The sequence below is a fragment of the Pseudomonas sp. P4795 genome (genome assembly GCF_048822895.1).
GTDB lineage: Bacteria > Pseudomonadota > Gammaproteobacteria > Pseudomonadales > Pseudomonadaceae > Aquipseudomonas.
The window spans coordinates 1-57,671 of the sequence record NZ_JBMFBT010000014.1; the positions used below are offsets into that span (position 1 = coordinate 1).

General features: G+C 58.4%; 52 protein-coding genes and 1 tRNA gene (1 of these 53 running past the window's edge). 20 read left to right on the plus strand and 33 right to left on the minus strand.

From position 1 onward, the window contains the following. Positions 1-52: 52 nt before the first annotated feature. The 3 genes from ACOI8A_RS26740 to ACOI8A_RS26750 all read right to left on the minus strand — a co-directional run bounded on the left by ACOI8A_RS26740 (position 53) and on the right by ACOI8A_RS26750 (position 1,897). A complete protein-coding gene (locus ACOI8A_RS26740; protein WP_420650934.1) occupies positions 53-592 on the minus strand; it encodes an AAA family ATPase in 540 nt (179 codons plus the stop codon). 184 nt (positions 593-776) lie between these two features. Then, a complete protein-coding gene (locus ACOI8A_RS26745) occupies positions 777-1,295 on the minus strand; it encodes a GNAT family N-acetyltransferase (RefSeq protein ID WP_420650960.1) in 519 nt (172 codons plus the stop codon). Between the two features lie 59 nt (positions 1,296-1,354). Next, entirely contained in the window at positions 1,355-1,897 is a 543-nt protein-coding gene (locus ACOI8A_RS26750) for a DUF3833 domain-containing protein (RefSeq protein WP_420650935.1), read from the minus strand. A 235-nt stretch (positions 1,898-2,132) separates the two neighbouring features. Here ACOI8A_RS26750 and ACOI8A_RS26755 point away from each other — a divergent pair, with 235 nt between their 5' ends. Further along, entirely contained in the window at positions 2,133-2,933 is an 801-nt protein-coding gene (locus tag ACOI8A_RS26755) for a 2OG-Fe(II) oxygenase (protein WP_420650936.1), read from the plus strand. Positions 2,934-2,983: 50 nt separating this feature from the next. Here the strand turns inward: ACOI8A_RS26755 and phnE are convergent, their stop codons facing one another. The 7 genes from phnE to gstA form a co-directional block, all read right to left on the minus strand. After that, complete coding sequence (phnE, locus tag ACOI8A_RS26760; protein ID WP_420650937.1) at positions 2,984-3,751, minus strand: phosphonate ABC transporter, permease protein PhnE; 768 nt, start codon at positions 3,749-3,751, stop codon at positions 2,984-2,986. After that, complete coding sequence (locus ACOI8A_RS26765) at positions 3,748-4,575, minus strand: PhnE/PtxC family ABC transporter permease (RefSeq protein WP_420650938.1); 828 nt, start codon at positions 4,573-4,575, stop codon at positions 3,748-3,750. The genes phnE and ACOI8A_RS26765 overlap by 4 nt, the downstream gene beginning before the upstream one ends. Next, the gene (locus ACOI8A_RS26770; protein ID WP_420650939.1) at positions 4,569-5,366 is read right to left on the minus strand and encodes a phosphonate ABC transporter ATP-binding protein; all 798 of its coding nucleotides are present in this window, start codon (positions 5,364-5,366) and stop codon (positions 4,569-4,571) included. The genes ACOI8A_RS26765 and ACOI8A_RS26770 overlap by 7 nt, the downstream gene beginning before the upstream one ends. After that, entirely contained in the window at positions 5,363-6,235 is an 873-nt protein-coding gene (locus ACOI8A_RS26775) for a putative selenate ABC transporter substrate-binding protein (protein ID WP_420650940.1), read from the minus strand. Before ACOI8A_RS26775 ends, ACOI8A_RS26770 begins: the two co-directional genes overlap by 4 nt. A gap of 130 nt (positions 6,236-6,365) precedes the next feature. Then, positions 6,366-7,007 (minus strand): paraquat-inducible protein A, encoded by a 642-nt coding sequence (locus ACOI8A_RS26780; protein ID WP_420650941.1) that lies wholly within the window; start codon positions 7,005-7,007, stop codon positions 6,366-6,368. Continuing rightward, the gene (locus tag ACOI8A_RS26785) at positions 7,004-7,600 is read right to left on the minus strand and encodes a paraquat-inducible protein A (RefSeq protein WP_420650942.1); all 597 of its coding nucleotides are present in this window, start codon (positions 7,598-7,600) and stop codon (positions 7,004-7,006) included. Before ACOI8A_RS26785 ends, ACOI8A_RS26780 begins: the two co-directional genes overlap by 4 nt. 123 nt (positions 7,601-7,723) lie before the next feature. Continuing rightward, positions 7,724-8,335, minus strand: coding sequence for a glutathione transferase GstA (gstA, locus tag ACOI8A_RS26790; protein ID WP_420650943.1), 612 nt, complete (start codon positions 8,333-8,335; stop codon positions 7,724-7,726). 109 nt (positions 8,336-8,444) lie between these two features. Here gstA and ACOI8A_RS26795 point away from each other — a divergent pair, with 109 nt between their 5' ends. Then, entirely contained in the window at positions 8,445-9,347 is a 903-nt protein-coding gene (locus ACOI8A_RS26795) for a transcriptional regulator GcvA (RefSeq protein ID WP_420650944.1), read from the plus strand. A gap of 123 nt (positions 9,348-9,470) precedes the next feature. Then, positions 9,471-9,884, plus strand: a complete 414-nt coding sequence (locus tag ACOI8A_RS26800; RefSeq protein ID WP_420650945.1) for a cupin domain-containing protein — start codon at positions 9,471-9,473, stop codon at positions 9,882-9,884. Between the two features lie 103 nt (positions 9,885-9,987). On the opposite strand, the gene arsH is transcribed toward ACOI8A_RS26800, so the two are convergent. From arsH to ACOI8A_RS26870, 14 genes are all read right to left on the minus strand, one after another. Then, positions 9,988-10,686, minus strand: coding sequence for an arsenical resistance protein ArsH (gene arsH / locus ACOI8A_RS26805; protein WP_420650946.1), 699 nt, complete (start codon positions 10,684-10,686; stop codon positions 9,988-9,990). 12 nt (positions 10,687-10,698) lie between these two features. Next, the gene (locus ACOI8A_RS26810; protein ID WP_420650947.1) at positions 10,699-11,169 is read right to left on the minus strand and encodes an arsenate reductase ArsC; all 471 of its coding nucleotides are present in this window, start codon (positions 11,167-11,169) and stop codon (positions 10,699-10,701) included. Between the two features lie 34 nt (positions 11,170-11,203). Further along, positions 11,204-11,551: a metalloregulator ArsR/SmtB family transcription factor gene (locus ACOI8A_RS26815; RefSeq protein WP_420650948.1), complete on the minus strand. Its 348-nt coding sequence runs from the start codon at positions 11,549-11,551 to the stop codon at positions 11,204-11,206. Positions 11,552-11,684: 133 nt separating this feature from the next. After that, complete coding sequence (gene tspO, locus ACOI8A_RS26820) at positions 11,685-12,125, minus strand: tryptophan-rich sensory protein TspO (protein WP_420650949.1); 441 nt, start codon at positions 12,123-12,125, stop codon at positions 11,685-11,687. A 119-nt stretch (positions 12,126-12,244) separates the two neighbouring features. Beyond that, positions 12,245-12,445 carry a hypothetical protein gene (locus ACOI8A_RS26825; RefSeq protein ID WP_420650950.1) on the minus strand — a complete coding sequence of 67 codons (201 nt, stop codon included), beginning with the start codon at positions 12,443-12,445 and terminating at the stop codon, positions 12,245-12,247. Positions 12,446-12,523: 78 nt separating this feature from the next. Next, on the minus strand, positions 12,524-14,698 hold the full coding sequence (locus ACOI8A_RS26830) for a TonB-dependent siderophore receptor (protein WP_420650951.1): 2,175 nt from the start codon (positions 14,696-14,698) through the stop codon (positions 12,524-12,526). A 184-nt stretch (positions 14,699-14,882) separates the two neighbouring features. After that, positions 14,883-16,745, minus strand: coding sequence for an ABC transporter ATP-binding protein (locus ACOI8A_RS26835; protein ID WP_420650952.1), 1,863 nt, complete (start codon positions 16,743-16,745; stop codon positions 14,883-14,885). 125 nt (positions 16,746-16,870) lie between these two features. Then, positions 16,871-19,426 carry a fimbria/pilus outer membrane usher protein gene (locus ACOI8A_RS26840; RefSeq protein ID WP_420650953.1) on the minus strand — a complete coding sequence of 852 codons (2,556 nt, stop codon included), beginning with the start codon at positions 19,424-19,426 and terminating at the stop codon, positions 16,871-16,873. A 75-nt stretch (positions 19,427-19,501) separates the two neighbouring features. Next, the gene (locus tag ACOI8A_RS26845) at positions 19,502-20,251 is read right to left on the minus strand and encodes a molecular chaperone (RefSeq protein ID WP_420650954.1); all 750 of its coding nucleotides are present in this window, start codon (positions 20,249-20,251) and stop codon (positions 19,502-19,504) included. A gap of 70 nt (positions 20,252-20,321) precedes the next feature. Then, a complete protein-coding gene (locus ACOI8A_RS26850) occupies positions 20,322-20,906 on the minus strand; it encodes a fimbrial protein (RefSeq protein WP_420650955.1) in 585 nt (194 codons plus the stop codon). 168 nt (positions 20,907-21,074) lie between these two features. Beyond that, on the minus strand, positions 21,075-21,722 hold the full coding sequence (locus ACOI8A_RS26855) for a response regulator (RefSeq protein WP_420650956.1): 648 nt from the start codon (positions 21,720-21,722) through the stop codon (positions 21,075-21,077). 37 nt (positions 21,723-21,759) lie between these two features. Next, positions 21,760-24,978, minus strand: a complete 3,219-nt coding sequence (locus ACOI8A_RS26860; protein WP_420651442.1) for a response regulator — start codon at positions 24,976-24,978, stop codon at positions 21,760-21,762. Positions 24,979-25,056: 78 nt separating this feature from the next. Continuing rightward, entirely contained in the window at positions 25,057-26,250 is a 1,194-nt protein-coding gene (locus tag ACOI8A_RS26865; RefSeq protein WP_420657884.1) for an EAL domain-containing response regulator, read from the minus strand. After that, on the minus strand, positions 26,237-29,065 hold the full coding sequence (locus tag ACOI8A_RS26870) for an ATP-binding protein (protein ID WP_420651444.1): 2,829 nt from the start codon (positions 29,063-29,065) through the stop codon (positions 26,237-26,239). Before ACOI8A_RS26870 ends, ACOI8A_RS26865 begins: the two co-directional genes overlap by 14 nt. Before the next feature lie 141 nt (positions 29,066-29,206). On the opposite strand from ACOI8A_RS26870, the gene ACOI8A_RS26875 reads away from it, so the two are divergent. Beyond that, positions 29,207-30,169: a fimbrial protein gene (locus ACOI8A_RS26875; RefSeq protein ID WP_420651445.1), complete on the plus strand. Its 963-nt coding sequence runs from the start codon at positions 29,207-29,209 to the stop codon at positions 30,167-30,169. Positions 30,170-30,235: 66 nt separating this feature from the next. Continuing rightward, positions 30,236-31,489, plus strand: a complete 1,254-nt coding sequence (locus tag ACOI8A_RS26880) for a ferric reductase-like transmembrane domain-containing protein (protein ID WP_420651446.1) — start codon at positions 30,236-30,238, stop codon at positions 31,487-31,489. Between the two features lie 122 nt (positions 31,490-31,611). Here ACOI8A_RS26880 and ACOI8A_RS26885 read toward each other — a convergent pair. Continuing rightward, positions 31,612-31,699 (minus strand) — tRNA-Ser (locus tag ACOI8A_RS26885). A 122-nt stretch (positions 31,700-31,821) separates the two neighbouring features. Between ACOI8A_RS26885 and ACOI8A_RS26890 the strand changes: the two genes are divergently transcribed. After that, the gene (locus ACOI8A_RS26890) at positions 31,822-32,493 is read left to right on the plus strand and encodes a Bax inhibitor-1/YccA family protein (RefSeq protein WP_095118699.1); all 672 of its coding nucleotides are present in this window, start codon (positions 31,822-31,824) and stop codon (positions 32,491-32,493) included. Positions 32,494-32,555: 62 nt separating this feature from the next. Here the strand turns inward: ACOI8A_RS26890 and ACOI8A_RS26895 are convergent, their stop codons facing one another. Both ACOI8A_RS26895 and ACOI8A_RS26900 read right to left on the minus strand, forming a co-directional pair. Then, the gene (locus ACOI8A_RS26895) at positions 32,556-32,882 is read right to left on the minus strand and encodes a YceK/YidQ family lipoprotein (protein ID WP_420649941.1); all 327 of its coding nucleotides are present in this window, start codon (positions 32,880-32,882) and stop codon (positions 32,556-32,558) included. Between the two features lie 57 nt (positions 32,883-32,939). After that, positions 32,940-33,377: an Lrp/AsnC family transcriptional regulator gene (locus tag ACOI8A_RS26900; protein ID WP_420649940.1), complete on the minus strand. Its 438-nt coding sequence runs from the start codon at positions 33,375-33,377 to the stop codon at positions 32,940-32,942. 137 nt (positions 33,378-33,514) lie between these two features. On the opposite strand from ACOI8A_RS26900, the gene ACOI8A_RS26905 reads away from it, so the two are divergent. Continuing rightward, positions 33,515-34,408 (plus strand): DMT family transporter, encoded by an 894-nt coding sequence (locus ACOI8A_RS26905; RefSeq protein ID WP_420649939.1) that lies wholly within the window; start codon positions 33,515-33,517, stop codon positions 34,406-34,408. A gap of 2 nt (positions 34,409-34,410) precedes the next feature. Here ACOI8A_RS26905 and ACOI8A_RS26910 read toward each other — a convergent pair whose 3' ends face one another. The 3 genes from ACOI8A_RS26910 to ACOI8A_RS26920 all read right to left on the minus strand — a co-directional run bounded on the left by ACOI8A_RS26910 (position 34,411) and on the right by ACOI8A_RS26920 (position 39,086). After that, on the minus strand, positions 34,411-36,300 hold the full coding sequence (locus ACOI8A_RS26910; protein ID WP_420649938.1) for an acyltransferase family protein: 1,890 nt from the start codon (positions 36,298-36,300) through the stop codon (positions 34,411-34,413). A 75-nt stretch (positions 36,301-36,375) separates the two neighbouring features. After that, complete coding sequence (locus tag ACOI8A_RS26915; RefSeq protein ID WP_420649960.1) at positions 36,376-37,413, minus strand: FUSC family protein; 1,038 nt, start codon at positions 37,411-37,413, stop codon at positions 36,376-36,378. Between the two features lie 47 nt (positions 37,414-37,460). Further along, on the minus strand, positions 37,461-39,086 hold the full coding sequence (locus tag ACOI8A_RS26920) for an NADP-dependent glyceraldehyde-3-phosphate dehydrogenase (RefSeq protein WP_420649937.1): 1,626 nt from the start codon (positions 39,084-39,086) through the stop codon (positions 37,461-37,463). Positions 39,087-39,326: 240 nt separating this feature from the next. Between ACOI8A_RS26920 and ACOI8A_RS26925 the strand changes: the two genes are divergently transcribed. The 13 genes from ACOI8A_RS26925 to ACOI8A_RS26985 all read left to right on the plus strand — a co-directional run bounded on the left by ACOI8A_RS26925 (position 39,327) and on the right by ACOI8A_RS26985 (position 52,967). After that, on the plus strand, positions 39,327-39,680 hold the full coding sequence (locus ACOI8A_RS26925; protein ID WP_420649936.1) for a c-type cytochrome: 354 nt from the start codon (positions 39,327-39,329) through the stop codon (positions 39,678-39,680). Positions 39,681-39,756: 76 nt separating this feature from the next. Then, positions 39,757-41,085 carry a D-arabinono-1,4-lactone oxidase gene (locus tag ACOI8A_RS26930; protein ID WP_420649959.1) on the plus strand — a complete coding sequence of 443 codons (1,329 nt, stop codon included), beginning with the start codon at positions 39,757-39,759 and terminating at the stop codon, positions 41,083-41,085. Positions 41,086-41,159: 74 nt separating this feature from the next. After that, positions 41,160-42,368 carry a DSD1 family PLP-dependent enzyme gene (locus ACOI8A_RS26935; protein WP_420649958.1) on the plus strand — a complete coding sequence of 403 codons (1,209 nt, stop codon included), beginning with the start codon at positions 41,160-41,162 and terminating at the stop codon, positions 42,366-42,368. 245 nt (positions 42,369-42,613) lie between these two features. Continuing rightward, positions 42,614-43,216 carry a transposase gene (locus ACOI8A_RS26940; protein ID WP_420649957.1) on the plus strand — a complete coding sequence of 201 codons (603 nt, stop codon included), beginning with the start codon at positions 42,614-42,616 and terminating at the stop codon, positions 43,214-43,216. A 50-nt stretch (positions 43,217-43,266) separates the two neighbouring features. Continuing rightward, a complete protein-coding gene (locus ACOI8A_RS26945) occupies positions 43,267-44,865 on the plus strand; it encodes a ShlB/FhaC/HecB family hemolysin secretion/activation protein (protein ID WP_420649935.1) in 1,599 nt (532 codons plus the stop codon). Positions 44,866-44,880: 15 nt separating this feature from the next. Beyond that, positions 44,881-46,680, plus strand: a complete 1,800-nt coding sequence (locus ACOI8A_RS26950) for a DUF2341 domain-containing protein (protein WP_420649934.1) — start codon at positions 44,881-44,883, stop codon at positions 46,678-46,680. Between the two features lie 11 nt (positions 46,681-46,691). After that, on the plus strand, positions 46,692-47,117 hold the full coding sequence (locus tag ACOI8A_RS26955; protein WP_420649933.1) for an ExbD/TolR family protein: 426 nt from the start codon (positions 46,692-46,694) through the stop codon (positions 47,115-47,117). A 2-nt stretch (positions 47,118-47,119) separates the two neighbouring features. Beyond that, the gene (locus ACOI8A_RS26960) at positions 47,120-47,827 is read left to right on the plus strand and encodes an energy transducer TonB family protein (protein WP_420649932.1); all 708 of its coding nucleotides are present in this window, start codon (positions 47,120-47,122) and stop codon (positions 47,825-47,827) included. A 39-nt stretch (positions 47,828-47,866) separates the two neighbouring features. After that, entirely contained in the window at positions 47,867-49,567 is a 1,701-nt protein-coding gene (locus ACOI8A_RS26965; protein ID WP_420649931.1) for a putative porin, read from the plus strand. Positions 49,568-49,584: 17 nt separating this feature from the next. Beyond that, on the plus strand, positions 49,585-50,214 hold the full coding sequence (locus ACOI8A_RS26970; RefSeq protein ID WP_420649930.1) for a DNA repair protein: 630 nt from the start codon (positions 49,585-49,587) through the stop codon (positions 50,212-50,214). Positions 50,215-50,247: 33 nt separating this feature from the next. Then, positions 50,248-50,721: a YbjN domain-containing protein gene (locus ACOI8A_RS26975; protein WP_420649929.1), complete on the plus strand. Its 474-nt coding sequence runs from the start codon at positions 50,248-50,250 to the stop codon at positions 50,719-50,721. Further along, positions 50,718-51,665 carry a peptidylprolyl isomerase gene (locus tag ACOI8A_RS26980; RefSeq protein ID WP_420649928.1) on the plus strand — a complete coding sequence of 316 codons (948 nt, stop codon included), beginning with the start codon at positions 50,718-50,720 and terminating at the stop codon, positions 51,663-51,665. The genes ACOI8A_RS26975 and ACOI8A_RS26980 overlap by 4 nt, the downstream gene beginning before the upstream one ends. 324 nt (positions 51,666-51,989) lie before the next feature. Continuing rightward, positions 51,990-52,967 carry a LysR substrate-binding domain-containing protein gene (locus ACOI8A_RS26985; protein ID WP_420649927.1) on the plus strand — a complete coding sequence of 326 codons (978 nt, stop codon included), beginning with the start codon at positions 51,990-51,992 and terminating at the stop codon, positions 52,965-52,967. 58 nt (positions 52,968-53,025) lie between these two features. On the opposite strand, the gene ACOI8A_RS26990 is transcribed toward ACOI8A_RS26985, so the two are convergent. The 3 genes from ACOI8A_RS26990 to ACOI8A_RS27000 all read right to left on the minus strand — a co-directional run. After that, entirely contained in the window at positions 53,026-54,609 is a 1,584-nt protein-coding gene (locus tag ACOI8A_RS26990; protein WP_420649926.1) for a hypothetical protein, read from the minus strand. A 171-nt stretch (positions 54,610-54,780) separates the two neighbouring features. Continuing rightward, entirely contained in the window at positions 54,781-56,517 is a 1,737-nt protein-coding gene (locus ACOI8A_RS26995; RefSeq protein ID WP_420651447.1) for a hypothetical protein, read from the minus strand. A gap of 238 nt (positions 56,518-56,755) precedes the next feature. After that, a protein-coding gene (locus tag ACOI8A_RS27000) for a hypothetical protein (RefSeq protein WP_420649924.1) crosses the window boundary here: on the minus strand, positions 56,756-57,671 show its 3' portion. The gene runs 677 nt beyond the window's last position; 916 of the gene's 1,593 nt are visible here — the last part of the coding sequence; the start codon falls outside the window, past its right edge; its stop codon occupies positions 56,756-56,758.

A 57,671-nucleotide genomic window follows, 5' to 3' on the forward strand; every position in this document is an offset into this window, starting at 1 on the left:
ATACCAGCCGCTCGCAACCGGCAGTTTCCGTACTAAAGCAGTCAACCGTCGATCAATCTCGCGGATTCTGGCCAGCCAAATATCCAATGCTCGTGAGAAAAACTCTGATATCGCGATTACACCGCAGATGAACGACCCGGCAAGCCGATGGTGCAGTCGCCACGAGTTGCTGCATCTTCACCCGCGCTGATTTTTTTGTCCGCCACATGAATCTAAAAAACTCTGGCAGATTCGCCAGCAGTTCGGGGCAGTTCTCCGGCAAATCAGGCCGAGACCGGCCGCGCTGGAGCAACGTTCTGAGCAGCACGCGCCAGAATCGAAGCGTCGCCGAACGATCAATCCGTATCAAAAGATCTGCGCGGTCCATCCGATTGTCCCAAGTGGCTGAATGGCCACCTTCGAATATCCAGCGATCACAGGTCTCGACCTCGTGGCAAAGGCGCGTCTTCTCGTCCCAGCTCCGTTCGACCCACCCTGGCTGCCAGTGGATAGTGTCTATATGAACGACTGGCAAGCCCGTGCGCAGCCCAAGCTCACGCGCCAAGGTGCTTTTGCCCGACCCAGGCTGACCAACAATCATCACCCGTTGCATCGAAGCACCTTCTCGATATGCACGCTGTTTTTTGGGGTGGCGATTTTACGTCAGCGCCCGACTTCGTCAACAACAAGCAGACATCTTGTGGAAGAAGGGGACGGATTCGTTATCCAGCTAAAATAAATCTGTCTACTTTTCTGCGTTTCTTCCCCAGGGGCCTAGAGGCCTGAAGGTTTTGCACTTAAGTCACCGACCATGCCATGGCACACCGACTTTGCGGAGCGAATCCGTGCTTGTACTCCTCGCGCAATATCCCCGCGAGCCTCTGGTCCAAGTCTGTGGTGGCTCTAATCTGAAATCCTGTGCGGGAGTAAAACGGTGCGTTCCATGGCACGTTTTTGAATGTCGTAAGCGTCACGAAACCCAGTCTGTTTGAGCGTGCATAATCCTTCGCTGCCTCGATCAGACGCCGCCCTGTACCTTGTCCTTGCATCGATTGCATAACAGATAATTCGTAGATGTGAAGATCACTGCCGTGGCGCTCAGCACTGAGAAATCCTTGTGGCCGATTTTCGGCATCAAGTGCAACCCAACAGGTCGATAGCGCAATTAGTTGGCTATGACGCTCTATGGACATCGGAGGCGATTCAGCCAGCCAACTCAACTCATCAATCATGCGAAATGCTTGAGCAGCGGAGGTTTCAATGGCGGGCAGGAGTTGGGCATCTTCCGGTAGAGCAAGGCGGATAATTGCAGGCATGTGTCGCCTTTGGTGATGTGAGTTTTCCTCGGCACAGCGCGGATCCTGTTTGGGGCGATTCATTGACTCGCTCCGGCGCTCTGGCGACGGAAGAACAACGTTACCTGGCCGACCTCTACTCCGAACTTGGACATACTGGTGCGGTTGATCAAGGTGTCTTCGTCCATCAAGTACATCCAGTCGTCCATGCTCATTTCGTAGGTCGAGTCGTCGACCGGCAGGTTCAGGCGATAACGCCAGTGCAACGTGTTGCCAGCGATCTGGCCCTTGGCGACACCCACTACATCGTCCGCGCGCCCGCTCCAGCGGCCTTGGCCCTCAGGCGTCAGAGTCCAGACACGGCGCTGGCGGGTGCCGTCGCTGTACAGGAAGCGCTCGTCGAGAATCAGGTTGCCGTCCTCACGACGGCTGACGATGTCGACCTCGAAACGCTTGGTTACCTCACCGTTGCTCTTCTGAAACATCCCCCAGGCTTTGACGGGCCGGCTAAAAAAATCCTCCAGACTCAATGCCGGTTTTTCATCCGCATAACGGGCGACATCCACGCTGCCGCAGCTCGCGACGCTGAGTACCAATGTCAGTAACAACAGAAATCGGGTCATTGCGTTACTCCCTGCGAAAAGTACGAAAAGGGGACTATTTCATATCGACGTGTTTGTGGCAGCCAGAAACATGCCGTAACAGCGTCCCACCTCGTTTTGGAAAAGGACACTCGGCAGGCCATTACCGACGTGGCAACCTGCTGTTCCTCTTCTCCGCGAGCCAACAGCGGCACTGTGCCGAGCCCCAGGCCCTGTTTGACGAACCCTGAAAGTTTTAAAGACCATTGGAGCGTCAATGTCAGCCAACACGCAAACACTCCCCATCAGCCTGAACCCGCAACTCGATTTCGACCAAAACGCCGCCAGCGTTTTCGGCGAGTCGCTGACCAGTGAATATAGCCAGGCGACCCCATTCCCGCACATCGTCATCGACAACTTCCTGCAGACAGACGTCATCGCCAGCATCCGCGAAAACTTCCCGGTTGAACCGACCAACAACGAAATGCTTTACGAGCGCGGCTACAAAGGCCAACTCAAGCGCCAGATCAGCCCGAACGAATGCAGCCCCTTCTTGAAGAGCGTGTTCAACACCTTCAACTCCGCGCCGATGCTGCAATTCCTGGAAAAGCTGACCGGCATTAACGGGCTGATCCCCGATCCCTATTTCACCGGTGGTGGCCTGCACGAAACGAGAAGTGGCGGTTTCCTCGGCGTACATTCGGACTTTCGCCTCAACAAAAAGCTCAACGTTGAGCGGCGGCTGAACGTGATCATTTACCTCACGGAGGATTGGCAGGAGGAGTACGGCGGGAACCTGGAGCTTTGGGATATAGGGATGAAGAAATGCCTGAAAAAGGTTTTACCGATCTATAACCGGTGCGTGATCTTCAACACGGACAAGGACAGCAATCACGGACATCCGGAGCCGTTGACTACGCCTGAGGGCATCACCCGGCGATCGATTGCGCTTTATTACTACACAGCGAGTACGCAAGCAGCAGATCCGTCGCAGCGCAATAAAACTCACTACAAGCCGCGACCGAAGGATCGGTGGAGTTTGAAGTATTACGTGAACAAGTTGCTTAAGAAGCGGTGAGGGAGCTACTTGCTCACTGATCACGATATGCAGGCTTGAGATGCGAAAATCTACGCCTTAACCCACCGCCCCCGACTCCACGCACTCAACATATCCACCCCCAAAACCAACACCAACATAGCCAAAATCACCGTACTAGCCTGCGCCTCCTGAAACAGACTCAAGCTCACATACAACATCTGCCCCAACCCACCCGCGCCAACAAACCCAAGTACGCTGGCCATCCGGATATTGTTCTCCCAGCGGTACAAACAATAAGCCAGCAACTGCGGCGCAAGGTTCGGCAGCGTGCCGTAGCAAAACGCCAGAACCGGATTGCCGCCTTGCAAACGAATCGCCTCTGCAGGTTCTGGCGGTGTGTTCTCCAGCGCTTCGGCGAACAGTCGGCCGAGTACGCCGGTGGTGTGCAGGGCGAGGGCGAGGGTGCCGGCGTTGGGGCCGAGGCCGGCGGCGAGGACCATGAGAGCGGCCCAGACCAGTTCGGGGATGGCGCGCAGGGCGTTGAGCAGCAGGCGTGAGGCGCTTTGCAGGGGCCAGCCGAAGCGGCCGGCGGCGGGGAGGGCGAGGGTGAGTCCGAGGATGGCGGCGAGCAGGGTGCCGAGGGCGGACATGGCCAGGGTTTCCATTGAGCCGCGCAGCACGGCTGTCAGGTATCCCGCGCTCAGATCGGGGCTGAGGAAGCGCTGCACGTAGCTGCCCATGTGTTTCAGGCTGTCGGCGCTGGCGAGTGCTTCGAGGTCGAGGCCGAGGTAGGCGAATGAGGCGATGACTGCGCCGAGGATGCCGGCGATCAGCAGCAGGTTGATCAGGCGCTTCATGCCAGCCTCCAGCGCAGCAGGCGGCTGAGTTGGTCGGCGCCGAGTACCAGCAGCAGGAAGGTCAGCAACATGCTTGCGACTTCACCGCCGGCGAACATGCGGATCGATAGGTCGATCTGTTGTCCCAAGCCTCCGGCGCCGACGAAGCCCATTACGACTGACGCGCGAATCGCGCATTCCCAGCGATACACCGTGTACGAGAGCAATTCCGCCGCGACATTGGGCAGAACGCCGTAGGCGAAACTCGCCAGCCGTCCGCTGCCGGCCTGCAACAAGGCGTGGGCCGGGCGTTGGTCGGTGGATTCATAGATTTCGGCGTAGACCTTGCCGAGCATGCCGCTGTAGGTGATGGCGATGGCCAGCACGCCCGCCGCCGGGCCGAGGCCGACGGCGCGCACGAACAGCAGCGCCCAGACGATTTCCGGCACGCTGCGCAGGAAGATCAGCAAGCCGCGCACCGGCCAGCGCAGCAGTCGGCCGAGACGGCTAGGTCGGCCGCTACGCGAAGCCGCAGACAGCGACAGCGCGCGGCTGGCGAGCAGGCTGGCCGGCACCGCCAAAAGCAGCGCCAAAGCCATGCCGGCCGTGGCGATGGCCAGGGTTTGCAGGGTGGCTTTCAGGAGTAATTGCAGAAAATCCCGATCATGCGCGGGCGGCCAGAATGCCGAGACAAAGCGGCCCATTTCATTTTGGCTGTCGGCATTAAACAGCACGCCCAAATCCAGCTCACTGAGCTGAATTCCCGGCCACAGCAACGCAACCGCCAGCAAGGTCAGCAACAAGCGGGGCCAAGCAGCGGGATCGCGTGAATCAGCACTCAGCATCGAGGAATCTGCACAGTCAGAGACGCGGCAGGGGTCACCGGCGATTGCAGTTGCTCGTTGGCGTACAACGCATCGAGCATTTCGCGGCTGACTTCTGCAGAAGGGCTATCAAACAGGATCTGCCCATCGCGCAAACCGATGATGCGCGGGAAGTGCGCCAGCGCCAGTTCCACCGCATGCAGGCTGGCTACCAGCGTGACGTTATGTTCGCGCGCGTGCCGCGAAAGGATCGACAGCGTGTGCCCGGCCAGCACCGGATCCATCGCCGAAACCGGCTCATCGGCCAGCAAGATTTCCGGCGCCTGATACAGCACTCGCGCAATGCCGACGCGCTGCAATTGCCCGCCGGACAGTTGCTGGCATTGCGCAAAGAGTTTGTCGCCCAGATCGAGTCGCGCCAGCGCGGCGCGGGCGCCGGGCACATCCAGAGGATGCAGCAGATTAAGCAGACTTTTGCCGAGGCTCCATTGCCCGAGTTTGCCGGCCAGCACCGCTGTCACTACCCGTTGCCGTGGCGGCAGCGGCGGTGCCTGATGCACCAGACCGATACGTGCGCGCAGGCGTTGCCGTTGACGGGCAGACAGGCGCCAAGCCCGTTGGCCCAGCACTTCGATTTCGCCGCTGCTTGGTCGCACTGCGGTGGCCAGCAAGTTGAGCAGGCTCGATTTGCCAGCGCCGGACGGGCCGATGATCGCCACTTGCTCGCCCGCACCAATCTGCAAATCCACACCACGCAAGGCTTCGACCCCATTGGCGTGGCGCAGAAACCCTTGCTCGAGGCGTAGCGTCATTTCAACAGGTCGGCAGCGCGGGCGGCTTCCTCGATGCCTTTGTAGTTGCTCGGGCTGGTTTCGATGAAACGGCTGGCGGCTTGCAGATCGAGGATCTTCTTCTGCTCAGGATTGGCCGGGTCGAGGTCGAGGAAGGCTTGCTTGATCTTCGCCGCCAGCGCCGGGTCGAGGGTGCCGCGCACGGTCCAGTTGTAATCGAAGTAGGTCGGGGTGGTGGCGAAGACTTTGACCTTGTTGGTGTCGACCTTGCCGGCGTCCACCAGTTTTTGCCAGACGCTGGCGTTGAGCACACCTGCATCGACTTTGCCGGCCTGCACCCAGGCGACGGTGGCGTCGTGCGCGCCGGAGTAGCCGACGCGGCTGAAATACGATTCTGGCTTGATGCCGTCCTTGAGCATGAAGTAGCGCGGCATCAGGCTGCCGGAAGTCGATGACACCGAGCCGAATGCAAAGGTCTTGCCCTTCAGATCGGCGAGGCTTTTGACGTTCGGGTCGGCGCTGATGAATTTGCTGGTGAACTGCGCATCTTGCTCACGCTGCACCAATGGAATGACTTTCGGATCGCTTTTCAGCTGCGCCTGAACGAAGGTAAAGCCGCCGAGCCAGGCCATGTCGAGACGATTGGTGGCCAAGGCTTCGACCACTGCCGGATAGTCGGCGACCGGCACAAACTCGACTTTCATGCCCAGCTTCTGCTCCAGATAGGCGCCCAACGGCTCGAATTTGCGCAGCAGTTCGGTCGGTGCTTCGTCGGGAATGGCGCTGACTTTCAAAACGTCGGCGGCTTGCGCCAGCACGGCGGATAAGGACAGGGCCAGGCCTGCGGTCAGTGCCAGGGTGCGCTTGAGCATGAATATTCTCCGTTTCATAAGCGTCGAGATGGATGCGCCGCGATTGCAAATCACAGCGGCGGCAAAGTCAGGTTAGACGAAGCGGGCGAGAGTATACGTCTTGAGGTGGTTTCACCGAGGTGGCTTTGTCACGGTTTATTGCGTGGCTTCAGGTTGACGGTTGCGGCTCGCCAAGCTCATCCGGCGCATCCTGCCAGATCAATCGGGGATCAAAACTCATCGCCGCGAGCATGGTGAACACCACCACCAAGCCAAAAAACAGAATGCCCACGCGCGGCTCGATGTCACCCAGCGCCTGAAACTTTACCAGCGCCGCCACCAGTGCTACCACGATCACATCGAGCATCGACCAATAGCCGATCAGCTCGACGAAGCGGAACATCTTCGAGCGCTCGCGCCGTGCCCAGTTGCTGTTGCGCTGCACGGTCACCAGCAACAGCGTCAGCGCCACAAACTTGATGCCCGGCACCGCAATACTGGCGATGAAAATGATCAGCGCGATGTCCCACGCGCCGTGCTGCCAGAACTCGATCACGCCGCTCATGATCGTGCTGTCGGCGCCGTTGCCGAGCATCACGGTGTTCATCACCGGCAGCAGATTGGCCGGCACATAAAACGCCAGCGCCGTGAACATGTAAGCCCAGGTTCTGGCCAGTGAATTGGTTTTGTAACGATGCAAATCAGCGTCGCAGCGCGGGCACTGCTGCGGTTCTCCGGTCATGTCGCAGGCGAGTCCGCAGCTGTGGCACAGGCATAGATTGAGTTCGGGGGCGGTTGGTGGCCGGCTCATACAATCTCCCACAGGTCGCGCACATCGCGCCCGGCAATGCGGATCAGCAACAGACTGAGCGCCGCCAGCGCGAACAAGCCGATGCCTGGCAATACGTCGAGCATCCCGGCCAATTTGAACACTGCGACCATCGCGCCGAGCAGGCACACTTCGAGCATGCTCCACGGGCGCAGCGTCTCCAGCCAGCGCATGCAGGTCTTGAATCCCGGCGAGCGCTGTGAGGCGAGGGCGAAGCCCAGCACCCAGGTCAGCAGCACCAGTTGAAAGGCCGGGGCGATAATGATGGAAATCGCCGCGACCATCGCGATAAAGGTGATCGGCCCCTGACTCAGCGCCAGCACCGAATCCCACAACGTCGCGCTGTTCTTGATGCCTTGCAGGCTGATGCTCATCACCGGGTAGAAATTGGCGAACAGCCACAACATGCTCGCGGTGAAGGTCAACGCCAGCCGCTGTTGCACCGTCAGACCGCTGTAGCGCTGGAGCACGCCGCCGCAACGCACGCATATAGTCTTCTGATGTTTGGCGAGTGGGACTTTTTCGTACACGCAGTCGCAGTGCTCGCAGATGATCAATTGATCAGTCGTGGCCATGGGGCGCTCGAAGGTGAAGGGCAAAGGCTGCCTTCAATATAGAAGCGCTGCGGCATTCGGCAACCCGCGCGTGCCTTTGGTCTGCCGGATGGCCGCTTTATCGGCAAGCCGCAGCCGGGTGATTCAAACCGGCTGTGTTGCAGCTTCTGCGGCGATGGCGGCCAGTACGCTCGGTCGGGCGCCGATTCTCTTCATGTACAGCGCCAGCGCTGGCCAGTCGTTGATCTCGATATTGAAGGCCGGCAACCAAGTGAGGACGGTGAAAAGATAAGCGTCGGCCACACTGAAGCTTTCCATCAGGTACGCCTGAGTGCTGAGAATTCGATTGAGATAATCCAGGCGCTTGAACAGTTTCTGCTGAAAAATTTTCCTGGTTGCTTCCGGCAGATCAGTGCTGAACAACGGCGCGCAGCCGCCATGAATTTCCGAGCTGATGAAATTCAGATGCTCCTGCAACCGCGAGCGCGCCCAGGTACCAGCGGTCGGCGCCAAAGCTCGGCTGGGCATAAGGTCGGCAAGGAACTGCAAAATCGCCGGGCCTTCGGTCAGCACTTGGCCATTCTCCAATTCCAGCGCCGCCACGTAGCCCTTCGGATTGATCTGGCGAAAATCGCGGCCGTCGGCAGTGCGCTTGGTCTGGTTGTTGACCCTTATCAGTTCAAACGGCAAGCCAAGTTCACGCAGGACAATGTGCGGCGACAGCGAGCAGGTCATGGGCGCGAAGTACAGTTTCATGAGATTTCCTTTGTAAGTTGTCGAGCAGCATCCACCAACGCTGCGGCGCTTCGCAAAGGACATCTAGAGTGCTAGCGTATGACAAAATCTCATGGATCGAAGCCTGTATATGCTCACCCGACTACCCTCACTCAATGGATTACGCGCGTTCGAATGCGCCGGCCGACACATGAGCTTTACCAAGGCCGGCGAAGAGCTGAACGTCACGCAAACTGCGATCAGCCACCAGATTCGGCGACTGGAAGATGAGCTCGGCGTGCGCCTGTTCATGCGTTTGAAGGACGGGCTGGCGCTGACCGATGAGGGCCAGGTTTATCTGCCCGGTGTGCGCGCGGCGTTCCATGAATTGCGCCATGCCACCGAGCAGTTGTTGGAATCGAGCAACACCAGTGTGTTGACCATCAGCACGCTGGTGTCGGTGGGGTCGAAGTGGCTGTTGCCGCGGTTGCCGTCATTTCGCGAGGCGCATCCGGAGATTGATGTGCGCATCAGCGCGTTCACCGAGCTCGCAGATTTCCGCAAGGGCGGCATTGACGCGGCGATTCGTTACGGCGACGGCAATTGGCCAGGGCTGCGCGCCGACTGGTTGATGTCCGACGAGATTTTCCCGGTGTGCAGCCCGCGCTTGCTCGCCGGGCCGAATGCGCTGCAAGCCCCGGCTGACCTGGCTAATCACACGCTGCTGCAAGTCAACGGTGTGACCGGCAATGACTGGAGCAATTGGCTAAGCGCTGCCGGTCAGCCGCATCTCGCGGCGAAGGATGCGCGTCTGACGTTCGATCTGGCGCTGATGGCGGTGCAAGCGGCGGTGGACGGGCAGGGCGTGTGCATTGGTCGTTCCACCTATGTGGAAGACGACTTGCGTGCGGGCCGGCTGGTGGTGCCGTTTGATCTGCGCTTGAAGTCAGACTCGGGGTTTTACCTGGTCGCGCCACATGCAACCGCCGATTCGAAGAAAATCGTTGCGTTCAGAAACTGGTTGAAAGGTTTGCCGCAGCGACCGTTTGTATGAGCGTGTATCAGCATCCGTGGCGGATACAAAACCACTGAGCAGCCGCGAAATTCCGACACATCACCCATACATGCCCGACTCAAAGTAGCGATCACCCCATCACTGCTTCAAGAGGGCAACACCATGCGCCGCACACTGTTTATGACCGCCGCTGCGATACTCGTTTCGCTGACCGCCATTGCACACGCAGCCGATACGCAACCGAAGAACTGGCAACAAGGCCTGAGCCGTACCGATCTCGTGCGCCAGGACTTGGGCGCGGCGGATCGCGAAGTGATTCAGGCGCGGGTCGACTTCGAACCGGGCGTGACTTCACCCAATCATGCGCATCCTGGCGTGGAAGTCGCTTACGTGATCAGCGGCACGTTCGAGTATCGTCTCGAAGGTCGGGCGCCGGTCACGCTGAAGGCCGGGGATTCGCTGTTCATCCCGGCCGGTGTGGCGCACATCGCCAAGAACGTCGGCAACGAGAAAGCATCGGAGCTGGCGACGTATATCGTCGAGAAAGGTCAGCCGTTGCTGATTCTCAAGCCGTAAACATTGGCCGCATCAACGAAAAAGGCCTGTTCGTGTGACAGGCCTTTTTCGTTGAGGGATTTTTGAGTTGCAGCGCACGGGACGAGCGGCAAGTCGATCGCCTTCAGATCGAGCGTTGATTGACCCGCGCAGTCAGTTGCTCGGCGCTTTCTTTGCGTTCGGAATAGCGATCCACCAGAAACTCCTGACGATCGCGCAGCAGTAACGTGAACTTCACCAGCTCTTCCATCACGTCGACCACCCGGTCGTAATAGGCTGAAGGCTTCATCCGGCCTGCGTCGTCGAACTCCATGAAAGCCTTGGGCACCGAGGACTGATTGGGGATGGTGAACATGCGCATCCAGCGGCCCAGCACCCGCAACTGATTGACCACGTTGAACGACTGCGAGCCGCCACACACCTGCATCACCGCCAGCGTCTTGCCCTGTGTCGGGCGAACGGCGCCGAGTTCCAGCGGTATCCAGTCGATCTGCGCCTTGAACACGCCGGACATCGCGCCATGGCGTTCCGGCGAACACCAGACCTGACCTTCCGACCACAGCACCAGCTCGCGCAGTTCCTGCACTTTCGGATGCGTATTCGGGGCGTCATCCGGTAGCGGCAGACCGGACGGATTGAAGATGCGCACTTCAGCGCCGAAGTGTTCCAGCAGGCGCGCCGCTTCTTCGACCAGCAGGCGGCTGAACGAGCGCTCACGAGTCGATCCGTACAGCAACAGCATGCGCGGTTTGTGCTCGCCAGGATTCGGCGTTCGTGGCTCTTCGAACAGGCTCAGATCGAGATTGGGCAGGTGCTCTGACATGAAAAGTGTTCCTTAAAGTGTGCCGATTCGGGCCAGCTCTAGCGAGAGTTGCTCGCGGCTTAGCGTATCGAAGGGAAGCGCGAGGAAGGCTGTGCAGCGCTGCTCGATACGCGCCAATGTGGCGCGGAAAGCCGCGTCGATTTGCGCTTCGTCACCGATCACGTCGGACGGATCTTCCAGCCCCCAATGGGCTTTCAGCGCCGGGCCGAAATAGACCGGGCAGGTTTCGCCCGCAGCCTTGTCGCAGACAGTGATCACCACATCTGGCGGATTGTCCGCGAAAGCGTCATTGCCCTTGCTGTGCAAACCGTCGATGGAGATACCCGCCTGCTGCAATGTGGTGAGGCTGCGCGGCAGGACTTGGCCCTTGGGGAAACTTCCTGCACTGACTGCCTCGAAACCGTGGGGTGCTAGGTGATTGAACATGGCTTCTGAAAGGATGCTGCGGCAACTGTTGGCCGTGCACATGAACAGGACTCGCATAAATGCTCCTCGCGCGTGAGCGCAGGTTAGGGATTCAGCAGCAGGCTGCGTCGCGGACAGGACGGCTGTCCATGTTTTGCAGGCGCGCAGCATTGCTCTTCAGCCATTCGGCATTGGCCTGCGCCGTTACTTGCAATATCTGCTGCACCCACTGCGGCAGCGCCGGGTTGAGGCGGTAATAAACCCATTGGCCCTGACGCCGATCCAGCAGCAGACCGCTGCTGCGCAGTTGCGCGAGGTGACGGCTGATCTTTGGCTGACTGTCGTCGAGGGCACACATTAGCTCGCACACGCACAGTTCACCCTGACTGGCGATCAGCAACGTGGCACGCACGCGGGTCTCGTCAGCCAGGCTTTTGAAGAGTTCGGGAGGGGTGATCATGTAGACGGCTCATTACATGTGGATGGCCGAATATACGGATATCCATATGTAATGAGCAAGCGCGAATTTGCTCGGCGGGTTTACAGCGCGTAAACGGGGCGGGGCGCTTGAGCCCCCCGCCCGAAACCTGTCTTCAGGGGTTTTTGATCAGGATCGAAAAATTCAACGCAGCCGCGACACACAGCCAGACAAGATAAGGAAACAGGATCAAACCGGTGATCACGTCCAGTTGCAACGCCAACACCACCATCGCCGCGACCACCAGCCAAAGCACGGCCAAAATCACCATCGCGGCGAAAATCTTGTGGGCGCCGAAGAACACCGGTGTCCACAGCGTATTCAGCGCAATCTGTGCGGCCCATAACGCCAGAACTGTCTGGCTGCCGGGGATCAAGCTCAACCGGTAACCGGCCCAAGCGAGCAGCAGGTAGATCGTCGTCCACGCGACCGGGAACAACCAATTGGGTGGCGTGAAGCTCGGTTTGGCCAGCGCTTCATACCAGTCGCCCGGTTTGAACATCACGCCGGTGGTTGCCGCAGCAGCGCAGGCCAGAAGGAAAATAAAGAAAGTCATCACCAGTCCTTAGCTGAAATCAGCTGTCCGCTTTTGAAAAGCCATGTCGGCAGTCTTAAAGACACAGACCGTTTCGCGAGCGGAAAAGTTTGGATCGAGGCGAGACTTGTTCTCGGCTATCAATGCAGGACTCTGCGGCTCTCGCCGATTCTGATGCGGTCAAGTGCGCGGTTCAAAGCATCCAGCGCATCGAGAAGGGCTTTGGCTTCGGCTTCGCGGCCATCCCCCCACAAGCGCTCGGCCATTTTGTTCAGCGCCTGGATCGAGCGCTCTATTTCGGCGGCGGTGGGGGGCTGGCTTTGCGGTGGCTTCTTCGGCATTTCGGTAACTCTCGGGCTGATGCCGCAAGCTTACAACGCGAACTGCCTGGTGCGAGCGCGTCCCTGCGCTGAAGCTGTTTAGAAGCTGTACTTGGCAGTCAGCATCATGTTACGCGGGGAGCCATAACTGTCGCCGCCGTAATCCGCCGTGGTGGCAATCGACGAGTAGTAGCTGCGGTCGAAAATGTTATTGGCGTTCAGTTGCAGATCCAGGTGCTGGTTGACGCGGTAGCCGGCCATCAGATCGGTAACCGCGTAGGCGCCTTGTTTGAGACGGTAGCTGCTGCCATCAGCCAGTTCGATGTCGTTGTACATGCGGCTCTGCCACAAGATGTTGCCGCCCACGCGCAGTTTTTCCAGTGGGCCCTGAAGGTGGTAGGTGGTGGTCAGTTTGAACAGGTGCTCCGGGGTATCGGTGTCGAACTGTTTGTTGATCTTCTGCGGATTTTCCTGGTCCTTGATGGTGTGCGTGCGGGCGTAGGTGTAGCCAGCGCCGACCTGCCAATTGTCGGTGAGCGCGCCTTGCAGTTCGAAGTCGATACCCTGGCTGCGGATCTCGCCGGAGCCTTCATAGCAGGCAGACTGCGGGCAATTTGGCACGAACACTTGCACCGCGCGGTTTTCCTGATCTACGCGGAACACGGCGAAACTGGCATTCAGCGCGCCGTCAAAATACTCGCCCTTGATGCCGACTTCGTAGTTTTTGCCGGCAATCGGTTTGACCGGTGTGCCCGAAGTGTCCTTGTTGCTCTGTGGAGTAAAGATGTCGCTGTAGCTGGTGTAGAGCGAGTGATGCTCGTCCAGTTCGTAGATCAGACCGGCGTAGCGCGTGACGTTGCGCGTGACTTTGTAATCGCCGTCGCCATCACGGTTGTCGTAGTCATACCAGTCCAGACGCCCGCCGAGAATCAGTTTGAGCGGATCGGCCAGGCTCAGGCGGGTGGTCATATACACGCCATCCTGAGTGGTAACTTCGCGCGTGTTGTCGGTGTGGGTGAAGTTCGGCTTGCCGGCGTTGATCGGCCAGTTGGTGTCGTATGGGTCGTAGTTGTGGGTGGTCATGTCGTAGATGCGCTTGCTTGCGCCGACCACCAGTTCATGGCTACGCCCGAATGCTTCGAACGGACCGCTGAAGAACGCGTCCAGACCCGCCTGATTTTCATCGTGGGCCGACTGGTACACAGTGCGTGCCAGCGTGTTGTTGACCCAGCGCGACTGGTACGAACCGGAGAACAGCGCGTTCTGTTCGGAGTAATTTGCGTTGACCTGCAGCTTCCAGTCATTGGCCAGTTGTTGGCGGACCTCGGCGAACAGCGTGTTGATCTCCTGATCCTTGTTCTCCCACTTAGTCCCCGGGTTGTACGAACGCGGCAGGTCGAGGTGATGGCCGTCCTGGCCGATCATCGATGAGCCCCAGAAGTAGTTGGTCTTGTCTTTCTGGTGCGAGAAACCCAGGGTCAGCGTGGTGTCTTCGCTCAGGTCGGCTTCAGTGATGGCGTAGAACAGATCGTGTTGTTCCTCGACGTCATCGATGAAGCTGTTGGTGTCCTGATAAGACGTGACTACTCGACCGCGCAGGGTGCCGCTGTCATTCAGCGGGCTGGAAGCGTCGATTTCGCCGCGATAGTTGTCCCAGGTCCCGGCTGCGCCCGTCAGGGTGACTTTCTGCTCGGCCAGTGGGCGTTTGCGCACCATGTTGATCGCCGCCGAAGGGTTGCCCGCGCCAGTCACCAGGCCGGTGGCCCCGCGCACAACTTCTACCCGATCAAACATCGCCAGATTCGGCTGGGCGCCCACGGTTACCCCGTTGTAGCCGCTGGGAATGCCGTCGTACATGATGTTGTCGATGTCGAAACCGCGCGCGGTGTACGACTGGCGACCGGGACCGCTGGAGAAATTCAGGAACAGCCCCGGCGTGTATTTGACCACGTCGTTGATGCTGGTCATCGCCTGATCGTCCATGCGCTGGCGGGTAATGACCGTCACGGCTTGCGGTGTTTCACGCAGGGTCAGCGGCAACTTGGTCGCGGTGGCCATGGTGCCGGTGGTGTAGGAATTGGAGCCTTCGGTGGTGCTGCCCAATTGATTCGAGGTGATTGCGGTCGCGCCGAGTTCGAGGACGGCTGGCGGGGCGCTGTCCTGGACCGAACTGCCTTCTTCGGCCAGTGCCGGAGTGATGATCGCCATGCAGACGGCCATGGAAAGGAGATTGCGTGACGGATTGAAACGGTAATGCGAGGCGGGGCGCGACATGATTACTTCCTGACTTCTAACTAAGAGTAATGGAGCTGTTGCGAATCATTACCATTAATTGTGTCAGGGTTTTTTACAGTGACAAAGGCATTCGTGAAAAAAATGTGAACTGGAAGCGGGAACTGGCGCTTTCGCCTGATGAACTCAAGCGAAAGCTTTGAGGGTATTTACGTCGGTGGAGCGCCTACGCCTGATCCAGCGTCTCCGCCACGCCTTGCTCCTCACCCAGAAAACCACCGCTTTGATGCTGCCACAGCCGCGCGTAGGTGCCGTTCTTCGCCAGCAATTCAGCGTGGGTGCCTTGTTCGATGATGCAGCCCTCATCCATGACAATCAGCCGATCCATGGCCGCGATGGTCGACAGCCGATGGGCGATGGCGATGACGGTCTTGCCCTGCATCATTTCATCGAGGCTTTCCTGAATCGCCACTTCGACCTCGGAATCCAGCGCGCTGGTGGCCTCATCGAGCAACAGGATCGGCGCGTTCTTGAGCATCACTCGCGCGATGGCGATCCGTTGGCGCTGGCCACCGGAAAGCTTGATGCCGCGCTCGCCAACAAGCGTGTCATAGCCGGTATGGCCATTCTGGTCGCTCAGTTGCTCGATGAAACCGGCGGCCTGCGCATTGGCCGCAGCGGCACGCACCTGGGCGTCGGTTGCATCCGGACGACCATAGGCGATGTTGTCGCGAATGGACCGGTGCAGCAGCGACGTGTCCTGAGTGACCATGCCGATAGTGCTGCGCAGGCTGTCTTGAGTCACTTGCGCGATGTTCTGCCCGTCGATACGAATCTCACCGCTGTTTACGTCATAGAAACGCAGCAGCAAATTGATCAGCGTGGATTTACCGGCACCGGAGCGGCCGACCAGACCGATTTTTTCACCCGCACGGATATTCAGGTTGAGGCCGTCGAGTACCTGGCGTTCACCGTTGTAGTTGAAGCTCACATTGTCGAAAGTCACCGCGCCGCCCGCGGGCACCAGCACGCCGGCGTTCGGCGCATCCTGCACCTTCGGGCCGCGGGTCAGGGTGGCCATGCCATCCTGTACGGTGCCGATGTTTTCGAACAGTGACGTCATCTGCCACATGATCCAGTGCGACATGCCGTTGATGCGCAGCGCCATGGCAGTAATCGCCGCCACCGCTCCGGTGCCGACTTCGCCCTGATGCCACAGCCACAACGCGTAGCCGCCGGCGCCCATGATCAACGCGACCACCAGCGCCTGATTGACGATCTCGAACTGACTGACCAGACGCATCTGCTTGAAACCGGTCTGTTTGAAATCCTCCATCGCCGCGCGCGCAAAGTGCGCCTCACGTTTGGAGTGCGAGAACAGTTTCACAGTGGTGATGTTGGTATAGGCGTCGGAAATACGCCCGGTCATCGACGATCGCGCGTGCGCCTGTTCTTGGCCGACTTTGCCCAGGCGAGGCACGAAATACAGCATGGCCAGCCCGAACAAGACGATCCAGCCAAGAAACGGCAGCATCAGTTTCAGGTCAAAGGCGCCGGCCAGCGCGATGATCGCAATGAAGTAAACGCCGATGCCCGGGGCGATTTCGATCAGGGTGAAGAGCACTTCGCGCACCGACAGTGCGGTCTGCATCACTTTGGTCGTCACCCGGCCGGAGAACTCATCCGAGAAAAACGAAAGGCTTTGCCGCAGCATCAGCCGATGGAAATCCCAGCGCAGCCGCAGCGGCAGATTGATCGCAAGAATCTGGTGCTGAACCATGGTGCGCAGCGCCACCAGCCCGATGCTGGTCAGCAACACAATGCCGATGCCCCACAGTACTCGACGTTCTTCCTGCCCGTTGATATCGCCGCCGGCCTTCCAGGTCGAGAGCAGATCCACCACTTGCCCGAGGAAGGAAAACAGCCAGGCTTCGTAGATCGACACACTGGCACTCAACAGCGCCAGCAGCAGCACATAACCGCGCGCACCGCGTGTGCAGGCCCACAGAAAGCGCATCAGGCCGTCGGGCGGTGGCGGCGTTTCGTCGGGGGGGAATGGGTCGAGTCTTCGTTCAAACACGCGAAGCATTGTGGTCTCCGTAATGGTCAGGTTGAGGGGATTCTGCCATTGAACGAAGACATCTCGAAGAAATTGCGTGTAGCCAGCCCCGCTCCATGCCTCCGGGGTCTATCTGATCGCCCCCGGAGTCAGCACTACTGCATGCAGGTCAGCGCGACTCGCTCATAGTTAAGTGCCTCATCGCGCGGAGGCAGCGAGTAGGTCGCCTGACATTGCTTGCCGGCCCATTTAATCGTCAGCGTTGCACTCTGGTCTTGCACCAGGGCCAGAGCTTTGCCGGAAGGGTCGGTAATTGCGATCTGTTTCCCCGCCGCATCCTCCAGCGCTGCACCAAATGGCAAGCGATTGTGCGCGGTGTCGAACAGCTCGAATTGTACCCGGCGCCCGGTCTGCGAAAGGTAGCGCACCAGAACCGCTGCGCCACGGCGCGGTACGACTTGTTGGGTGGCGTTTTCGATCTCGACATTGGCGCCCAGGTCGCGGGTGTCCAGGCTGATCCAGTTGACCCGGTAGGGTTGCGTGTTGGGGATCACGGCAAAACCGTTGCGGCCGGTTTCGGTGCCGCTGTAACTGCCGATCTTGACGCCAGCCGGTACGTCCGGCACTTCGGCCAGGGCGAAGGTTTCGCCGAGGGTCTGGCCCAGGTTGATACCGCCGGCATGCGCGACGACCGAACCCGCCAGGCTGAGGTTTTGCGAGGTGTAGCCGCTTCCCTGGCTGTAGCCGGCGTTGACGTCGACAAACGAATTACGCGTGCTGATGCTCGCCGATCCCGAATTGCCGCTGTTGCTGTTGTTGCCCGCTTGAACCGAGTAATAGGTGTCGCTGTTCTCCGACAGGTAGCCATTCACGCCCAATTGGGTGTTGTCGCCGGATTTCTGGCTGGTGGTCGAGAGGAATGCGCGCGGTGCGCGAGGCGTCGAGCCCAGCGGGAATGACAGCGAAAGGCTTAGCTGAGTGTCGTTGTTCGACGGCCCGGAATTACCGACATCTTTGGTGTGCATCACGCCGAGGTTGTAAGTCATATCGCGCCAGTTGTTGCTGTAACCGGCGGACAGACTTTGCGATCCGCCACGCCCCCAATAGCGCTGGTCGGTGGCATTGAGGTACACGTTGCCGAATCGCTGGTCGCGGCCAAGGCTCTGGCTCACGGTCAGGTCGGTACGCGTCTTCGAGTTGCCGCGCCGTTGCTCTGTGGCACTTTCATCTTCAATGTGATCGGTCAACGTCCGGTAACCCTCGGTGGAGTAGCGGTAGGCGGCGAGGGTGAAGTTGGTGTCGGTGCCGGTGAACGTTTTTGCGTAGAGCATCCGCAGGCTGTTGCCCTGGGTGGTCTGGCCACGTGCCTGGCTGGAAGAGTGGGTGACATCGAACGACACCGCGCCGAACGAGGTGTTACGGCCCATGCCCAGCGACATCGCATTGAAGTTGTCGCTGGTCTGCACGCCGAGAATACCGGTCATGTTGCTGCTCATGCCGTAGGCCAGGGTGCTGCTGATAAATTGCGGCGAGGCCAGCCCCTCGCTGTTGCTTTTGTACTTGCCGGCCGAAACGCTGTAATTGATCTGGCCCTGACGCACCATGATCGGCAGGCTGGAAAACGCCTGTACGGTTTCGCGCCGACGGCCATCGGCCTCGATGATTGTCACCTGCAGATCACCGTTGGAGCCGCTGGGATAAATATCGTTGATCTCGAACGGGCCGGGCGGCACGTAGGTGGTGTAAAGGATGTAATCGTTCTGCCGAATCTCGACCGTCGCATTGCTCTCGGCCACGCCACGAATCACCGGCGCATAGCCGCGCTCGCTGTCGGCGCGCATGCCTTCATCGGAGCTCAACTTGAGGCCGCGATAACGCACGCTGTCGAACAGTTGCGAGTCGGAGAAAATATCGCCGGCGCTGAACTGACTCTTCAACGCGGTCACGTCATGCTGCAGATAAGTGCGGTTGCTGTGGAAGGTATTGGGCTGGCCGGTGCGGCTGCTGAAGTTCGATTCATTACGAAGGCGCCAGGCGCCCAGGTTGACGCCGTTACGCAGCCCGAGATTGTTCGAAATCGTCGTGCCGTTGTCGGTGTTTCTGCGGTTGCTGCTTAACTGATAGTTGATGAACGCGGCAGACACGCCGGCATCCCACAGCGCAGGATCCACGTAACCGCGCATCCCGCGTTGCATGGCAACCTGCGGCACGCTGATCGACAGTCGCAGCCGCGCAGGGTCGTAATTGACCTTGGCCTGATCGATCAGGCTCGGCAGGTCGTAACAGGCCTCAGGCACGCCGGGTTGCAACTGGCCGGCTGCTTCCAGTCGGCTCAGATTGATGCCCAGTTGTTGCAACATATCCAGGGTCAGACAGGCTTCAACCCGGCCGTTTTTTTCAACGCGACGAAAATCGATATCGCGGCGACCGACCAAGACTTCGTTGCTGTAAACGTCAACTCGGTAATTGCCGGGTAATACGCGGTTGGCCGACAACAACAAATCCAGGTCGACAGACGACCCGACGCCCTGCAGGAACGAGGTGTTGAATTGGTTATCTTGTCCCTGGTTCGTTAGAACGACCGACTCGCTTGCATTCGCAAGTTGGGGCACGCCAACGATTATCGCCAGATACAGCGCGTTTAATCCCGGATTGATTGCAAGGCAATGTGGAGGATTAAAGTTGAAAATGCCGCGTGGGAATAAATACATGCCCAGCCCTATATTGCTACAGAGGACAAAAAGATTAATTAGTTATTAGAATCAGGTAGTGTCGCGACGCGCGAGTTACTCTTCGCCAGTTGATTGCGCTGGTTTGGCGCTGATTGCGCTATCGTGATTGAGCATCGCCGTGTAGCGATCTTGCGCACCGTAGTCGTTGATGCTGGAGAAGTTCAACAATGAATAGTGCGAAGCGCTTGCAAGTTTAAGTTTTAGGGTTTTGCTTTGACCCGGCGCAATCATCATTGAGTCGACCAGAAGTTCATTTGTGGAACCTGAGCGAACAGTCACGTCTGACATGGACACGTGATAGAGGCCTGGATTGCTGATCGTCAATGTCGCGTGACGTCCTTGCTCATGTATTTGCCACCGCAGTTGTGTCGGAGCGAGATAAGCTTTCGCTGCAAGGCCGGCAGGCCGGAAAAACACTTTGATACGCTGGCGTACAGCCAACTGCAGGGTGTTTTCCTTCTTGGCTGTTTGCGGGATTTCCTGCACGTTGAGCCATACCACTGATTCTCTGTCGGTGGGCATGCCCGTGCCTTCATAAATCACCCGCAGCAGTTGCTGCTCCCTGGACTGGATTCTTGCCAGCGGCGGGGTCACGGCGAAAGGCACAGCGTCGCCGGCGTCGTTATCAATCCATGACTGAATCAACAGGTCGTCGCCATTGTTGCTGACTTTGATGCTGGCTTCCTTGTGTTCACCATCGAACACCAGTCGGGTCGCGCTTAATGAGATCCCGGCACCCGCTTGCGGCGTGATCAACGCGCAGTGCAAGCCCAGACATACGCAAAGGAAATGACGAATTAACATGGGTAAACCGCCTGATATTCAAAAAAGGCGGGACGATCACGTCCCGCACAATGTCAGCCCGGAGCCTCGATTACTCGTATTGCAGAGTAAACGGCAGGGTGGCGTCGCCACGGCCGGCCACAGCCGTTTTAGGATCGGCAGTGGTCACGTAAGCGGCAGAGAATTTCAGCGTGGTGTCGCCATCCTGCAGGTTGTTTTCAATTCTGGCGGCGGTCGGGGAGCTCAGGTCGATCAGCTCGCCCTGGGCGTCGAGCAAGGCGATACCGATGTTTTTCGCTGCACCTACACCCGGGATCAAATTAAGCACTTTAGTGCCGGGGAAAATGCCCGAACCACCGCTCTTGGTCGGTTCGAAGATCATCGCTACTTTTGTACCGGCGTTGCAGTTGATTTTCATATCAAAGTTTTCGACACTCAACTTGCCGCTGCCTTTCGGTGCAGCCGCGGTGCCCATGTCTTTGATGGAAACGTCGCCCATCGCTACCGAGATGGTTTTACCCGGGCCCGCGTCTTCGATCGAGCAGGCGTCATTATTGATAGTGCCTGTGAAGTTGATAGTGCCGCTGCCCGCTTTGGTCGGGGTTTCAGCGGCAAAAGATTGACCCGCCACAGCGAGCATGGAAAGTGTCAGCAGAGTCAGCGAAAGCTTTTTCATTTCGATATCCATCAGGTCGGAGATAAGTTGTGTTCTAAAACACGACCGAGAATATAAAACGGGTGTGATGGAGTGCCCATCAGACGATTCTTAGAGTCCAGGCTGGATTCGGATAGTTGCGTAATCTCAAGAGGCCGATCACGCTACTGGGTGTATTTCGCAGAACCATTAGTTGAAAACATTGGTTTCCAGGCAATACGTCAGCAGATCCTGGTCACTGCAAACATCCAGCTTGCGCATGGCCGCAATCTTCTGGGTGCTGATGGTTTTGGTACTTCTATTAAGGCTGCGGGCAATCGTGGTGACGCTCTGCCCGGCGACAAACATGCGCAAGATTTCGAATTCCTTGGGCGACAGCCGCGACAGTCTTTCATCCAGCGCGACATTCGGTTCCATCACGCACGTCGGCGTCGGCTTGGCGCTGTTGAACGGGCGACCTTGCGCCACAGCCATCAACGCTAATTGAATTTCGTCATGCAACTGGCTTTTTTGAATGACTCCTACGACGCCCAACTCATACAGGCGCGTCAGGATCAACGGGCTGGAGATCATGGTCAGTACCAGGACTTTCACATCAGAGAAATGCCTGAGCAGGTATTCCACCAGTTTCAATCCATCACCGTAAGGCGAGTCGGCGGGCATGTTGAAGTCGGTGATAACCAGGTCGACCGCTTGACGCTTGAGCAGCTCGATCAGCTCGTTCGAGCAAACCGCTTCACCCACGACGCGAAATCGCTCATCGCGCTCTATCAGCTCACGTACGCCCAGTAATACGATGGGGTGATCATCGGCGATCACGACGTTGAGTTTTGCCATGTTCGGCGTTCCCTGTTTATTGTTGAATGCATACGGATTACGCCAACGCGTCGAGCATTGCTGCCAGTCGCTCCAGCATAGCGCTGATCTCTGTAGCCAAGGCCGGAGTGAGAGGGTGACCATCGAGGCGGCTCTCAAGGTTGATGCACGCGTCTGCCAGGCTGCCGGCCTGCACGGCGCCCAAAGCTCCGGCCATGCCATGCAGATGTTGGCCAAGTGCCGCCGCGTCGTTCTCTTGAAGTGCTGCCGTGACCTTGTCGATGTCCTGCTGCATGGTGCTGAAAAACAAGACACGCATTTTTGCTGACAACTGCGGCTGATCAAAGCCTGGCTTGACGTGCGTGGGCCTGTGAGGATCGGCCGCCGGCGAAGTTTCGGCGACTTTGCAATGTTTGAGCAGTTGCGTTCGCAGTGTCTGCAGGTTCAATGGCTTGACCAGCCACGCATTCATGCCGACCGTCGCACAACGTTCGCCTTCATCGCGCAGGGCATTGGCGGTGATGCCGATAATCGGCAGATCGGCGTCGTTCTCGCGCAGCGCTATGGCGAGTTCATAGCCATTCATCACCGGCATGTTTACGTCCGTCAGCACCATGTCGAACAAGCCTGGCAGCCATTGGTGCAGGGCTTGTTCGCCATCGGCGGTGGCGACTACCGTGCAACCGAGCGCTTCCAGTTGTTCTTTGATGATCGCCCGATTGATCGGGTTGTCTTCGGCAATCAGGATATTCAGATCCAGCCGCCGGGCTTGCTCCGTGAGCGCAGTGCGGCTGTGCTCGCCCACGCCTTGTTGCGCGAAGCTGACCGCCCAAGCCATCGCCCGGATATCGTGCGCATCGACCGACCAGCCCTCGGCGGTGTACTCCGCCGGGTTGGCCCCGGCGCTAGTGGCAATCACGCGTGCGCCGCTCCATGCGGTTTGCGCGGACGGCAGCACATCCAGCAACAGCGCTGAAGTGCCGGGCAGTGGTTTTGCGTCCGGGCCGAGGATGCGTGCTTCCTGCCCCAATCGGCTGAACCAGTTGCACACATGTTGCGCCAGTTCCGGTGCCGGTGCCTGTACGTAAAGCGGCGGCGCATCAGGTGCGAATTCGGGGCAATCGCTCAACTGACCTTGTGCGCAAGCGAGATGCAATTGCAGCGAGAAGCTGCTGCCCAGTCCGGGTTCGCTGACCACTTTGAATTGCCCGGACATCAGCTCGCACAGCCACCAGCAAATGGCCAGGCCGAGGCCGGCACCGCCTTCGCTTGAGGCATCGCGGACCTGATAGAACGGGTCGAACAATTGGCTTTGCTGGGCCTGGGAAATACCGATGCCTGAATCGCTGACCTGCCATTGCAGATTGGCGCCACCGGCGTGGAGGTCCAGTAGCCGCAGTCGCAAGACCACGCGGCCGTTGTCGGTGAACTTAATGGCATTGCTCAGCAGATTATTCAGAATCTGCCGGATGCGCAGCGGATCGCCCTGCACCCGGTCCGGTATCGACGAATCAATGCACGCATAAAGCTGTAAACCTTTGGCCTCGGCGAACGCACTGTAGGTGCGCAACGTGTCTTCGGTCAGCTCCAGCGGACAGAAGTCCTGAGCCTCGATGGTCATCTGACCGGATTCGATTTTCGACACGTCGAGCACGTCGCTGATCAGTTGAAAAAGGGTGGCAGAAGAGCGCTGAATGGTGCGCAAGTATTCCTGTTGACGCGGCCCCAGATCGGTCAGACCCAGCAGTTCGAGCGTGCCCAGTACACCGTAAAGCGGCGTACGGATTTCATGGCTCATGGTCGCGAGAAAGCGCGTTTTCGCCTCGTTCGCCGAGTCGGCTGCACGCAAGGCTTGCTCCAGTGCTGCGGCATCATCGATGTGCCGGGTGACGTCATGAAATGCGCAGATCCACACATCTTCGCCATGGTAGCGAGCGCCGACCACTCCCACATGCAGATGCCGACCGTCAATTTCCAGGTCGGTCTGGCCGGGGCTGGTCAATGGGTGTTTCTGGTCGAGAGCGGCGATCAGTTGGTCGCTTGGTTGCCACTCTTGAATGCGCTGGTTTTCCAGCAGTACCTGATGATCACTGCAACGCACCACACACAGCCCGGTGGGCGCAGCGTCGATCACCGCGCGGCTGAATGCCTGGCTTTCGGCAATGCTCCGGTGCGCTTGATGGGCTGGCAGCACCACGCGGATTTTGTACCAGCGGTTGAAGGCCAGGCCGCCGGCGATACTGGCAAGCATCAACGTCAAGACGCCGAGCAACGGCCGCCACGCGTAGTCAATGAAGCTCTTGAAGCCGATGACGTACACGGCGGTCCAGCGTTGCGGGCCGGCACTGGAAATCTTGAACACCAGACCATCGAGGCGCACGTGCAGCCCCTCGCTCAACGCACGGTCGAGCTGCCCGCTGCCGATCAACAGGCTGCCGTTGGGCGCGGTCAGGCTGAAGCTGTCGTAAATCGACCACTTCATGATGCGCTCGATGTCGTTAATCTGGTTCAGGTTCATCAGCGACGCCACGACCACCCATGCACTGGCGCCGTCGATGGCCAATTGCGCCGCCGGTAATGCGATGTTGACGTAACCCAGAACCGTAGGCGGTTGGGCGTCATTCGATGCAGAGCCATAACGTATCCAGTGGACTTGACTGTCCAGCGGACTGGAGTTGGAGGCATGCAGTCGTTCCCGCACCTGCTTCATCACAGGCTGGAACTCGCCGCCCTGGATCTGACCGGCACCGCGCAACTGGCCCACCGCTGGTACGGTGATATCAAAGTTGTTCGGCATGTTGAACAGGAATACCTGAGGCGACTGATAATGCGATGCCGACCAGAATGCGCTGTAGTAACTGGCCAGGTGCGCACCCAATGCAAAGACCTTGTGTCGTTCACTGCGATGAATCGATAGCGGATTGATGTTCACGCTGAAGGGCAGGGAGAGTGGCAGCTCCTGACCTTTGAAGATTTCCTGTCCTTCTGCGGGTAGCGCTTGTTCCACAGTCATGCGCAACTGATAAGTATCAAGCGGCAAGCCTTTGGCACTTTGAGTGGCGAGCGCACTGAGAAAGACTTCCTGTTCCTCGATGTTTTCCATCAGACGCGCAAAGTGAAAGCGCACCGTGTCTCGCTGTTCCTCAATCATGCGATTGAGGCCCCAGGCAGTCAGGCCGACCAGTATCGATGCGAGGCCGCACAGAACCACCAGACCCTTGTTCATCCGTAGTGAGCTGCTGGTCAGTTTCTGCAAAAGCGCGTTGGCGTGCGTCATTGGGCAGGTCTGCTGGAACTGCGTCTATAGACTGTGGGCACCATCACCTCCGATGAAAACACCATTGTACGCAAGGGGTCAGTCAGCAACAGCCGGGCCGTCCTGAATCAGCAACTGCTGAAACACGGAAGACGACACCGCGTGCGAAATAAGGAATCCCTGTACCTGAGTGCAGTTGATTTTACGCAACAGGGCCAGTTCTCGTGCGGTTTCGACGCCTTCTGCCACCACCGTCAGGCCAAGCTGAAGGCCGAGTGCGACGATACTGGTGAGCGCTTGGGCCAGTTCCTCGTTTTCGCTGCAGCCGTGCACCAGCGCCCGATCGATTTTCAGTTCGGTAAGCGGCGTCGAGACCAGGTTCATGTACGAACTGTAGCCCTGACCGAAGTCGTCCTGCGACAGACCGAACCCCTTCATCCGCAACCGGCATGCACCCGCGTAGAAATTGCTGATCTCATCGGGCATCGAACATTCCATCAGCTCAAAGCAGATCATCGCCGGAACGCCGTGCTGCGCAATGACAAAATCGAGAATGCGGTCAGCCAGATCCGGGCTGTTCAGCAGGTGCGTAGGCAGGTTGATGGATACGGGAATCGCATAGCCTTTCGCGCCCCACAACTTTTGTGCCTTGATCGTTTGCGAGAGGATTTGCCAGAGCAGGGATTCTTCCAGGTCGAACGCCTTGACCGCCGGCAGAAAAGTTCCGGGTAACAGTACGCCGTGCTCGTGATGTATCCAGCGCACCAATGCCTCAGCGGCAACGATCCGGCCATTGGCAAGCGACTTTTTTGGCTGAAACCATGCCTGCAATTGACCATTGTCCAGTGCGGCGAGAATGCCCGGGCGATCGATTTTCGGACCGGCCTGAGGCCGGGGCGCGATAGCCTGGCGCAGATTGCCCAATTGGTCCGTGAGGGTGCGCAAGGCGTGGCTCTTGACCGGTTTGGAAATCAGACCGATGACGCGCACGCCCAGATTGCGCGCGGCGAGGCTGGCGCTGGTCAACATCCGACGTGACGCGACACTCATGATTGCCAGCGCGGGCCGTGAGCCCGAAGCTGCCAGCCCCTGAATGAACTGCACGCCGTCCATGCCCGGCATGAGTAAATCCGTCAACACCAGATCGAAGTCACGGCGTTTCAGACAGTCCAGTGCCGCGCTGCCTTCCTCAGCAAATGCCAGGTCGAAGTCGCCGAGTTCACTGAACAGATTTTGCAGATACAGTTGCTGGAATGGATGATCTTCAACGATCAGGATGCTAAGTGGTTTCATTGGGGATTCTTTCGTAGGGCGCCAGTTGGTTGTGCAGAGCCTGCAACGTGAAAGGTTTAACCAGACAATCGTCCATCCCAGCCGCCAGGCAGAGGGCTTCCTCGCCGCGCATGGCGTTGGCAGTTGCACCAATGATCGGCACCTTGCAGCCCAGACGACGTAACTCGCGAGCCAATTCGTAGCCGTTTTTTTTCGGCATGTTGACGTCGCTCAACACAACATCGAAGCGTCCCGCGTGCCACATCGCCAAGGCTTCCTCGCCGTTGCCGGCCAGCTCCGCCGTGCACCCCAATTCGTGCAGTTGGTCATGCAGGATCAATTGGTTGATCACGTTGTCCTCTGCCACCAGCACATGCAGATGCAGTTTTTTCATATGCAGTTGGGGATTGACCGTGTCCGGTTCGATGGCAGGCAACCCTAGGGCGCGGCCGAGCGCTTGCCGAATGGCATTCAAGTGATTGATGTTGACTGCCCAACCGCCCGAGCCGGGTTGCGGTTCGTTCAAGCCATCACCGGTGGCCAACACCAACGGTCCTGACCATTCAGGGACCAGACGCTTGTCAAAGCGACCGGGATGCAGTTCGAGCAATACGGCTTGCTGGTTTTTCATGCCGGGTGATGGCCGTTCCAACTGAGGGCGAGCACCCCAGCGGCGTAGCCAGCCGCTGATGGCTTCGGCCAGTTCGCGAATGGGCGAGACGACGAAAATCACCTTCGACGGCAATGCAGGCAAACCGTTCGGCAGGGCCGGCTGCGCGGGTTGTTCCAGCGAAAGATCCAGAGAAAAACTGCTGCCGAGTCCGGGTTCGCTGACCACGCGGATGCTTCCGTTCATCAAGTGGGTCAGACGCTGGCAGATCGGCAACCCCAGTCCAGTTCCAGCGATCACGTTAGTGTGGCCACGCGACTGATAGAAGGGTTCGAAGATTTGCGCCTGGTCTTCCTCGGTAATGCCTTTGCCGGTATCCGAAACCTGCCACAACAGGTTGGTGCGTTCACCATCCCGACCCAGCACGCTCACACGCAGGACGATGCGACCGGCATCGGTGAATTTCAGCGCATTGTTCAGCAGGTTGTAGAGAATCTGCCGGATGCGCGACACATCGCCGATCACCCGCTCCGGCGACTTCGCATCAATCACGGCGTACAAATCCAGACCTTTGCCATGAGCAGCTGCGGCGTATCCCTGAATCACCTCATGGACGAGCTCAAGCACGCTGAACTCCGTCAGTTCCAGCGCCAGTTGTCCGGCTTCGATTTTCGACACGTCGAGCACATCGCAAATCAATTGCAACAGCGTTGCGGAAGACCCTTCAATGGTGCGCAGATAGTCGGTCTGCTGCGCATTCAGTTCGGTTCGGGCGAGTAACTCCAGGGTGCCCAGCACGCCATACAGCGGCGTGCGTATTTCATGGCTCATGGTGGCCAGGAACAGGGTTTTCGCTTCATTTGCGGCATCGGCTATTTGCCGCGCCTGATCCAGCGCTTCTTCAATCTGAGTGCGCGTGCTGATGTCGCTGAAGGCGCAGAGCAACACGTCTTCGCCCTTGTAACGAGTGGGCGCGCAGCTCAGGTACAGGTGGCGTCCGTCGGCGGCTTCGAAGTAATCGGTGACTTGCGGATTCATCTCGTCGAACGCCTGGTAGATCCAGCGCCGGCTAAGACGCTCACGCTCATCCTCACCACTTGGGCCCAGCCATTGCTGTGACAAGGTATTTTCCAGCACCACCTGGCCGTTGGCCCGACGCAATACGCACAGCGCAACCGGTGCGGTCTGGATCACGTCGCTGCTGAACAGTTCGCTTTCGACCAGCGCCTGAATGCGACTGATGGTGGGCGTAATAAAGCGGTATTCAAGGCGTCGAATCACAACCCACATCATGCTGATGCTGAACAGGCAAAACAGCAGGGCGCCACCCACTCGCGGCCACAGCGCGATCAGCACATCCTGTAAATCGATCGAGTAAACCAACTGCCAGTCGGAAAACTTCAGTTGTTTGCGCATCACCAGATTTTCGGGCAGCCAGTTTCTGCCGACAAAGCCAAAGAAATTCTGCCGCTGCATTTGCATGAGATTGCGACACAGCTGTACAGGTTGGCTGTTGCTGAACACCAACATTCCGTTGGGGTGAAACATCATGAACTGCCCGGCGCTTTGATCATCCAGCGCGTGCGAGACTTCGCGGCCATCCATCTCAAGGCCCAGCCAGCCGGAGTCGAGGTCCTGCGCATCGAGCCGGATGAACATGTAAAGCTGCGAATGGCTGGGCGATTGTTCGGTCAACCACAGTTCGTCCATTGCATTGCTGTTGTCGCGTTTCAACGCCTGCAAGCGATCGAGCATCGCCTGAGGGAAATCAGCGCGTATCGGTGTGGCCGTATAAAGCCTTTTCACCTGAAGGTCGTTGCCACTGCTGACGTACAGCAGATTGACCTGCTTGCTGGTCAGGTATTGCCGGATCCGCTCGGTAAGCCAGATGCTCCATTGCTTACCGCTCGTGGTGCCGAGCAGCAAACGGACTTCTTCCGGCGAGACGTGCTGTTTCAAACCATCGGACTGGCGGATGGCCGATAGGCTCAGGCTCTCGAGCAGCGCCTCGCGCGTGGTGAAAAACGTGTGGGCTTCAGCGATCGCACTGCTCATAAGGCTGCGCCTGCGCGACACTTCGGCGTTGAACGTCAGCAGCAAAAAACTGTAGACACCGCTCAGAATGCCGACAAGCAAAACCACACCGAAGATCCGCAACAATCGTCGCGCAGCGTTTGGTGTAGAGAGGAGGGGATTGATCTGGTGAAGGTAGTTCTTCAGTTTCATCTGGCTACCCTAATGAGGGTAGGTTTGGATGTGTATCAGACGATTCCTAAAGTGCTGGAGCCAGTTCATTTAGGAATCGTCTTATAGCTCTGGCCAATTGTTCGTATGTAATGTGGGTAAAAGGCCGGAGGTGTTGTGTATATGAAAAGCATTGTGTCTGTAAATAAGTGTAGGGGGTCGTATCAAACAATCATAAAGTTGTTGGTGGCTTTAAATTTTTCAATCATAGCTGGTCAGGCCAATGCGGGTTGCGTTCTTTCTATCGGTTCCGCGGCGCAAATAAGCTATTTTATACCCCAAACTATTGCGATACCCGCTGATACGCCAGTTGGGACTCTTCTCCATACAACGGAATCTTCAACATCAGCTCATGTGAGAGTTAAATGTACGGGTGCTTATAATAAAGGTTTGAAAGGGGAGCGAGGTGCAGTGGCAAATAACGGAATACTCCCTTTCGGCGAGTCAGGGCTTGGGTATAAACTTTATTCCGCTGTAATTCCGGCGAGTGGGAATAATGATGGCGTTTATCCCGAGCGAACTGTTGGTGAGGATTTGGGAACCAAGAATCCTTTTATTCTCGAAATCTACAAGATTGGCCCGATCAAAGGCTCTATAATTCCCGCAGGGGCGTTCGCGAGCTTCTATGGTGATTCGGTGAAAATGTATACCGCGAGTCTCGCCAGTGATGTTTATATCAATCAGAGCAGCTGCGAAGTACCCGACGTGACAGTGCAGATGGGTAATCAGCTGGCGTCCGATTTTACCGGCATTGGCGTGACCGTAGCTGCAAGAGATTTCTATATCGACTTGGTACGCTGTGGCTCAGGTATCAACAAAGTTACCTACATGCTGGATGGCGCTGACGGAAATTATTCTGCTGATCAAGGTATTATAAAACTGGATCCGCAAAGTGTTTCCGGTGTAGGCGTGCAAATCAAGCGTGACGGCCATCCCGTTTCATTGGGGGCGTGGCTTACCGATTTTATCAAGCCGCAAATGGGCAGTAACCGGTACAGCTTTTCAGCATCTTATTATCAAGTAGGCAAGAGCGTTTCGATTGGACCAGCGAATGCCTCGCTTAGAATAACGGTTAAATACTTATAGTGATCGTCTCTGATACTTGCAAGGCGTCGGTCTTGTAAGCCGGAATTATTGGTTGGAGTATTTTGGTTGAAAACCTCGCATTGCATAATCGGAATCTTGCTGATTACGACGCTATTGCTGTTGATTGAAATACCGATCGACACTTGGCTGACGTCGGCAACCCTGAGCCTGACACTTGGGGCCAGCGCACTGGTTTACATGGCAGCTTCCTGTCTGCTAGCCAGTCGCTGGGGTGTTATCGAAAGCCTGTTCGGCGGCCTGGATCGCGTCTATGAGGCACACAAGTGGCTAGGTATATGGGCTCTGGTATTCGCCACGTATCATTTTGTATTCAAGGCGGATCTGGATGTCTGGCACAGCGCCTCTATCCTGGAATTTCCCCGATACTGGACGCGACTGGTCCGCCAATTAAGCTATGTCGCATTGGGTCTGATAGTGCTACTGGCGCTGAACCGTCATATTCCTTACAGCCTGTGGCGATGGTGGCACAAACTCTCCGGCCCATTGTTCCTGCTCGTGATCTTGCATTGGCTCAGTTTCAGATCGCCGATCACCTTACTCAGTCCTTCGGGCATCTGGTTGACGCTGTTCTGCGCACTGGGTGTGCTCGCCGCCCTCTACAAGCTGGTGCTCTATCCATTTGTTGCCCGTGCGGGCGAGTATCGAGTGACAGCCGTGCATAGAGAAAAAGATGCGCTGCATTTGACACTGCAGCCGACTCATAAAGGTTTCGAATTCAAAGCCGGGCAGTTCGCTTTTCTGGCAATGCAGGAAAAGGGCCTACGCGAGCCGCACCCCTTCACGATAGCGAGCGCCAACGGTGCGGATGGGCAGATTGCGTTCATCATCAGAGGGCTGGGGGATTACACGAAAAAGCTCTGCGAATGCGCCACGGTCGGAATGCGCGCCACCGTCTATGCCCCTTACGGACGTTTTAAGCGAGCCTCTCAGGCCGAGCGGGAAATCTGGGTCGGCGCAGGTGTGGGTATTTCGCCTTTCATTTCCTGGTTGCAGGACCCAGACGGCAAAGACTTCGAAAAAGCGACGCTGGTCTATTGCTTCGCACCCGCGCGCGCCTTCCCTGCGCCCGAGGAGCTGCAAGTCATGACCGAGAGGCGTGGGGCGCAATTCGTGCGCAACGTCGGTGGTATCGAACAGCTAGCTGAAACCATCGGTCAGGCGGTGACTCAAACCGAACCGCGCAAAATCCACATCAGTTTTTGCGGTCCCAAAGGCTTGCTGACCAAGGTGCACGAGCTGATGGATACCAACCGGATCCCGAAAGCCAATCTGCACTTCGAAGCTTTCGAGTTCCGTTGATTTGCAGGGCTGGCGCTTGTAACGCTACATCGAGCTCCCCGCGGAGCTCGCGATTGATGAATTCCGGGCAAACCCCAGAAACGACAAAGCCCTGAATAATCAGGGCTTTGTCGGTACAAATATGGCGGAGGCGATGGGATTCGAACTCATGGACCTGTTACAGTCGACGGTTTTCAAGACCGTTGCCTTAAACCACTCGGCCACACCTCCGTTGCGTTGCGGGCGCCATAATACCTGAATGAAACACACTGTCAAACTCTCTGCATGGCTTGTTACAGAGCGTCTGTTATGATCTTTGCGACTGAACGTTTCAAACCAACAGGAGTGTCGCCATGCGCGAACAGGATTACGCAGTTAATAACAGCGTGCAGGCTGAGCAGCTAGAGGTTAGCCGCGTCCTGCGCAACACTTATGGCCTTCTGGCGCTGACGCTTGCATTCAGCGGCGTGATGGCTTTCGTGGCTCAGCAGATGCGTGTTGGCTACCCGAACATTTTCGTGGTGCTGATCGGCTTCTACGGGCTGTTCTTCCTCACTAACAAACTCCGCGATTCCGCGTGGGGCCTGGTGTCGGCGTTTGCCCTGACCGGTTTCATGGGTTTCCTGCTCGGCCCGATCCTCAACCGTTACCTGGGCATGCAGGGCGGCGCTGAAGTGGTCAGCTCCGCGTTCGCGATGACCGCACTGGTATTCGGTGGTCTGTCGGCGTACGTGCTGATTACCCGCAAGGATATGAGCTTCCTCGGTGGCTTCATCACCGCCGGTTTCTTCGTCCTGCTGGGCGCAACCCTGGCGAGCTTCTTCTTCCAGGTCAGCGGTCTGCAACTGGCGATCAGCGCCGGTTTCGTGCTGTTCTCGTCGGTGTGCATTCTGTTCCAGACCAGCGCGATCATCCACGGTGGCGAGCGCAACTACATCATGGCGACCATCAGCCTGTATGTATCGATCTACAACCTGTTTGTCAGCCTGTTGCAGATCTTCGGCATCATGAGCCGCGACGACTGATAGCAAGACTCGTAATAACGAAAAACCCGCCTCGGCGGGTTTTTTGTTGCCTGCGATAAAGGCTAATTGATGATGATGCTGCCATCGGCATTCTGTTTGTAGATCGTGTAAGGCAGCAGCAACGTGTCGAGCACCCCGGACGCTGCTGCGTCGAAGAACACGGCGGGGGTGGCGTTGTTGAAGTTGAACGTATCCACGGGTTGGGGGCGCTCGGCGTGCAGCAGGCAGAAGTCGTAGGTCAGACCGCTGTAGATCCGGGGCACTGCGCCGCAGTAGGTTTTTTTCTCTTTCAGATCGTCGACCGCAGTTTGATCGCTGCGCACCACGGTCTGCACGGTCCCGCAACCGGCAAGCATCATCGCCGCCAGCGTCACTGCCTGAATTCTCATGCCGCCAATCCTTCGCCGGAAAAGTCTCAATCTACGCCGAGCGAGCCGAAAAAGCATCTATGCCATCGGTGGCAACCGGCGTTTGACCGGGGTCTTCTTGACGATCGCAGTGTTGGTTTCAGCCAGCGTGTTAAGGCGATCCAGCAGAGTATCCAGTTGTTCCATCGAGCGCACATGCAGGCGCGCGATGAAGCAGTCTTCTCCGGTCACCTTGTCGCACTCGGTGAACTCGGGAATCGACTGGATCTGCCGCTCGACTTCCTGCAATTGCCCCGGCAGCGGTCGCACCCGAACGATGGCCTGCAACTGATAACCGAAGCACTTCGGGTCGATCTCAACGGTGTAGCCCTTGAGCACGCCGCGCTCCTCCAGCCGGCGCAGGCGCTCGGCCACGCTTGGCGAAGACAATCCGCTGATCTGCGCCAGTGCCTTGAGTGAGCGTCGCGAGTCTTCCATCAGGGCGCCGATAAGAAGCTGATCTATATCGTCAGTCATACAAAACTCCAGCATTAGGCAATCACGGAAAATCACCCGCGATAAAAAAGGCAAAAACCGAGTTTAGCCTGCTTTATGCGCTGGAGCAGCCCCGTGGCCGCTTGGCATACTTTTGCCATAACCACAGGAGACTGATGATGGACAAAACCCTCCGGCGCGGCTCGTTCGAGATGACCGCCGCCATGCTGATTTCCGGCACCATTGGCTGGTTCGTGCTGATGTCCGGGCAACCGGTTCTGGACGTAGTGTTCTGGCGCTGCGTGTTCGGCGCCGGCACTTTGCTGTTGATCTGCGCCGCGTTCGGCTTTCTAAAACCAGGCATTCTGACCCGCACCACGTTCCTGCTGGCAGTCATCAGCGGCGTGGCGATTGTCGGCAACTGGGTGCTGCTGTTCGCCTCGTATTCGCGGGCGTCGATTGCCATCGGAACGGCGGTGTACAACGTGCAGCCGTTCATGTTGGTGGGATTGGCGGCGCTGTTTCTCGGCGAGAAAATCACCGTGCAGAAACTGTTGTGGCTGGCGGTTTCGTTCCTCGGCATGTTGGCGATTGTCAGCGCCCATGGCGGGCAGGGCGAAAGCGGCAGCGATTACCTGATCGGAATCGCGCTGGCGCTCGGCGCTGCGTTGCTCTACGCCATCGCCGCGTTGATCATCAAGCGCTTGACCGGCACGCCGCCGCATCTGATCGCGCTGATTCAGGTGTGCACCGGGATCTTGTTGCTCGCGCCGTTCGCACACTTTTCTGCGCTGCCACAAGCACCCAGTGCCTGGGCCAGTCTGCTGACACTGGGCATCGTTCACACCGGTTTGATGTATGTGCTGTTGTACGGCGCAATTCAGAAGTTGCCGACCGCATTGACCGGCGCACTGTCTTTCATCTATCCGATTGCGGCGATTTTCGTCGACTGGTTCGCCTTCGGCCATCGCCTGCAACCGCTGCAATGGCTCGGCGTGGCGGCGATTCTGCTGGCCGCGGCCGGCATGCAACAGGGCTGGGGATTGAGAGCGCGGCGCTTGGCGGCGCAGTGACCTCATATGTCCTTGAACACCGATTTAAACAAGCCTTTGAGCTGCAGATTGCCGGCATCCACCAGATGGTTGTCGTCAAAGTACAAAGGCACGCCATCCTTCGATCCCATGCAATTGCCCTCAGGGCAAAGATTCGCAGTCGGGTCCAGCACCTGAGCGTTGCAGCGTTTCGCCGCTACGGCGATGGCGTTGTTGGCAATGCTGTTGCGCCGTTCATAGTCGAGCAACGGGACCGAAATGTCCGAAGCATCGCCAAAGATGCGCTGATGCAGATTCAGCCCCTTGAAGACGCTGAACGGCATCTCCGGAATCGGCCTGACGATATACACCGGGTGATTTTCGGCAATCGCACAAACGGTTGCGGCGTACTCGGCGACGTACGCCTCACTGAAGGAAGCGTGCTGATCCGGGAAGCGAATCCGGTAGCTATTGCCGCGGCTTGGATCTGCATACAACGCCGCCCGGCTGAACAGCACCACTGGAACACCCGCGTATGAATCCTTGAGGATTTGCAGTTTTTCGTGATTGAACGCACGGCATTGGCCTTCGAGCTGTTTGTCGCGCATTTGAAAGTTCTGCAACGTCGGGCAACCGCCACGGGCCCAGGACAACGCTGCGTTCGGGTTATCCAGCTGCACGGCGGCGGCGGTGGATTGCGCATGGCTGTCGCCAAACAGAATCACCGATACCTCGCCCGCACCGAGCTTGCAATCGGCTGCGGCGTAGGCGTTGGGGTAGCACTCTTGCGTATAGAGCTTGCTGGTGTACTCCGGTTGCCCGAGGTCAACAAAGGCAAAGCGCAGATCCGGATGCGCCTTGACCAGCGAGGCCGTCGTGGCCGACAGCACAACCACCCCGACCACGGCCCCTGCAAACTTGAACAGCGTGCCGCGTGCCGAACTGATTGGCTTTACTCTGGATTCAACCAGGTAATACGACACGCCACCCAGCGCGAAGGAAATGATCAGCGCGCCGAGCAAGTGCGGCCAGCTATCGAGCAGGCCACAGGTATAGAGAAACACCACCAGCGGCCAATGCCACAGATACACCGAATAGGAAATAGTGCCGGTGAATTGCAGCGCCTTGTTATTACTGAAGACCGACTGCGTATTTGCGTAGATCACCAGCACCGTGCCGAGTACCGGCAACAGGGCAAGGTAACCCGGCCACAGATCCTGCTCTGAAAAACACAGCACACTCGCCAGAATCGCCAGCAGCCCCAAACCTTCACAGATCGAGCCGTTGCGCTTGCTGATATGCAGCGGGAACAAAAACACCAGTCCGCCCGCAAGCAATTCCCAGGCCCGGGTCGGCAGCATATAGAAGGCAAAAACCGGATCTGAACGGGTGACGACAACTGACGCAGCAAGAGACACCACCGCCAGCACCAGCAGAACGTAGCGGGTCTTTTGCGGGCTAAACAGTTTGTACAGCATCATCAGCAGCAGGGGATACAGCACATAGAACTGCCACTCCACCGACAACGACCACGTATGCAACAACCAGTTTTCCTGCAACGGCGCGTCGAAGTAGCTGCCACCCTCGGCGAACATGAAGTTGGAGCTGAACAGCAGGCTGCTTTTGATCGACCTAATGACTTCGCGAAAATCATCCAGCGGCAGGAACACGAAACCAAACAGCAACAAGGCCACACACAGCACCAGCAGTGCGGGAATGATTCGCCGCGCTCTGGAGGCATAGAACCCCAGAATCGAAAAACGCTGCTGCTCCAGTCCCTTGCAGATGATGCCGGTCATCAGGAAACCGGAGATCACAAAGAACACGTCAACACCGGCAAATCCGCCGCCGAACCCGGTGATGCCGAAGTGGTAAAGCACCACCGAGAGTACGGCGAGTGCGCGCGAGGCGTTGATGTTCGTCCTGAATTGCATTTGGCGTCCGTGTCACATCCATGGGGGGACGCATTGTAGAGATGATGTCGAGTTTGTTACACCGAAAAATCCCCCTCAGATATTCCAGCGCGGCGCCGTCTTCGCCAGACGTTGGCGCATCTCGCCGATATTCGCCGCCAGTTGTCGGGTCAACAGACGGTAGCCGTCAAGCGCGCTGTAGACCGGTGCATCAAGGCTGGCGTCCGGCAACTCTACGGGACGTGCCAGACGCTGGGCCGAGCCGGTTTTCAGCGACCGGGCCATACCGATCAGTTGCACACGAATCTGTCGATGTTCAGCCTTCAGCGCCGATTGCAGATGCGCCATCGCCTCGGGGTCACTCGCATCCGGCCGAGTATTGCCGAGGATCTCCAAGGTACTGATGCACATGCGCAAGTTGCGCTGGATCGCATCCAGTTCGGTCATGGAAACCTTCACTTCCTTGGACACCGACGGCATCAGCGAACGCAGTTGCACCATCACCGTGTTGAGTTTGCCCATCAGTTTCAGGTGTTCATCGGCCGTCACCGGTTGGCCGCTGATGATCCGTCCGTAGACGGTGGCGCAGTCGCGCAATGCGTCAGCCAGGTTGTAACGCCACGAATACACGGCGTACAGCGGCAGGGCGAAGGAAAATGCCAGCGCCAAGGCGATGCCGATCAGGATGTCGACCCCGCGCCATAGTCCGTCGGTGATCGGGTTGTCGCCGTGGCCCGCGACGATGAATACGGTAATCGCCGACAACAGGGCCGTGTAACCACCCTTGCCGATGGCGTGATAGGAGAAGAAACCGCAGACCACCGCCATCGCAAAATAGGTCAGCCACGGCATGCCCAGCCACGCTTCCTGCGCAACCAGCAACAACCCGACACCAGCACCGATCAACGTGCCAATGGCGCGTTCTGCAGCTTTTTTGCCGATGTTGCCGTGATGCTGCAAACCGCCGATCACCACCAGCATCGTCACCGACGCCCACTCGCCGTGGGGCAGGTTGATGCCGGTGGTCAGCAGGATCGTCGCCAGCAACCCCAACGCCACCCGCACCGCGTGGATCAGCCGCGCATGTCGATAGCGGCGATACGGGTCCAGTACAGGACGCAGAATCCGCCGCAGAAACGGCGGCCAACGGTGCGGGCTGAACGTGCTCAGTGTCGGTCTCCTCAGAAGATGTAGTCGGTGGTCAGGAAGCTTGAATCACGGCCGCGAATGATCTCGCTGATCAGATCCTTGTTGCTGTCCTGGAACTTGGTCGCCACCAGCGTGCGGATCGAAAACACCCGCAATGCATCGTGTACCGACAGCGTGCCTTCGGCGGAGTTCTTGCGACCATTGAACGGATAAGTGTCCGGGCCACGCTGGCATTGGGCATTGAGGTTGATCCGTCCAACCTGATTGGCAAACGTATCGACCAGTCGGCCGACCGCCACCGGGTTGGTACCGAAGATGCTCAGTTGCTGGCCGAAGTCCGATTCGAGCACGTAATCGATCACGGTATCGAGGTGACGGTACGGCACGATCGGTACGACCGGGCCGAACTGTTCTTCCTGATACACGCGCATCTGCGGCGTCACCGGGTACAGCACTGCCGGGTAGAAAAACGACTCCCGGGATTCGCCGCCATTCGGGTTGACCACCTGCGCGCCCTTGCTTTGCGCGTCAGCCACCAGACCGTGCAGATAATCGACCTTGCTCGCTTCCGGCAATGGCGTCAGCGACACACCGCTGTCCCACGGCATACCCGGTTTCAGGGTGGCGAGTTTGGCGTTGAATTTCTCGATGAAGCTGTCGACCACGTCTTCATGCACAAACAGGATTTTCAACGCGGTGCAGCGCTGGCCATTGAACGACAGCGAACCGGTGACTGCTTCGCTGACTGCGTTGTCCAGATCAACCTCAGGCAGAACGATGCCGGGATTCTTCGCGTCCAGGCCCAGAGCAGCACGCAAGCGGTGTGGTTTCGGATGCAGTTTTTTCAGGTCGCTGGCGGCTTTGTTGGTGCCGATGAAGGCGAAGATGTCGATCTTGCCGCTGGCCATCAGCGCGCTGACTGTCTCGCGGCCGCTGCCGTAGATCACGTTGATCACGCCGGTGGGGAAGCTGTCGCGAAAGGCTTCGAGCAACGGACGAATCAGCAACACGCCGAGCTTGGCCGGTTTGAACACCACGGTGTTGCCCATGATCAGCGCCGGAATCAGCGTGGTGAAGGTTTCGTTCAGCGGATAGTTGTAAGGCCCCATGCACAGCGCCACGCCGAGCGGCACGCGGCGGATCTGCCCGAGCGTGTCCTGTTCCAGTTCGAAACGGCTGGAGCGGCGGTCGAGTTCTTTCAGCGCATTGATGGTGTCGACGATGTAATCGCAGGTGCGGTCGAACTCTTTTTCCGAGTCCTTGAGGTTCTTGCCGATTTCCCACATCAGCAACTTCACCACGGCGTCGCGCTGTTCACGCATGCGGCGCAAGAAGGCTTCAACGTGCTGGATGCGCTCGGCCACGCGCATGGTCGGCCACAGGCCCTGGCCACGGTCATAGGCGCGCACGGCGGCATCGAGGGCGGTGAGGGCGGTCTCGGCATCGAGCAGCGGCGTACTGCCGAGGATCACTTGTTCGTCGCCGTTTTCGCCCTTCAAATAAACCGGGCTGCGCACCGTCGCGAGCGGGCCGTCCCAGCGGCGCAACTGGCCGTCGACCAGGTATTCGCGTTGCTCGACTTGCCCCTCGAGGCGGTATTTTTCCGGGATGTCGCTGACAGCAGGGAACAGGTTCTCAAGGATGTGTGCTGTGGCCATGTCGCTACCCCATAGAGTTTGTCGGCGTGCCGATCGGAAAAGTCTGTACAGGTTATACGCCTGAATGCGCGGAAATTTAAACCCGCAAATGTCACGCGAATGTCACGCAAAGGCGCAGAACAGAGGCGATTGGCTGGCCCCGGAAGTCCCCATCAATGGCCCGCAATGCCCGCAGCGTCTGGCTTATGGTTGAACTCGCAGGAATCACAACAATAAAAGGCATTCCACGCGAGGATCACGATGCGGGCACCCCGACTGACTTTATTGATAGCGCTGTGCATGGCGCTGGCCGGTTGTGGCGACGACCCCAAACCACCAGCCACCGCCAGCAATGGCATGCCGGCCGATCCAGTCCTGGCACAGATTTACGCCAACAGCTGCCAACTGTGCCACGCCAACCCTGCCGCCAACGCGCCACTCACCGGCGATCGCAAAGCCTGGGAACCACGCGTGCAGCAAGGCGCCGACACGCTGCTCGACCACGCCATCAACGGCTACAACGGCATGCCGCCGATGGGCCAGTGCGTCGAGTGTTCGGAAGATCAGTTTCTGCAGTTGATCGGCTTCATGGCCGATCAGCCGCTGCCACGCTAAGGGGGCGCGCATGACGATGGATCTGACACGGCGTCAGTTGTTGCAACGGGCAAGCATTGTCGGTGCGTTCAGTGCGCTGGCATCGAGCCCGGCGTTGGGCCAGTTGCTGCGCGCGCCTCGGTTGATTCCGTGGCGCAACTGGTCGGGCGGGCAGAGCTGTCAGCCAGCCGCGCGCCTGGCGCCGAAGAATCTTGACGAATTGACCTCGGTTATCCAGCAGGCGCCGGGCAAGATCCGCCCGGTCGGCTCGGCGCATTCCTTCAGCGCGCTGGTGCCCACCGACGGCACGTTGCTGTCGCTGAGTTACTTCAACGGCTTGCTTGATCACGATCCGAAAACCCTGCAAGCCGAATTCGCCGCCGGCACCCCGATGTCGCGCATGGGCGTGCCGCTGAAAGAGGCCGGCCAGGCCCTGCAAAATATGGCGGACATTGACTATCAAACCCTCGCCGGAGCGATTGCCACCTCAACCCACGGTACCGGCAAAACCTTCCAGTCCTACTCGGCCCACGTCTGCGGCATGCAACTGGTGACCGCCAGCGGCGAAGTGCTCGACTGCGACAGCCAACGCCATCCCGAAGTGTTCACTGCTGCTCGCGTCTCCCTCGGCGCGCTGGGCGTAGCAACGAAAATCCGCCTGCAAAACCGCCCGGCCTATCGCCTGCGCGAAACCCAGTGGATCGCCAAGACCGAAGAACTCCTCGAAGACCTCGACAAGCACACCCGCGAAAATCAGCACTGGGAAATGCTCGTCGTCACCCATTCCGACTACGCGCTGTCCATCGCCCTCAACGAAACCAGTGATCCGCCCACATCGCCGATCAGTCCCGAGGAGGAGGGCGGCAACGCGTTCGTAACGCTGATCGAAAAGATCGACAAGTACGCCAGTGATTTCCCGGATCTGCGCCGCACGCTGCTCAATAACCTGCGCCATCTCGCCAGTTTCGATGACCGGGTTGGTGACTCGTTCGACATCTACGCCAACGTGCGCACCGTGCGCTTCAACGAGATGGAATATTCGGTGCCGGCCGAATACGGTCCGGCCTGTCTGCGCGAAATCCTCAAGCTGATTCAGGACAAGGATCTGCGCACCTGGTTTCCCATCGAGTACCGCTACGTCGCGGCCGACGATATTCCGCTGAGCATGTTCGAGGGCCGCGACAGCTGTTCGATCTCGGTGCACCAGCACTACCAGATGGATCACCACAACTTCTTCGCCGCCGTCGAGCCGATTTTCTGGAAATACAACGGCCGCCCGCACTGGGGCAAGTTGCACACGCTCAATGCGCGGACGTTGCAGACGCTGTATCCGCGCTGGCAGGAATTCATTCAGGTTCGACAAGCGCTGGACCCGAGCGGCAAATTTCTTAATGCACATCTGTCGTCGATTCTGGGGGTGAGCTGATGGCGGTCAATCGACGCAATTTTCTGCTCGGCACATTGGGTGTTAGCGCGTTGCTGATGGGAGTTGGCGCGTGGCTGCGGCCGGGGGATCGCGGCGCACCATACAGCGAATATTTCCGCGCGCTGAATCGCGAGCTCAAGGCCAACGGCCCGATGCGCCCGGTGTTACTGATTGATCTTGATCGCCTCGATCACAACGTTGACGTGGTGGTGGAGTCGGTCAAACGCAGCGGCAAACATCTGCGGCTGGTGGAGAAATCCCTGCCGGCGCCGGGGCTGCTGAGTTACATCGCTCAGCGCGTCGGCACGCAGCGGCTGATGTCGTTTCATCAGCCGTTTCTCAATCACGATGCTTTGACGTTTCCGCAGTCCGATATTCTGCTCGGCAAACCGCTGCCGGTGCGTTCGGCCGAGCTGTTCTATCAGACGCACAAAGGTCAGTTCGATCCGGCCAAACAGCTGCAATGGCTGCTCGACGGCCCTGAGCGCCTGCAACAATACCTCGACTTGGCGCGAGGCTTGGGCACGCGGATGCGCATCAACATCGAACTGGACGTTGGCTTGCATCGCGGCGGCGTCAGTGACTTGAATGTGCTCGGGCAGATGCTTACCTTGATCGCCGCCAATCCGCAGCACCTGCAGTTCGCCGGGTTCATGGGCTACGACCCGTTCGTGGGCATGGGTGTGCCGGGGATTCTCGGTTCGCCTGAAGAGTTGTTCGCCAAGGTGATGGTGATTTACCAGCGCTGCGTCGACTTCACCCGCCAGCAATTCCCCGCGTTGTGGCATGACGGTTTGACTCTGAATACGGCCGGCAGCCCCAGCTATCGCATGCATGAAAATGAACGTCTGAGCACCGAAGTTTCGGTCGGCACTGCGATGCTCAAACCGACTCACTATGACCTGCCGTCGCTGGTCGATCACGTGCCCGCCGCCTATATCGCCACACCCGTGCTGAAAAGCACCGGCGCGGTGAACATCCCAGCACTGGATGACAAGTCGAAACTGTTCTCGTGGTGGGACGCCAACCAGCGCCAGACCTTTTTCATCTATGGCGGCAACTGGATGGCCGAGTTCGAATCGCCGCGCGGATTGCAGAGCAACGGCGTGTATGGCCGCAGCTCGAATCAGGAAATGGTCAACGGCTCGAATGCCGTGGGCCTGAGCATCGAAGATCAAGTGTTCCTGCGCCCGACCCAGACCGAAGCTGTCCTCCTGCAGTTCGGGGACTTACTGGCCGTGCGCGGCGGCAAGATCGTCGATACCTGGCCCGTATATTCCTGAAGATCAAAAGATCGCAGCCTGCGGCAGCTCCTACAGGGTGTACACCAGCCCATGTAGGAGCTGCCGAAGGCTGCGATCTTTTGATCTTGCTGTCCCCTCCCAAAAAATCCCCACATGAAGCTTTCATGACAAAAGTTCGGTAGCACATAGCCAGTCCGGTCATGCCTATGTAACGCGCTTGAGGGGCCTTTCGGGGCGCTTTTCACAAGCCGAGGCGGGACGCCGGGAGTGAGGCAATGGGGACTATGGAACGCTACTCGAAAGTGGGCATGCAGGAACTCGATCAACGCTTGTCGAAGATCGTCGAAGCCGCGCGCAAGAAGCCGGTTTCGGTGTATCGCTACGGCGCGCCGTGGGTCTGGATCGTGTCGCAGGATGACTGGCAGGGCGCCTTGAAAGAGGTCTCCAGCTACATTCCGCCCGGCCATTCGCTGGTGCTGCTGCGCCCGCAGATCGACGATTTGCTCGACGCCCATCGCGAGCTCCTGCACGACCTCAATGCCCAACCCGGCATGCTCATCCCCGCGCAAACGGTCATGCACATCCTGCTCCTGCAACTGCTGTATTCGGTGCCCAGCGAACAGCAGCTCTACGAACAGCTGAACTACAACCTGCTGTTCCGCTGGTTCGTCGGCCTCGGCCTGAACCAGAAAGTCTGGAGCTTCAACGTCCTCAGTCGCGACATCGCCACGCTACTCAACAACCCGCGTGCGGTGCAGCTCATCCAGAAAATCATCGGCGAAGTGTTCTGCGGTGCCTTGCTGCAAATGCCCGAGTTCTCCTTGAACTTCGCGCTGTTGCACACCTGGCTCGGCAAGCATGTCTGCGCCTCGACAGCCAGCAATTGATGACGCGGCGCTTGAGCGCCAACAGATCCAAGGGAATTTCAGGGGGTAGTGTGGAACAGATTTTCACGTCACGGCTGGCGCTGTGGGGCTGGTTGCTGGTGACGGCGGGCGCGCAGCCGGCGCTCGCCGAAGAGGTCGCCGAAAGCGCGGCCGCGCAGCGTCTGGTCGACGTCAACGAATACTTCGTACGCGGCAACACCGTGCTCGATGCGCGGGCGATTGAAGAGGCGGTGTACCCGTTTCTCGGCCCGCAAAAAGCCCTGACCGATATCGAAGGCGCGCGTGATGCGTTGCAGAAGGTCTATCAGGAACGCGGCTATCAATCGGTGTTCGTCGAATTGCCGGAGCAAGCGGTCGCTGACGGCATCGTCTATCTGCAAGTCAGCGAAACCAAGGTCGGCCGGGTGCGCGTGGTCGGCGCCAAACACTATTCGCCGCTGGACATCCGCGACAACGTACCGGCGCTGAAAGAAGGCGAGGTGCCGGACTTCGCCAAGGTCCAGGGCGAACTCGCGCAATTGAACAAAACCCCGGGCCGGCAAGTCATGCCGCTGGTGCGCGAAGGTCAGCGCCCCGGCACCATGGACGTGGATTTGCAGGTCGAAGACCAGAACCCCTGGACCGCCAGCGTCGGCCTCAACAACGACTACAGCGCCGACACCGAAAAGCTCCGTGCCGTCACCAGCCTCGGCTACAACAACCTCTGGCAGCTCGGTCACAGCATTTCCCTGACCTACTTCACTGCGCCCGAAGACACCAGCAATGCCAAAGTCTGGTCCGGTTCCTACACCGCGCCGCTGACCGATCGCTGGAGCGTGCAGTTCTCCGGTTATCAGTCCGACAGCAACGTCGCCACCATCGGCGGCAGCAACGTGCTCGGCAAGGGCCATTCCTACGGGGTGTCGGCGATCTACACGCTGCCGTCCAGTGGCAACTGGTCAAACTCGCTGTCGGCCGGCATCGACTTCAAGGATTTCGACGAGCGCCTGACCCTGTCCGGCGAGAGCGACAAAGTCCCGCTGCAATACGCGCCATTCACCTTCGCCTACAACGGCTATCGCTACACCGAAAAGAGCCAGCTCGGCCTCGGCCTGAGTCTGGTTGCGGCCACGCGCAGCATCTTCGGTTACGGCAGCTCCGACGAAGATTTCGACTACAAACGCTACCGCGCCAACCCGAGCTTTGCCGTGCTCAAGGGCGATACCAACTTCACCTGGACCTTCAACAACGACTGGCAGAGCGCGAGCAAAGCCGCGTTTCAACTGGCATCCGGTCCATTGGTTTCCAACGAACAGTTCTCTGCCGGCGGCGCGACTTCGGTACGCGGCTATCTGGCCGCCGAACGCACCGCTGATGACGGCTACTTGCTCAGCCAGGAACTGCGCACTCCATCGCTGGCCAAGTACGCCGGCACCTGGGTGCAGGACTGGCGCTTCTACGCCTTCGCCGAAGGCGCGCAGCTGTATCTGCGCGACGAACTGCCTGATCAGGACGCCAATTACGCCCTGGCCAGCGTCGGCCTCGGCACCCGCGCCAGCCTGAGCAAATGGCTGTCCGGCAGCCTCGACTGGGGCTACCCGCTACTCGAAGGGCCGAACACCTCGAAACAGGAATCGCGCCTGCACTTCAACCTTCAGGCCACTTTCTAACAAGGAGCACTTTTCATGCAGCGCCTCTTCCTTTCGTTGTTGATCTGCCTGGGCTTCGTGCTCCCGGCCACGGCTCAGGCCTGGTGGCAGGACGACTGGCATTACCGCAAACAGATCGCCCTCGACACCACGCCACAAGGTGCGGCGATCAATCAGGCGCTGGGCCGCACCGCGCTGCTGGTGCGCCTGCACACCGGCAACTTCACCTTCGACGGCGTGAAGGAGGACGGCTCGGATCTGCGCTTCGTCAGCGCCGACGATAAAACCGTGCTCAACCACCAGATCGAAAGCTTCGACGCGCTGATGGGCATGGCGCTGATCTGGGTCGATGTGCCGAATGTCGAGGGCAGTCAGCGTCAGGACATCTGGATGTACTACGGCAATCAGAAGGCCCCGGCCACTGGCAACGGTCAACTGACGTTCGACCCGAATTACACCGCGCTCTATCACTTCGACGGCGCCACCGGCACCCCGGCCAAAGACACCACCGCCTATGGCAACACCGCGCAAAGTGCGACCGGCGCGAGCATCGACGGCGTAGTAGGGCGGGCCTTGCAGTTCAGCGGCCAACCGTTGCTGCTGCCGGCCAGCCCTTCGCTGCAACACAACGCGGGCAGCTCGTTCACCTTCAGCGCCTGGTTGCGCCTCGATCAAGCCAGTGGCGAGCAGTTGATTCTGGCCCGTCGCGAGGGCGCCAACAGTCTGCTGATTGGCGTCAACCAAGGCGTGCCGTTTGTGGAAATCGATGGCCAACGCGCCGTCGCCACGCAACCGCTGAATCCGGGCCAGTGGCAGCATGTTGCGCTGACGGCTGAAGGCTCCAAAGTCACGCTGTTCATCAACGGTCGCGAAGGCGCGACGTTGGCTGTGGCGATGCCCGCGTTCAACTCGGTCATGGCGATCGGCGGGGATCTTTCGGCCAGCGCTTTCCAGCCATTCGCCGGGGCCATCGACGAACTGCGGCTGTCGAAAGTCTCACGTCCGGTACCACTGTTGCTGGCAGACGCCACCTCGCAAGGCGCGGAGTCGAAACTGGTCGCTTACGGCGTCGATGAAGAACAGTCCGGTTTTGGTTTCGGCAGTCTCGGTTTCCTGCTAAACGCGGTGCCAATCGACGCCTGGGTGATCATCGCGGTGCTGGTGCTGATGATGTTCCAGTCGTGGGTGATCATGCTGCGCAAGAACCGCACCCTCGGCCGCGTCACCGCCGCCAACGAACTGTTCCGCGAGCAATTCGCCAAGGTCGGCACGCGTCTGGAAATGTTCGCCGACGACGCGCAACTCGCCCAGCGTTTGCAGCACTCGTCGCTGTGGCGTTTGTATCTGGTGGCGGTAAAAGAGATCCGCACTCGCCGCGAGCAGGGCGCTGATACGTCTTCAGTTTCCGCAGCCACCATCGAAGCCATCCGCTGCTCGATGGACGGCGTGCGTACCCGTGAAAATCAGGCGCTCGGCTCGAAACTTTCGACCCTGTCCAACGCCATCGCCGGCGGTCCGTACATCGGCCTGCTCGGTACGGTGATGGGGATCATGGTGGTGTTCCTCGGCACGGCCATGGCCGGTGACGTCAACATCAACGCCATTGCACCGGGCATGGCCGCCGCCTTGCTCGCCACCGCCATGGGCCTGTTCGTCGCGATCCCCGCGCTGTTTGGCTACAACCGGCTGATCACCCGCAACAAAGAGGTCAGCGCCGACATGCGCGTGTTCGTCGACGAGTTCATCACCCGTCTGGCGGAGATGCATGGCGAGAGCCAGTTCAGTGAAGCGGCGCATCAGCGCGGCCATCACGCCAACGCATCCGTACCGGCCTGAGGAGCACTGACATGGCGTCCGTAAATACCTCCCACGACGACGATGACGATGCACCGGTGGACAGCATCAACATCACGCCACTGGTGGACGTGCTGATGGTGGTGCTGGTGATGTTCATTCTCACCGCCACCGCGCAGGTCTCGGGGATTCAGATCAACCTGCCGAAGGCCAGCGCCTCGGTGTCGCTGTCGGAAGCCAAGACCAAGGCGATTTCGGTCAACGATGGCGGTCAGGTGTTCCTCGACGCTTACCCGGTGACTTTGCCGGAGCTGGAGGAACGCCTGCGCATCGAGAAGGCGCAGAACCCGGACTTCCCGGTGATCGTGCGCGGCGACGCCACGGTGCAGTACCAGAAGGTCATTGAAGTGCTCGACCTGCTGCGCCGGCTCGAACTGTCGCAGGTCGGTCTCGTCACCGGCAAACCGAGCCAGGGCTGACCATGACCGCACAACTGCCAATCGAACCACTGCCGCCGGTGAAGAAGTCGCCGCTGCGCTTTGTGAAGTGGGGCGCTGGCTTGCTGCTCGGCGTGATTGCCGCGTATTTGCTGTGGCAGTGGGCCAACGACATGAGCGGCATCCGCCGTGAAGCGCCGAAGGTGCCAACGATCATTCCGTTGCCGCCACCGCCACCTCCGCCGCCGGAAAAACCGCCGGAGCCGGAAACCCCGGTCGAAGAAAAAATCGTCGAGCCCGAGCCAACGCCCGAGCCGCAAGAGGTCAAGCCCGAGGAAGAAGCACCGCCATCACCAGCAGACGATCTGGCCAACCCGATGCAAATGGACGGCGACGCCCAGAGCGGCAGCGACGCGTTCAACATCGGCGCGGGCAAGGGCGGCGGCATGGCCGGGGCGGGCGGCGGGCGGTTGGGCAACGGCACTTACAGCCAGTTCCTCGCGTTCACGTTCCAGAAGCTGCTGCGCGAAAACCCCGACCTGCGCAACCTCGCGTTTTCGTTGCAGGCCGATGTGTGGCTGAGCAGCGTCGGCGAAATCACCCGCGTCGAGCTGATCAAGTCCAGCGGCAACCCGGAAATCGACACTCAGGTGCTCGCTGCCTTGCGTAACGCGCCGCACCTTAGCGAGCGGCCACCGGCCTCCATCACTTTGCCTGTGCGCATGTCCCTGCAAGGGCGGCGTCCGGGTTAACCGAACTTTTAAAGTTTTGCCATAAGGAGTTGTGTGCAGATGATTTCCAACGTGAATCGATTGTCCCTGGCGGTCGGCATGGTCATCGCGACCCTGGTCGGTCAGGCCGTGGCAGCGCCTGCGCCCTCGGAGAACGCCACGATCAATCTGATCCGCTTGCTGGTCGAGCAGGGCATTCTGAAACAGGACAAGGCTGACGCGCTGATCGCTCAGGCGCAGAACGAAGCCGCGCAAGCCAAACAGGCCGCCGCATCCACCGCCGTAGTTGCCGCCGGGCCGGTCGCAGCGCCGGGCGATGTGCGCGTGCAATATGTGCCGACAGCGGTGCGTGACCAGATCCGCGACCAGGTCAAAGCCGAAGTCATGGCCACCGCCAAACAGGAAAACTGGGCCGCACCCAACACCTTCCCGGACTGGATTTCCCGCGTGAGTTTCGACGGCGACATTCGTTTGCGTGACGAATCGCGCTATTACTCGGGCAGCAACAGCAACGAAATCGTCGACTTCGCCAAGCTCAACAACAACGGCCCGTACGACGTAAACCCCAATAGCAGCACCAACCTGCCGCCGCTGCTCAACACCCGCGAAGACCGCGAAAACCTGTTCCGCCTGCGCGCGCGTCTGGGCATGAAAGCCGTGATCTCGCCGGAATGGACCGCTGGCATCCGCATCGGCACCGGCTCGGACAACAATCCGGTTTCCACCACGCAAAGCCTCGGCGGCGGGTTCGCCAAAAAAGACATCTGGCTCGATCAGGGTTATCTGAGCTGGAAGCCTTCGGATGAGTTGACCCTGACCGGTGGCCGATTTGCCAACCCGTTCATGTCCACCGACATGCTCTATTCCAACGACTTGAACTTCGACGGCGTGGCAGCGATTTTCGACCACAAACTCAGCCGCGACTGGGGCGTGTTCGGCACCGTCGGCGCGTTCCCGGTCGAGTACACCAACGACACCGCATCGAGCAACGGCTTCGACAAGGAAGACAGCGACAACAAGTGGCTGTACGGCGCGCAGCTTGGCGCGAAATGGGCGATCAACAGCAACAACCGCATCAAGGGTGCGTTGGCTTATTACCGTTTCGACGACATCGAAGGACAGCGCTCCAGCCCTTGCGAACCGTGGGCCGGCGCGCCGGGTTGCGACACCGATGGCAGCCGCAGCGCGTTCATGCAGAAGGGCAACAGCGTGTTCCTGCTGCGCGACATCACGCCGAACCCGCTCAACCCGTCGACCACGCCGCAGCCGCAATTCGTTGGCCTGGCTTCGGAGTTCAACCTGCTTGATCTGAACGTGGTGTGGGACGCCGATCTGCCAGAAGACTTCAAACTGCGCAGCCAGGGCAACTACATCCACAACCTCAGCTACGACGAAGGCGACATGCGCAAGCGCTCGGCCGGGCAGATCGTCAACAACCTCGACAGCAACGGCAACGTCGAAAGTGGCGCCAATGCGTGGATGGTGCAGTTCACGCTCGGCACCGCGCTGGAGCTGAAGAAGCAGGGCGACTGGAACCTGTTCGCGGGCTACAAATACATCCAGCCGGATGCCTTGCCGGACGGCTTCAACGATTCCTCGTTCCACCTCGGCGGCACCAACGCCAAGGGTTACTTCCTCGGCGCCAACTACGGTCTGGCGAAAAACGTCTACGCCACGGGCCGCTGGTTGAGTTCCGAAGCGGTGTACGGCGCGCCGTACGACATCGACGTCATGCAGCTTGAGATCAACACGCGCTTCTAAGGCGCCGGGAGAGGCTAATGCACATGCGGATTTTGTTGTTCGGTTTGGGTTTTCTGGTCGCCAGCGGGGCCAGCGCCGAAGGCATGGAAGAACGCCTGCGCACCCAGTTGCGCAGCACCACGCAACAGCTGCAAGCCCTGCAAAGTCAGCAGGCTCAGGCCAGCGCCGCGCAACTGGCGGCGCAGAACGAGGCCAAGGCTGCGCAGGCGCAGATCAAGCAATTGAGCGCCGAACTGGCCAAGGCCAAGGGCGTCGCCGAGCAACTGGCCGGGCAACAGCAAAACCTGCACAGCCAGGCGCAGGCGCAAGTGGCGGCGAGCAACGAGCAGACCGGCAAGTTCAAAAAGGCCTATGACGAGTTGCTGGTCATGGCCCGTGCCAAAGAGGCGGAAAGGTCTAAGCTTCAGGCGCAATTGACTGAACGTGACACACAAGTGCAGCAATGTTCAGTCAAGAATCAGCAAATGTACGGCGTGGCCAAGCAGATCCTCACCGCCTACGAAAACATCGATGTGGCCGAGGTGATGAAGATCCGCCAGCCCTTCGCCGGCACGGCCCGGGTCAAGTTCGAAGAACTGACGCAAGGCTTTGGCGACGATCTGTACAAGACCCAATTCGACGCGCCACAAGCGGCGCTCGCACACTGATTGTTATTAGACGGATCAACAAGGAAGAACCCCATGACTCAATTGATCACCCACGTTTCCCCGCAATCGCTGACCGACGTGCTGCAAGCCGCCGGTTATCGCGTCAATCAGACCGAACAGAACGGCATCGTCCAGTTGCTCAGCGCCAGTCAGGGCATTGGCTACGCGGTGCGTTTCGGCAATCCGGCGGTGGAGCAGGGCAGTTTCGTTGACTTCACGTTCAGCTGCGCCTTGCGTGTGCAGGGTGAGTTGCCGGTCGGTGTGGCCGAGCAATGGAACGCCTCGCGCCGCTTCGCTCGGTTGTCGTTGCAGGGCGAGTTTCTGGTGATGGAAATGGACGTGGTAGTTGCGGCGGGCGTCAGCAATGAACACCTGCGCGGCAACCTGGAATTGTGGGATCGCTTGCTGCAGGAATTCATCGTGTACCTGCGTGATTTCGCGCAGAACGGAGCGGCTGCGCAGACTGCGAAAGTCGCGGTCGCCGAGCAAGAGGAAGTCGCGCTGTGAAGAAACCGGCCATGGTAATCAGCGCTGCGGCTGTAGCGCTGTTGGTGGTCGCCGTGGCGCTGGTGGTGCGACCGGGCAGTGACCCGGTTGCCGCTCAACAACCGTCGCCAGTGGCGGCGGTTGCGAGCGGGCCGGCGGTTGCACGGCTGGGCAATCAGCAGGTTTCGCCGGAGGAATTGCAGACGCTGCTCGCGACCGTGCCTGAGGCGACGCGCGAGCAACTGCGCGGCAACCGCGAGGCGCTGGAACGCTGGATTCGTGCGCGCCTGGCGGAGAAAGCCGTGCTGGAACAGGCGGATGCGCAGGGCTGGGCGCAGCGTCCCGAGGTTGCACGGCAGACGCGTGCGGCCACCGAGCAGATTGTGTTCCGTGATTACTTGCAGTCGGTAAGTCAGGTGCCAGCGGATTACCCGAGCGCGGCTGAACTGCAGCAAGCGTATGACGCGGGCAAAGCCAATTGGCAAACGCCGGCGTTGTATCGGGTCAGTCAGATTTTTCTCGGTGTGAGTGACGCGCAAAATCTGGATGCGGTGCGCAAGCAGGCGGGGGAGTTGAGCAAGAAAGCGCAGACCGCACCCTCCGAGTTTGCCGTGCTTGCCAAGGAATTTTCTCAGGATCGGATCACCGCCGAACGCGGCGGCGACACCGGCCTGCAACCCTTGCAGCAATTGGTGCCGGAAGTGCGCAGCGCAGTCGCGCGGCTCAAGGTCGGCGCAGTCTCCGATCCGGTACAAAGCAGCGCCGGGTTGCACATCATCAAACTCACCGAACAACAACCGGCGCGCACCGCGACGTTGGTTGAACTGCGCGACCAACTGACCCAAGCCCTGCGTGCGCAACGTCAGGAACAAATCGCCCAGGCCTACCTGGACGGCATGCTTAACACCGCGACCCTGAGCATCGACGGCGCCGAACTCAACAAGATCCTGGAGCAAAAAAACTGATTTTCGCTTCACCGAAATCCCTGTGGGAGCTGCGGTGGATGTGTGTAACGACCAACAACAAAGATCGACAGGGAGTCATCGATGTCATTCACCGAACCCGCAGGACGACCGGGCAACCCCGATTTTCGCTGGCCGCAGGACAGCGCCGAACCCCAGATTCACCTCCGAACCCTGTGGGAGCTGGCTTGCCAGCGATGAGGCCGGTAAATCCAGCATCATTGGCGCCTGACACTCCGCCATCGCTGGCAAGTCGAATCGTCGCACCGCAGCTCCCACAGTGGATGTGTGTAACGACCAACAACAAAGATCGACAGGGAGTCATCGATGTCATTCACCGAACCCGCAGGACGACCGGGCAACCCCGATTTTCGCTGGCCGCAGGACAAAGCCGAACCCTGGCTGGCCGAGGCCGCGAGCATCGAGGGCGAGATCGCACAATACTTTCTGGTCAGCGCCCGTTGCGGCTGCTTCATGCAAGCCGCGCGCAGCCTCAACGTGCGCTCGACCCTGCTGCGCAAACAACTCGCGCTGCTTGAACAAACCCTGCAACGCTCACTGTTCAGCTTCCAGGGCAGCGCCCTCAGCCTGACCCGCGAGGGCCAACAATTGCAGGCGCAACTGATCGCCCTCGCACACGAACGCAAACTGCCGGTGATCGAACAGCCACTGATCCGCCTCGCCGTCGCCGAATCGATCCTGCACGACATCCTCGGCCGCGACCTCATCGCATTACTGCGACGCAACGCCAGTGTCCGTCTGGAAATCATCGCCCTCGACAGCGAACTGGCCCTGCAAAGCATCAGCGCCGACATCGTCCTCTGGCTCGCCCCCGGCGACACCCCAACCCCGGGCCCGACCTTCGCCACCAGCCAACCACAACGCCTCGCACAACTCGACTACCTGCCACACATCGCCAAACGCTACTCCCGCGTCACCGCGCGCCCGGAAAGCCCCGAAGACCTCGCCGATTTCATGCTGGTGCAGTGGCAGCATGACCGCCAGATCGACAGCTTTCGGCCGTGGAATGAACTGGTCGAGCAGCGGTTGGCTGGGGTGGTGCAGATGCAGTCGTATGAGCTGATGCTGGAGATGATTCGCTGTAGCGCATGTATTGGGTTGTTGCCGATGTACATGAGCCGCTTTGATCGTGGGTTGGTTGCGTTGCCTGGGTTGTTTGAAGAGGCGATGCGGTTGCGGGTTTGGTTGGCGGTGAATGAGCATTCGCGGGACGTCGCTGAAGTGCAAACCCTTGTGGAGTTGATTCAGCGCACGTTTAGTGAGCGGGGGGAGTGGTTTGAATAACTGCGTAAAAGGACGGACTTATTTAATTAAATAAATCCGTCCCCGTTGTTGCCGAACGCTAGGTAAGTTTTACCTCAATATCATCTAGCTCTATGTAGTCTCGAAGATTACCGCTCCCGGGTACGATTTGAGCGTAGATTGCAAACGAAGAAAATGGCTTCCCAATCGGCATGCGGAGAGGGGTTTGGGTCAGGTCCGGTACTGTAATAATCGAGTTGCCTGAGGCGTCAAAAAACTCGATCGAGTTGGCAGTCTGCGTATTCCTAACGGAGTATTTGATCTCCATCCCGCTCAACCCATTCAAGGAGACTCGAACAATGTCATTGATTTTCAGACATTGGCTTTTCCCCGTGTGTATAACGGGCCCCACACCAGTGAAGTCTCCGGAAATCCGGTCATGACGAATATTGGTGATCGTCAGTTGTCCGATGTTCGCACTTTGCCCAACCGCCAAAACAGTGGTTGGAATAAGCGAGAAATCCTCTTTGAGAGTTGTAGGAGAGCCACCAATTACGTTGGCTGTAGCGGTTTTTGATGGGGCGTTACCCGTCCCGGCCCTGAGCCGCTCGTACTTGATCCGCACCTGACTATTGGCAATCACCTTTGCATTGGGTATTTGCCAGGAAAACAGCCCTGGAACGTTGGTGATTGGCAAAGTCTCGTCATGGGTTGCGACCACAGCGCCGTTCAGCAACGCCTCGAAGATTAGATGAATCTCATCCCCCGCCTGCCAGATCGAGGGAATCAGATGAACCAGCGCCCACAACGGCCCGCCATTCATCTTGCCCAGATCAACGATGGCCGGATTGTCACCGTTGTCTCCGAGGATTTCCTGAAGGATGGCCTCCAGCAGTTCCGCCCAATCGAGATGCACATCAACCTCACACGCCTTCGACCAGAATTTCTGCGAGTTGAATACTCCCATCGATGACGTACCGGAAAAGTCGCCGACCTGATTGATGACGTTACACTTGAATACGAACTGCCGATTGTTAGGGTCGTGGGCAAAATCGGCAGCGTAAAAGGTCAATTCCACTGGCCTGCTTTCGGGGTTGGGATCCTGTAGTGTTGGCACGAGCTGATGGGTCAGGGTTTTACCACCGTAGTTAACGGTCAACAGGTCATACGGCGCCATGCCTGGATAACTTATTCTCGCCTTTACACCCGCCACCGCTTCGTTGGGGCCGATGCTCTTCGGGGTGACATCAATGCTCAGTAACGAATTGCCGGGGTTCTGATCCGTATCATTGCCGGCGGGGTCTTCGAGGTAGTGCAACACGGACAGCTCTGACGAATCCTCATTGCTCGACTGGCGCTGGACGCTGACCTTCAATGTGGTGACTCCGTCCGGGAACATGCTCGGCGGCAGGAAAAACTCAAACGGTGAGGTCGTATCTTTGGTGATCTGGACCGGGACCGGCGCAGGTGAGCCATTGATGAAAATCCGTCCGGTCTCATTGGGCAGTTGACCCCAATAAGGCCCACACAACACCAACAGCCCCCGTGGATCCGCGTAATAGTTGAGCCGGGAGACCCCGACCTCGGCGCCCGGGTAAGAGATTGGGTAGGTCTTGCTTGGAATATCGGGCTTTGTCAGTGCCAGGGCGACGATGGGGCCGCCGCTCGATGCGGGATTGTTCATGGCACGCAACTCCTTGATGAATGATGTGCCATGAAAACCCGGTGCGATTCTTTCGGCTACTGTCAGATCTGACAGGTGGCGACGAGTGGTCTTTGTTGGCGTGGTCTGCGAGGCTTCAGACTGCTAACGAAACGGGACGGGTAGATTAATTAAATCAATCCGTCTAGGTTTTTACTTGACATAGACATATATGGCTTGAAAGTTTGGATGGTCTGCATGCAAGTGGCTTTGGTTACTCCACCTACAAAACCAATACCCCAGCTCTCCAGTACTCAGCGTGCCCGATGTCGATGTCCATGTTCCATGCGAACAACCTAGATCCTGATATATCGCGGGCGTAAAGCTTCGGCTGTGAGTCTGGAGCTCGGATAAGGAAAAAAGTCTTCCGCCATCTGCGGCGGCTAAACGCGTAGCGCCCCGCCAGGTAAGGTCATCCCCAACAATCCAGAAGCGGAAAACCACCCTATATACGACCCCAGATGTCGTGACGGTATAGCTTTTACTCCGACTCGCCGCGTCGGTGGCGGTAACAATAGCAACCCCGTTCGCGCGAGCATAAGACCTACCGTTTTGATCGACAGATACGATATCCGTATCGCTGGAACTATAGGTAATTCCACCAACCACACTTGTGGCCTTTCGATCTATATAGCTCCCGCTTATCGGATTGGACGGCCAAAAATATTCATGATACTGAGCTGGAAAACCGTAAGCGTAGTACCGGGTGGCTGACAAATGCACCGGACTCACATCCATATCTGGGCCAGGTAAACCGATCCCCACGACCTGAGCTAAGGCCTCTTTGGAAATACCGATAACTTTTCCTCCACTTATCTGCTCGTACCAAACCTTTAACTGACTACCTGCAATGACGTTCACATTTGGAATGTCGATTGATATCTGCCCCGGCACTTGGCCGACCGTAATCGTTACATCGTAACTGCCAACTACCGCACCATTTACCCATGCCTCGACGATGAGATGAATCTGATCCCCCGGTTTCCATATGGCCTGAATCAAATGAATCAACGCCCACAACGGCCCGCCATTCATTTTGTCCAGATCAACTTCTTCGGGTTTGTCGTTGTTGTCGCTAAGGACTTCCCGGAGTATCGGCTGCTCAAGCAAGACCTGATCTAAGCGGGTCACGACCTCAAGTTCCTTAGACCAGTTATCCAGTGCATTGAATTGCCCATCATGCGTTGTGCCCGAACGGTTATTTAATTGACTGACAACGTTGTATTTGATTTTAAAAGAGGGATTGTTCCGTCCGTTGGCGAAATCTGGTGTGGTCAGGATGATTTTGATGGGTTTGGTCAGATCCGGGTTGGGGTCGGTGATTGTCGGTTCGATCTTGTGAGTAAGAATGACGCCACCGCAATCGACAGTGATCAAATCGTAAAGGTGCTTGTCCACGAAATCGAGAATCAGCTCCACACCTATCGCCGCCTGCGTCGCATCGATAATGAGGTGGCTGATGCTGAGGAGCAATTTCGAGTGTCCACCGCCAGGAAACGCTTCGTCCCCAGCAGGTGCGTAGATGTGATATAGCACATCAAGCGGCGGTGACAGTTCGGTATTGCCCGACGGGCGTTCAACCCCGCAGTGCAACAAGTTGACACCCTCCTGCAGGAGACTGGTAGGCAAGCGCAATTCAACAGCCGCGCCGATGTTCATGACGACATCACTGCTGATCGGATTTGGATCGCCGTTCAGGAACAGGTGGACAATTTCATAAAGAGCCTGGCCTTGCCAAGGCCCGAACAGCACAACCATACCCTGAGGGTTCTGGTGGTGATGGACTATCGACACACCGATGGTCGCTCCGATGACGGGCGCGGTCTTAAGCAGAATTTGCGGAGGTGTGAGGGCAAGAATATTGACGGGTGACGAGGGGGGAGTAGTCATGACGGATGCTCGCTCTGGGACGGATGGAGGCCTGCATCATCAGAGCATCGGGTGCGCGTCGTGCCTACTGTCAGATCTGACAGGTGGCGACGAGTGGTCGTTGTTGGCGTGGTCTGCGAGGCTTCAGACGGCTAACGAAACGGGACGGATAAATTAATTAAATAAATCCGTCCCCGGTGTTTATCTTGTTACTGCGAAAAACACCCTTTCGGGTTGTTACATTTGATTGTACGCATGGTTAATCAAATGGCTTGATGCACCAGGCGCCGCGAGGAATTAACGGAAGGCCATTGTCAGCAATCTGTGACACGGTTAAATACGTAGAGGGCGGCGCACTCCAGACTGCTATTTGATAATTCGGAGAGACTTCCAGTCCCAGAAAATACGCCTTATTGATGGCTGTTCTGTACACTCTTGCCAGGTCTAGATGCATTATATTGACCATGGGTTCGATGAGGTGAGTTCCGCCCATCGAACTAATCCAGGTAGTTGCTTGAGCACGGTTGAATTCGCCTTCGTGAACTATGGTTCTCCAAATATTGGTGACTTTGACCCTGTAAGAAGCAGTAGCTCCGCGGCTGTCTATAACAGTAATTATGGCAGTGCCATTTTTCTCTCCAATGACTTTGCCGTCTGAAATGCCGACCGGTGCAATCTGAGGATTATCTGATAAGTATCGATAAGGTGGGTCGCCACCCTTTGCGAGGCGTATTTCGGAATTGCCAATTGATTCTTCCCCGGACCTCGGGTAGGAAAGTTTGATAGAAAATCCAGAGAGAATCATGGCGCTCTCGTCTATTGACAAAGGCTCCGTGATTATTAGATTTCGTGCATTCGAATTCGGGGGAGTGCTTGGGTAAAGCGCTTTGGCAAACAATCGGTATGCGCCCGGTTTTGTATTGAAAGTCAACTCCCAAGCCGTTGTCGTTGCATCGGCAATGGCCTTGCCTTCGGATACTTCCCCAGTGCCATCATCAGAGAAGATTTCAACGTATTCTCCACTACTTGCTTCGCCCTTTAATCTTAGCGTGGCGCTGTTGCTGCTACCACCTTCAAGCACTTCGGTATTTTTTGAATCCAGTACGTGGATAAGTTTTGGGACTATGAGCTGTTGTTGAGCACGGATTTCGATAGACGTTGTCGACGACAAACGG

Excerpts from the sequence above, each read along its gene's own strand:
- ACOI8A_RS26740 (WP_420650934.1), bottom strand. The coding sequence starts at position 592 with ATGCAACGGGTGATGATTGTTGGTCAGCCTGGGTCGGGCAAAAGCACC.
- ACOI8A_RS26745 (WP_420650960.1), bottom strand. The coding sequence starts at position 1,295 with ATGCCTGCAATTATCCGCCTTGCTCTACCGGAAGATGCCCAACTCCTG.
- ACOI8A_RS26750 (WP_420650935.1), bottom strand. The coding sequence starts at position 1,897 with ATGACCCGATTTCTGTTGTTACTGACATTGGTACTCAGCGTCGCGAGC.
- ACOI8A_RS26755 (WP_420650936.1), top strand. The coding sequence starts at position 2,133 with ATGTCAGCCAACACGCAAACACTCCCCATCAGCCTGAACCCGCAACTC.
- phnE (WP_420650937.1), bottom strand. The coding sequence starts at position 3,751 with ATGAAGCGCCTGATCAACCTGCTGCTGATCGCCGGCATCCTCGGCGCA.
- ACOI8A_RS26765 (WP_420650938.1), bottom strand. The coding sequence starts at position 4,575 with ATGCTGAGTGCTGATTCACGCGATCCCGCTGCTTGGCCCCGCTTGTTG.
- ACOI8A_RS26770 (WP_420650939.1), bottom strand. The coding sequence starts at position 5,366 with ATGACGCTACGCCTCGAGCAAGGGTTTCTGCGCCACGCCAATGGGGTC.
- ACOI8A_RS26775 (WP_420650940.1), bottom strand. The coding sequence starts at position 6,235 with ATGAAACGGAGAATATTCATGCTCAAGCGCACCCTGGCACTGACCGCA.
- ACOI8A_RS26780 (WP_420650941.1), bottom strand. The coding sequence starts at position 7,007 with ATGAGCCGGCCACCAACCGCCCCCGAACTCAATCTATGCCTGTGCCAC.
- ACOI8A_RS26785 (WP_420650942.1), bottom strand. The coding sequence starts at position 7,600 with ATGGCCACGACTGATCAATTGATCATCTGCGAGCACTGCGACTGCGTG.
- gstA (WP_420650943.1), bottom strand. The coding sequence starts at position 8,335 with ATGAAACTGTACTTCGCGCCCATGACCTGCTCGCTGTCGCCGCACATT.
- ACOI8A_RS26795 (WP_420650944.1), top strand. The coding sequence starts at position 8,445 with ATGCTCACCCGACTACCCTCACTCAATGGATTACGCGCGTTCGAATGC.
- ACOI8A_RS26800 (WP_420650945.1), top strand. The coding sequence starts at position 9,471 with ATGCGCCGCACACTGTTTATGACCGCCGCTGCGATACTCGTTTCGCTG.
- arsH (WP_420650946.1), bottom strand. The coding sequence starts at position 10,686 with ATGTCAGAGCACCTGCCCAATCTCGATCTGAGCCTGTTCGAAGAGCCA.
- ACOI8A_RS26810 (WP_420650947.1), bottom strand. The coding sequence starts at position 11,169 with ATGCGAGTCCTGTTCATGTGCACGGCCAACAGTTGCCGCAGCATCCTT.
- ACOI8A_RS26815 (WP_420650948.1), bottom strand. The coding sequence starts at position 11,551 with ATGATCACCCCTCCCGAACTCTTCAAAAGCCTGGCTGACGAGACCCGC.
- tspO (WP_420650949.1), bottom strand. The coding sequence starts at position 12,125 with ATGACTTTCTTTATTTTCCTTCTGGCCTGCGCTGCTGCGGCAACCACC.
- ACOI8A_RS26825 (WP_420650950.1), bottom strand. The coding sequence starts at position 12,445 with ATGCCGAAGAAGCCACCGCAAAGCCAGCCCCCCACCGCCGCCGAAATA.
- ACOI8A_RS26830 (WP_420650951.1), bottom strand. The coding sequence starts at position 14,698 with ATGTCGCGCCCCGCCTCGCATTACCGTTTCAATCCGTCACGCAATCTC.
- ACOI8A_RS26835 (WP_420650952.1), bottom strand. The coding sequence starts at position 16,745 with ATGCTTCGCGTGTTTGAACGAAGACTCGACCCATTCCCCCCCGACGAA.
- ACOI8A_RS26840 (WP_420650953.1), bottom strand. The coding sequence starts at position 19,426 with ATGTATTTATTCCCACGCGGCATTTTCAACTTTAATCCTCCACATTGC.
- ACOI8A_RS26845 (WP_420650954.1), bottom strand. The coding sequence starts at position 20,251 with ATGTTAATTCGTCATTTCCTTTGCGTATGTCTGGGCTTGCACTGCGCG.
- ACOI8A_RS26850 (WP_420650955.1), bottom strand. The coding sequence starts at position 20,906 with ATGAAAAAGCTTTCGCTGACTCTGCTGACACTTTCCATGCTCGCTGTG.
- ACOI8A_RS26855 (WP_420650956.1), bottom strand. The coding sequence starts at position 21,722 with ATGGCAAAACTCAACGTCGTGATCGCCGATGATCACCCCATCGTATTA.
- ACOI8A_RS26860 (WP_420651442.1), bottom strand. The coding sequence starts at position 24,978 with ATGACGCACGCCAACGCGCTTTTGCAGAAACTGACCAGCAGCTCACTA.
- ACOI8A_RS26865 (WP_420657884.1), bottom strand. The coding sequence starts at position 26,250 with ATGAAACCACTTAGCATCCTGATCGTTGAAGATCATCCATTCCAGCAA.
- ACOI8A_RS26870 (WP_420651444.1), bottom strand. The coding sequence starts at position 29,065 with ATGAAACTGAAGAACTACCTTCACCAGATCAATCCCCTCCTCTCTACA.
- ACOI8A_RS26875 (WP_420651445.1), top strand. The coding sequence starts at position 29,207 with ATGAAAAGCATTGTGTCTGTAAATAAGTGTAGGGGGTCGTATCAAACA.
- ACOI8A_RS26890 (WP_095118699.1), top strand. The coding sequence starts at position 31,822 with ATGCGCGAACAGGATTACGCAGTTAATAACAGCGTGCAGGCTGAGCAG.
- ACOI8A_RS26895 (WP_420649941.1), bottom strand. The coding sequence starts at position 32,882 with ATGAGAATTCAGGCAGTGACGCTGGCGGCGATGATGCTTGCCGGTTGC.
- ACOI8A_RS26900 (WP_420649940.1), bottom strand. The coding sequence starts at position 33,377 with ATGACTGACGATATAGATCAGCTTCTTATCGGCGCCCTGATGGAAGAC.
- ACOI8A_RS26905 (WP_420649939.1), top strand. The coding sequence starts at position 33,515 with ATGGACAAAACCCTCCGGCGCGGCTCGTTCGAGATGACCGCCGCCATG.
- ACOI8A_RS26910 (WP_420649938.1), bottom strand. The coding sequence starts at position 36,300 with ATGCAATTCAGGACGAACATCAACGCCTCGCGCGCACTCGCCGTACTC.
- ACOI8A_RS26920 (WP_420649937.1), bottom strand. The coding sequence starts at position 39,086 with ATGGCCACAGCACACATCCTTGAGAACCTGTTCCCTGCTGTCAGCGAC.
- ACOI8A_RS26925 (WP_420649936.1), top strand. The coding sequence starts at position 39,327 with ATGCGGGCACCCCGACTGACTTTATTGATAGCGCTGTGCATGGCGCTG.
- ACOI8A_RS26940 (WP_420649957.1), top strand. The coding sequence starts at position 42,614 with ATGGAACGCTACTCGAAAGTGGGCATGCAGGAACTCGATCAACGCTTG.
- ACOI8A_RS26950 (WP_420649934.1), top strand. The coding sequence starts at position 44,881 with ATGCAGCGCCTCTTCCTTTCGTTGTTGATCTGCCTGGGCTTCGTGCTC.
- ACOI8A_RS26955 (WP_420649933.1), top strand. The coding sequence starts at position 46,692 with ATGGCGTCCGTAAATACCTCCCACGACGACGATGACGATGCACCGGTG.
- ACOI8A_RS26960 (WP_420649932.1), top strand. The coding sequence starts at position 47,120 with ATGACCGCACAACTGCCAATCGAACCACTGCCGCCGGTGAAGAAGTCG.
- ACOI8A_RS26965 (WP_420649931.1), top strand. The coding sequence starts at position 47,867 with ATGATTTCCAACGTGAATCGATTGTCCCTGGCGGTCGGCATGGTCATC.
- ACOI8A_RS26970 (WP_420649930.1), top strand. The coding sequence starts at position 49,585 with ATGCACATGCGGATTTTGTTGTTCGGTTTGGGTTTTCTGGTCGCCAGC.
- ACOI8A_RS26975 (WP_420649929.1), top strand. The coding sequence starts at position 50,248 with ATGACTCAATTGATCACCCACGTTTCCCCGCAATCGCTGACCGACGTG.
- ACOI8A_RS26985 (WP_420649927.1), top strand. The coding sequence starts at position 51,990 with ATGTCATTCACCGAACCCGCAGGACGACCGGGCAACCCCGATTTTCGC.
- ACOI8A_RS26990 (WP_420649926.1), bottom strand. The coding sequence starts at position 54,609 with ATGAACAATCCCGCATCGAGCGGCGGCCCCATCGTCGCCCTGGCACTG.
- ACOI8A_RS26995 (WP_420651447.1), bottom strand. The coding sequence starts at position 56,517 with ATGACTACTCCCCCCTCGTCACCCGTCAATATTCTTGCCCTCACACCT.